Source organism: Pseudomonas entomophila (assembly GCF_029478665.1).
Taxonomy (GTDB): domain Bacteria; phylum Pseudomonadota; class Gammaproteobacteria; order Pseudomonadales; family Pseudomonadaceae; genus Aquipseudomonas; species Aquipseudomonas entomophila_F.
The window spans coordinates 56,204-113,874 of sequence record NZ_JARPQB010000002.1; the positions used below are offsets into that span (position 1 = coordinate 56,204).

A 57,671-nucleotide genomic window follows, 5' to 3' on the forward strand; every position below is an offset into this window, starting at 1 on the left:
CCTCTACAACATGACCCCGCGCGAACAGTTCGAGGGCCTGCGCCAGCGCAGCCTGGACATCGCCCTGGTCTGCGAGCCCCCGCCCGACAACGACCCCGACCTGCGGGCCCACCCGGTGCTGGACGACCCGATGCTGCTGGCCATCCCCGCCGAGCACCCGCTGGCCGCCAAGACCGATCTTGCCCCCGCCGACCTTCACGAACAGGAGTGGATCATCACCGGCGGGCAGCCCGACCAGATCAACAAGCGCGACGATTTCATCGCCCGTTGCGCCGACGCGGGCTTCACCCCGCGCCTGTCGCTGGAGGCCACCGACCCGCTGAGCGTGCTCGGCCTGGTGTCCGCCGGGCTGGGCCTGGCCATGGTGCAGGGCAGCCTGTCCGCCAGTGCGGGCACTACCGTGGTATTGCGCAAGCTTGAGTGGTTCAGCCCTTGCGTGCAGCTGTGGGCGGCCTGGCACCAGGTCGACCTGCGGCCGATCGTGGGGGTATTCCGCGAGCGCGTGCTGGCTCTGGCCGACCAGACCTAGAAGGTCTTAATTCAGTCGAATCAAGTCTTTTACAGTCTGGTCGTGCATCACTAGCATGGCTCCCATCGATGCAACTCATCCACAGGAGCCATTCCATGAACATCGACCTCGGCGGGCGTACCGCCATCATCAGCGGCTCGACCGGCGGTATCGGCCTGGCCATCGCCCGTGGCCTGGCCCGCGCCCATGCCGACGTGGTCATCGCCGGCCGTAGCCAGAAGTCGGTCGACGCCGCCCTGGCCGAACTGCGCGCCCAGGGTGGGCGTGGCCAGGTACACGGCGTGATCGCCGACCTGGCCACTGCCGAAGGCGCCCAGGCGCTGATCGCCGCTCACCCGCGTGCCGACATCCTGGTCAACAACCTGGGCATCTATGACGACGTCGATTTCTTCGACGTCGCCGACAGCGAGTGGGCCCGCTTCTACGACACCAACGTGCTGTCCGGCGTACGCCTGGCGCGCCACTACGCACCGGGCATGGTCGAGAAAGGCTGGGGGCGGATCCTGTTCATCTCTTCGGAGTCCGGCGTCGCCATCCCGGCCGACATGATCAACTACGGCGTGACCAAGGCCGCCAACCTCGCCGTCTCCCATGGCCTGGCCAAGCGCCTGGCCGGTACCGGGGTCACCGTCAACGCCGTGCTCCCCGGCCCGACCCTGACCGATGGCGTCGCCAACCTGGTGGCTGAAGCCGCCAAGGCTTCCGGTCGCAGCATTCGCGAAGAGGCCGACCACTTCGTGCGCAGCGCCCGCCCGAGCTCGATCATCCAGCGCGCCGCCGAGGTCGACGAAGTCGCCCACCTGGTGGTGTACCTCGCCTCCCCTTACTCCTCCGCCACCACCGGCGCGGCCCTGCGGGTCGACGGCGGTGTGGTCGACAGCCTCGCTATCTGAATTCACTCTGGAGACTCTCCCATGGCCAACGCCCAAGCATCCCTGAACACCCCACACAGCCCCGAGCAAGTCTGGGCCCTGATCGGCGGCTTCGACAGCCTGCCCGACTGGCTGCCGTTCATCCCTGAAAGCCTGTCCAGCGAAGGCGGCCGCGTGCGCTCGCTGAAAGACCCGGACGGTAACGCCATCGTCGAGCGCCTGATGGCCTTCGATGAACAGCAACGCAGCTACAGCTACGCGATCCTGACCAGCCCGTTCCCGGTGACCGGTTACCTGTCGACCCTGCGGGTCAAGGCCGACGGCCAGGGCAGCCGGGTGGAATGGTTCGGCGAGTTCACCCCGGTGGGCGTCAGCGACGAGGAAGCCACCGCGTTGTTCACCGGCATCTACGAAGGTGGCCTGCAGGCCCTGGCCAAGAGCCTGGGTTGATGTAACCCATCGAGATGGACACCAGGGCCGCCATCGAGCGGCCCTGTTCATTGCTGATCCCCGCTCAATACACCTTTGCCCCAACCCTGCTGTATCCCCACGCCTCGCCTCGCTACCCTGCCCCGTTTCCGCCCCTACGAGAACCTCTCATGCCCATCACTCATCGCGCCTGGGGTTGGACCCCGGGCGCAGGCCTGGACGGCCTGCAACTCATCGATAAACCCTTGCCTGAAGTCGGCCCCGGCCAAGTGCTGGTGGCCAACCGCGCCATCGCCCTGAACCCGGTGGACTGGAAGATCTGCGAATGGGGCCATGCCGACTGGCGCCAGGGCACCGTGCCCGGCGTGGATGGCGCGGGCACCGTTATCGCCGCTGGTGAAGGTGTCGACCTGCCACTGGGTTGCCGCGTCGCCTATCACCAGTCGTTGTCCCGCGACGGCAGCTTTGCCGAGCACTGCCTGCTGGATGCCAGCCTGGTGATGCACATTCCAGCCAACCTTGAAACCGCCGCAGCCGCAGCCGTCCCCTGCCCCGCGCTCACGGCCTGGCAGGCCCTGGCCAAGGTCGCCGACGGTGCGTCCCGTGATGTGCTGGTGGTCGGTGCGGGTGGCGCGGTGGGCTTCTATCTCGTCCAGCTGGCGGTGCAGCGCGGCCTGCGCGTGTGGGCCACGGCGGGCGAGAAACACCATGATCACCTCAGGCAACTGGGTGTGGTCGGGGTATTCGACTATCGCGCGGGCGACTGGCAGGCAGGCTTGCAAGCGGAACTCGGCGAGCGTCCGCTACATGCGCTGTTCGACACGGTCAGCGGCAGCCATGCCGCGAGGCTGGCGCACTTGTTGGGTTACAACGGCCACCTGGTGTGCATCCAGGACCGCCAGGAAAGCGCCCCGCTGCCCGCTTTCAGCACGGCGATCTCGCTGCACGAGGTAGCGCTCAACAGTGTCCATGCCCATGGCGGGCTGCTCGATCGCCAGGCGTTGAAGGTCGAAGGGGAGCGTTTGCTGCGAATGGTTGCCGATGGTCGCCTGCTAGCACCACAGCGCCTGGATTTTCGCTTCGAGGCGCTGCCACAGGCGTTACGCCAACTCAAGGAAGGCAGCGCATCGGGCAAATGGGTGACGCGCCTGGCGTGATCCGGCGGCCCAATGATAAAAGCCGCGCTTGACCCTTGGCCAAGCGCGGCGATGCAACGGCCATCCCCCCCGCGATGAATTGTCTGCGTTTGACCGGTCGCATTGCCTGGCCTCCCTCAGGGATGGGGCGCAACGGCAGATGACACCGGGTCAAGGAAGATCAGTTGCAAGGGTTCCGCCAACAGTTGGTCGGCCTGCGCGGCAAACCGCTGGAAATGAGTGGTGGCCAGGTGCGTGTCCAGGGCCTGTTGGTCATCGAACGCCTCGCGCATGTAGAACGTCCCGGGCTCGTCGCTGCGCTCGAACAGCATGTAGTCGCGGTTGCCAGGCTCTGCCCGGGTCGGCTCGATCAAGGCCAGCAGGGCCGCTTTCAGTGCCGTCACGTGGCCTGGCCTGGCCTTGAGGACTGCAAGGGAAACGAGGGGATAGTCTTGTCGGTTCACATCAAGCTCCTGGTCGGTTGCAAGGAGCAGGCGCGTGCGGCCTGCTTCAAAGCGCGGCTGTACGTCAACACGTTCACGGCGGCCTTGAAAATACCTGTCACATCGGTGTCAGCCATTGACGAAGAGGCGTCCGGTTTCAGAAGCCTTCCAGAACGATCTTGCCGCGCGCCTTGCCACTCTCGACCCGTGCATGGGCACGGCGCATGTTGGCGGCATTGATGGCGCCAAAATGCTCGCCCAGGGTGGTGCGCAGGATGCCCTGGTCGATAAGCCCGGCCACGCGCTCGAGCAACTCGTGCTGGCGCACCATGTCGTCGGTTTCGTACAGCGAGCGGGTGAACATCAACTCCCAGTGCAGCGACAGTGACTTGCGCTTGAGCGGCATGACATCCAGGGTCTGCGGGTCGTCGATCACGCCCAGGCGACCTTGTGGCCGCAGCACTTCAACCAGTTGCGCGAAGTGCTGATCGGTATGGGTGAGGCTGGCGACATGGCTGACCGACTCGATCCCCAGGGCCTGCAGTTGCCCTTGCAGCGGCGCACTGTGGTCGATGACATGATGGGCGCCCAGTTCGCGCACCCAGTCAGCGGTCTCTGCGCGGGAAGCCGTGCCGATAACCGTCAGGTGAGTCAGTTGCCGGGCCAACTGCACCAGCATCGAACCGACACCACCGGCGGCGCCAACGATCAGCAGGATATCGCCCTCTGCGCCGCCCTCCACGATACCCAGGCGATCGAACAGCAGTTCCCACGCGGTGATGGCCGTCAGCGGCAGCGCTGCTGCCTGCGCCGCACCCAGACTGCGTGGTTGATGCCCAACAATACGTTCGTCGACCAGGTGATATTCGCTGTAGCTGCCGGGCCTGGCGATGGAGCCGGCGTAGTACACCTGATCGCCGGGCTTGAACAGGGTCACCTGGGGCCCGACTTCACGGACGATACCGGCCGCGTCCCAGCCAAGTATTTTCGGCTCACGCGTGAAAGTGCCCGCGCGCACCTTGGTGTCGACGGGGTTGACCGACACGGCCTTGACCTCGACCAGAAGGTCCCTGGGCCCAGGGCTGGGCCTGGGCATGAAGGTGTCTTGAAGGGACGCTGGGTCTTCGATAGGCAAGCCGTTGTGGATGAAACTGATCGCTTTCATAGGCACTCGCTGCTGGATATGGTTTGATTCGTGAACCCAGTCTGGCGTGTCCGGTCCTTGGGAAAAACGGGCACTGCCCGAGAATACTTTCATTGCAGGAGTGATAATGATCCGTCTCGACGACCTGGGCATCTTCGTTCGCAGCGCGGCGCTGGGCAGCTTTACCGCGGCGGCCCGCGAGGCCGACCTGCTGCCCGGCCAGGCGGCCGAGGCGGTCAAGCGCCTGGAGCGTGAGCTGGATGTGCGGTTGTTTGCCCGCACCACACGCAGCTTGCGCCTGACAGCCGAGGGCGAGCAGTACCTGCCCTCGGCCCTGGCTGCCCTGGAAGCCCTCAGGCAAGGGCGGGACAACCTGCGTCAGGAAAGCGCCCAGCTCAGCGGAACCTTGCAGGTGGCCGCGCCCTCCGATCTGGGGCGTAACGTGCTGCTGCCCTGGCTCACGGCGTTTCGCCGCGAGCACCCGCAGTTGAACCTGCGCTTGTTTCTCTCCGACCAGGTCGCCGACCTGTTCCGCGAGCCCGTGGATATCGCCATCCGCTACGGCCTGAACGCCGACGCCAACTACATTGCCCTGCCATTGGCACCGTGGAACCGCAAGGTGCTGGTGGCCTCGCCCGAGTACCTGGCGCGGCAAGGCACGCTGCAAGCCCCCGAAGACCTGCGCGAACACCAGTGCCTGCTGTACATGCAGCAGGGCCGGGTCTACGACAAGTGGCAACTGGGGACGCAGACCGTCCAGGCGCGTGGCGCCCTGCTCTGCGACGATGCCGATATTGCCCGGCGCTGGGCGGTCGCCGGCGAAGGGATCACCTACAAGTCCTGGCTGGATGTGAGCGACGATGTACTGGCGGGAAGGCTGGTCGTGCTGTTGCAGGATCACCCGGGGCCGGCCATGCCGTTGAGCCTGGCATGCCCGCACCGCAAGCAATTGTCGCCTGCGGTGAGGCAGTTGCACGCCTGGCTGGCCTGCCGCTTCGCCGGGCTCAAGCGTGACTGATCCGCGGGAAGCGGGTGCCCCCCTCAGAGCGGCGCTTCGAACAGGTCCGATGGTGTCTGGGGCACATGGGTGACGCGCTTGGCGTGATCCGGCGGCCCAATGCAAAAGCCGCGCTTGCCCCTTGGCCAAGCGCGGCGATGATGCAAACAGGGCTGCACTGCAGCCCTGTCCTGTTCAAGCTCAAGCTGCCGGAACAGGCGCCAGTGCGTTGATCAGGCCTTGTTGACGCAAGTCGTTCCAGAACGCTGCCGGGATGACTGCGCTGAGGGCCGCAAAGTCTTCATTGGCATGCGCCACACGGGTGGAACCCGGGATCGCCGCGACCACCGCTGGGTGGGCCAGGGCGAACTGCAGGGCGGCCGCCTTGACGTCGACACCATGGGCACGGGCCACCGTGCGGATGCGCTCGAGCTTGGCCAGCACCGACGGGGTCGCCTTCTGGTACTCGAAGTGCTCGCCACCGGCAGTCACGCCGGAGCTGTAGGGGCCACCAACGACGATACCAACACCCTGCTCCGCCGCCTGCGGCATGACACGCTGCAGTGCGCGGTCGTGATCCAGCAGCGAGTAGCGCCCGGCGAGCAGGAAGCCATCGGGTTGCGGCTCGTCCAGGTCGAGGGTCAGCTCGATCGGTTCAACCCGGTTCACCCCCAGGCCCCAGGCCTTGATCACGCCCTCTTCACGCAGGCGGGTGAGGACGCGGAAGGCGCCCTTGCGGGCCGTCTCGAAACGCTCCAGCCACTCATCGCCGTAGAAGTCCTGGGCGATGTCGTGAATCCACACGATGTCCAGGCGGTCGGTCTTCAGCCGGCGCAGGCTGTCTTCGATGGAGCGCAAGGTCGCATCGGCGCTGTAGTCGTTGACGATGCGGTTGCGGTTGCCGTGCTCGAACAGGCCGCTCTTCTCGCCCAGCTCGCGGCTGGTGGGGTCTTCCAGTTCGTCGAGGATAATCCGCCCGACTTTGCTGCTGAGCACGTATTCGTCGCGAGGCCGACCGGCCAGGGCGTTGCCCAGGCGCGATTCGGAAAGGCCGGCACCGTAGAACGGCGCGCTGTCGAAGTAGCGCACACCGTTGTCCCAGGCGGCATCGACGGTGGCTTGTACCTCGGCCTCCGGTACGTTGCGGAACATGTTGCCCAGTGGCGCGGTGCCGAAGCCCAGCGGGTTGGCGATAAGCGATTTGAGATTCATGGGTGCATTCCTGGTAGGGGGAGTTGCTTGTGAACTCCAGTGGCGGCAATCCTATGCCGCCCCTATCAAGACCGTCCAAGTCATAATTCGACAGACTTGAGACCTTTAAGGCATGACCATGAGGGCTTCCGTGAGATTGCAACGCTGCCGCTGACCCAACGCAGTGTTGGCAACCGAACCTCGGCTAAGCTGCTAGCGCAAACCATGCCATTGTCACCGCAAGCCCGCCTCATGGCGCTTTTGCCCCCCCCGGCCAGCGCTCACTCATTAATTCAGGATGAATATGACAACCTCCCGTGTCTGCATTGGGCAATCTGCCAACCTTGTCGATGGACTCAACCCCCACTGGACCCCGCAGCAAGGCCTGCCCGGCCTGCTCTATCCCGTCCTGGAACAGCCGCTGGCCACGCGCCCGGCGCGCGTCGTCGAACCCCGCGGAACCTGGTCCTTCCCCGAACTGAGCCTGCACGAAAATGCACTGAGCCTGCTGGATGCATTGATTCCTTTTCAGGTGGTCTCACCCTCCAGCGAGGTCGACGCGCCTTGTATTGGCGCGGGCGCCCTGCTCGCTGGCGCACAGTCCAGTCAATCGTCGCTGCAAGCGCTGTCAAGCACCCTCGGGGTCAACCTGGATGATGAAGGCTTGCGTTACGTACTGGTCAAGTTGACCCGTGTAGATGGCACCGACACTCACGCCAGCGCCGCCAACGGCATCCTGATGCATGTCCGCCCAAGCCAGCCAGAGCCCGCCTATGGGCTCACCCCAGCGTTCCTTTCCAACGCGACCAAGCTTCCCCACGCCGGCCGCTCTCGCCAGCAGGACTATGGCGAGCAACTGACCGTGCTCAAGGCCCAAGGCATTGTGGATACCTTTGCCGTTTACGGTACTCACTATGTCAGCGCCGTAACGCTGGGCGATACCATCCTGCAGGTATTCGCTTACCGAACCGAAGCATTTGCAAGAATTCGTCAGGCCTACGCCAAGGGGCGCAATCCGTTGTCAGGCCCCAACACCCATTACTTTGACCAGTTCACCACAGACAGCACCGTGAGCCCATTGGGGTACGTGGCACAGTACGGCAAGTTGCTTTGCCTGAGCGATTGCAGCGCGTTCAATCTCAGTGTGCAAAAGGGTGATTGGGTCGACCCCCTCTGGTCGCACCAGAGCAGTATTTTTGCCCCGTTCATAAGCTCCACGGCACTCACACACCTGGACCTGGCGGATAGATTCATCGAGCAGACGACCGTACACGTGCAACTGGCCAGCCTGGCATTGATGGTCGAGCAAAAGCGCGGACTGCTCTGGCAGCGAATCTTCAAAGGGGCCATGGTGCAGAAGTATCGCGACCGCATCGGGGCCAACTTCGCGGTGTACGACACCCGCGATTTTTCCAGCCTGCTGCCAGAAGACACTCAGGACGTGGTGTCCTTCATTGCCACCCCGAACATCAACCTCTTCAAGGCTCAGATCGACCTGGCCACATTACCGCTCATCGCGCCGCAACAGGTTCGGGACTTCACCCTGCTGGCCAACGTCCTGTCCATGAGCCAGGGCGCTGCGGTCGATGTTCCCGGTGCCCAGGTCCGGTTGTTCGGGCAAGTGATCGACATGCGCACGCAGGGGCAGCCGCGCGCTATCCGTTTGAGCAACGATGCCTACAGCACGCTGCAACTGAGCTGCGATGAGTTTCTGGGCGCCCTGGCCATCAGCGATCACCAGGGTGATCGTTACAGCGTGATTGTCGACGGCCTGCGTTTCGGTCTGCGTGGCGACGGGCCGCGCGCGCAGCCGTTCATCGAATCGGATGTCCGAGGCACCCCGGCAAGCGACTGCCTGCCCGCGCTGATCGACAATCTGGAGTTCTCCATGAGCTTTGCCGAGGCGGCGCTCTGTGATCGGTCCTCCAGCAGCGCCACAGGCCTTCAGACGCTGATCAAGCAGTACCTGTCGTGGTTGATCGAACTGCTGCCGGGTGACAGCAAGGACGAACGGACCACCACATTACGGGTGAGCGCCATGGACCTGTTGCGCTGTAGCGACGATGCCCGGCAGGAGAGCTATGTACCGCTCCTGCCGTTCGACGACTACAAGGCGTACACCAGCAGCATCATCGAGTACCTGGAGCGCATCCAACTGCAGATCGCCCAGAATGAACAGCGGCTTGCCAATCGCAAGCAGCAGGAGTTGCTGGTCGAGGTTGGCAACACCCTCAATCAGAACATCATCCAGTCCGGTGAGTTGATCAGCGCCGTGATCAGCGCCAACGCCGCCCAGTTGCAAGACCTGGAGTCACTCCAGCGCTCACTCGTGGAACAAGGCGGCGCGGAGGCCGAGCGTCAGCAGCGCATGCTCAACGAGCTTGACAGCCAGTTGTTCGAAGCGCGCGCCACGGTCGATTTCGCCGTGCAGAAATACAAGTCCGCCGTGGAGCGCTGGCAGGCTCATGAGGAACTGAAGTTCGGTCTTGAAGTTGCCACCCAGCTGTTCAACCTGGGCACCGCGATCGCGGCACCGGCCTCCTCCATTTCCGCCGTCAAGGCGTTGGGCCTTACCGCCCAACGCATCCAGAAAACCCTGAAAGTGTTGAATGCCACCGTCAAGCTGTACTCAGGGGTGAGCACTGGCCTTGACGGGTTGTCTGCCGCGCAGCAGACGCTCGATGAACTGCAGGAAGCGTCGTTCGACCGCCAGAGCCTGTTGACCTGGGATGAACTGCCGGTCGAGTTCAACCAGATCATGGCAACGGGTCCGGATGTGCCGGAGAAAGGCGCGCTGCAAAGCGCATTCGCCATCATGATCATGCGCGGCAAGGCGGTCGTCAGCGCCCGCGCGTCACTGCATGGCGTGCTGCGCGACCTTTATCAGAACCAGCAGCGCCAACAGCTCAACGCCAGGCAACTCGATCGTTTTGCAGCACTGCTGCACAGGCTCAAGCCTGCCCGTGTGGAGGCGCTGGATGTCGACAACATCGACCTGGTCGCGCTCACCAGCCAATTGGCCTTCGTTCGCAACCAGATGCTGACAATCCTGGGCAAGGCCTTCCTGTTGCAGGACCAGGCCTTGCAATACACCTACCTGCAGCCGGCCACGCCGGTACCGTCAGCCAGCCTGCTCGGCTTCAGCAGAGCGGTGGTTCAGCAACACGCCAATACCCTGGCGGCCAAGACAGCCTTGGCGCCCTACCAGGCGTCCCGCACCCAGCCCATCGAAATCGTCATCAGCGGCATACGCCCCGAAGCGTTGACCGAAGGCAACAGCCTGCTGCATACCCTTTACCTGGACAACGCCGCGTTCCAGGAGTACGTGGATGCTCGCGTCGTGGCCGTCGTGGCCACCGTCGAAGGCATCAAGTCCACCGACAGCGGTAACTACCTGCTGCGGCTCGCCTGTAATGGCACACCGTTTCACGACCGTAACCTTCAGCGCAAGCGCATGAGCTTCCACACGCCTGGACGTGAACGCATCTACAGCTATCGGGCCAACGATAACGCTCCAAACTTCTCGGACCAGGGGCAGTCCTGGTCCGACGGGGTCAGCCGCATCACCCCGTTCACCAACTGGGAAATCTCTCTGCCTGCCAGCAAGGTCAACGCAGGCCTGACCTTTGATCGCGAACTGCTCACGGTCCGGCTGTCCTTCGTGCTGGAGGCACGCATTGTCGATGCCTACGGCACGCGAGCGCCACTGGCGCGTGCGCGGCTTGAATCATGCACGGCCGAGCGTGCGCGGCCTGCCGCCACCGCCCCTACGACGTCGCAAAGCCTGCTCAACCAGATGTTTACCGAAGGTCCCTGCACGAACAACTGGGACGTGGTATTCAACATGCGCCTCGACAGCATCAACGAGGCATTGGCCGCACAATACGAGCGTTTTAACACGGACTCGCAGTTCACCAATAAATTCGTTTACGAAAAAGATGAAGACCTGAAACACCGCCCGAACGCCATGACCATTCGAACCAACCACCTCGAGTTTGAATACGGCTATCCCAAGCTTGAGTTTTCTGCGAACGACACCTCGACGGTCACGGTGAAGATGAAAATCAGCAAAGGCTATTTTCAAACGTGGGAGCGCAGCTTGAAGCACCCAGAGGATCCTATCGAGTACAACCCCAAGGAGATAATGGACGGAGAAACACTGACCATCGCCGCCATCCCCCTGCAGAAGGTCAGTGGCGTTATCAATAACGAGAACCCTGACGGTACGCCGAGCTCGACCAGCAACACCTTGGCGGTGACGTTGGCGCTGGCCGAAGGCGTATTCAACCTGGATATGGATTTCAGCGACACCGAAGCAATGATATTCAACGAGGAGCTTCAGAATCACTTCAGAAAGCTTAATTTCGTATTTGAAATCAATCGACTGGACCTGAGCAATGTCCCGACGTTGAACGAACTCAAACCCAACGGGTTCAACTTCAAGGTCCTCAAGACCCCGGCCGGCAATGAAATGCTCCAGCTGTTCATCATGACGGGAGACCGCCCGATGCTGGACAAGTCGTGCATGTCACTCAACGATATTGCCGAACCGCTGCCGGACGATCAGCAATGCAGCCTGTTCGTTCGTTCGTCGTTGGTGTTCGGCAGTATCCTGCCTGCCAGTTTGCGCAGTGACAATGGCTGGACCCTGCGGGGTATCGACCCGCAAGCCGCGCACACCTCCTGGTCGGCTGAATTCAGCCAGGCCAACCTGGGCGCAAGCCTTGACCTGAGTGCCTTGAATCACACCGCGTCAGTGGGCGGTGGCCAAGTCTACGATGTCACCTACAACATGCCCAATGGGGGCGGCATCACCTGTTCACTGGCGGGCACTCAACTAAAGGCACAAGCCAACGGCCAGTTGCACTTCAGCGGCAGCCATAAACAGGCCTTCGATTTCTTCGAGATCAGGTCCTATCATGGCCACCAGATGGAGAAGAACAGCTGCTCGACCGATGTGTCACTTGCCGTCAATGCATACTTGCCACTGTCTGTCAGCGGCCAAGGGCGCGAGCAAAGTATTCAGATCAGCCTGGAAAGCAAAGCCATCACCCTGGACGGCCACTTGTCCGGTGGTGGGCCCAGTGGCACGGACGACCTGAACGCACAGGTCAACCAGCAGTGCCGGGATCAACTGCCGGAGCAGGTCAAGCGCAACCTGTCTTTCTCGTTCAATCCGATTTCAGTGTTCGCCCTGAAAAACCTGCTCTTTCCGGAGAAAAACTACATCACGTTCAGTGCCTGCGCCGTTCCGGCTGATCTTGTGCTTCTAGGCCGCTTCAACAAGCAACCCTGAGGCGACTGTAAATGAAACATCCCGCCCTTGCTCGAGCATGAAGGGCGGGATGCCAATTACCGGCAATGGCCGCAATGCCGCTTCCATCAGACAACTACCCTTTCGACAGCACAATCATGTGTGAACGGCGCCCCTCGCCAACCACTTGGTGGTGCTGGCTTCTGTGGGAGCGAGTGTATCGAGGCGTCGAACCGCCGCGAAGCAGGCACCACGGTGCTTGGCACCGGCCTTGCCGGTGTTCGCCAGCAAGGCTGGCTCCTACCGTTTGGGGGCCGGCCCACGGGATGCATTCGCGTACCCAAGCACACCATGGATCTCTGAAACCACCTGCATCGTTGCCGCCTCGATCGTGCCTTCATTACGGCACAGCACCCAGCTGTTATCTGCAACTGCCCGCTCGAAGGCCTTGGTACTGGCGACATGCTCTTCCAGTTCATGCATCACCGTGCTGCTCAACCCACGCGTTCGCGCCGCTGCCCTCGCCCACGAGATTTCCGGGGCGGTGACGACCCCGACATGCAGGTCTGGCACGCGCACGTTGCGTTCGAGGTTCAAGCGCAGAATCTCGGCAAACGGCACCAGCCGGCGAAACGCGGCATCGGAGGGGTACCAGCGATCGATCAGGATGATGCTGTCCGCTGGCTGCTTGGCCAGTACGTGTTGCGAGATCCAGTGACGGCTGTCGGCAAAACGCTCGCAAACCCTCAGTTCCAGCTCCCGGCAGGGGTTCCTGACGAACTGGTTGACCAGAGCCATGGTTCCACCCCGGTAGGGATCGCTTTTCTTCTCGCAGATCCGGATCACCTTCCGGTTGTCCGCCCTGAGGGCTTTGGTGACGGACTCCAGCAGCGTGGTCTTGCCGGTGCCCTTGGGCCCATCCAGGGAAATGAACAGCGAACGATTCATGTTTCAGACAACTCGTTGATGTGTGTGGCCTCTGTTGGGGCGGCTTCAGCCGCGATGCAGGCATCACGGTGTGAGGCACCCGCTTCGCGGGTGATCGCGGCTGAAGCCGCTCCTACAGGATTGGCACCAAGGTGGCGGCGTTACATCAGGCAGTAGAACTCGCTGACCTCTGCCACGATCTTGCCCTCGGCATCATACAGCCTCGCCCCTGGCGTCATGGCCATGGATGATTATGTGTAGCCTCCGTAGGAGCGGCTTCAGCCGCGATGCAGGCATCACGGTGTGGGGCACCCGCTTCGCGGGTGATCGCGGCTGAAGCCGCTCCTACAGGATTGGCACGAAGGTGGCGGCGTTACATCAGGCAGTAGAACTCGCTGACCTCTGCCACGATCTTGCCCTCGGCATCATACAGCCTCGCCTCCGGCGTCATGGCCATGGAGCGCGCTTCGAGCACGTATCGTTGCCCCGCCTTGAAGTGCGCGTAGTTCACGGTCAGATAGCACTGCCGGACAGTGGGGCCACCCATCATGCTCATCCCTCCGCCACCATTCACTTCGTAGTCGAACCGCACGACCAGCTCATGGCCACCGGGGCTGACCTGGAAGAACCGGCCGTCGCTCAGGCGCTGCTTGTCCAGGCGCTCGGCCAGCAGCACGCGGTCATTGGGGAAGGGCATCGAGAAGTCGACCCAGGCCATCTGCGGGTTGGCGGCCGGCATGGGGGCCTGGCAACCGGCGATGGTCGTGATTGCCAACAGCAACGTCAAGCTGCGCATGATAGATGCCCCGATGACAGTCGTTCGATAACACATTACCCCTCGTTCAAGCCTTAGTCTTGCGCCGTCTGATCCACAGCCAGGCAACACCTGCCAATGCCGCCAACCCCAACGGCAAGACCTGTGCCTTGTACGGTCGCAGCACGTCGCGCGCGGCATCCAGCGCCTCGGTCACATAGCGCTTGTTGGCCTGGTCGAACCGTGGCGCCTCGCACTGCTTGCCGAAGTCCTCCGCCCATTCGACGAAAGGCCCCTGCTCGACATAGCGCTTGTACAGGGCACTTTCCTGATCACTGCCGGGCACCCAGCCGGCCGCCGTGCACAGCACCGCGGCGAAGGCCTGGCTGCTATGGGGCAGCTGGTTCGCGGCCTGGTTGGCCAGGTCGGCGGCGACATAGCGGTAGTGATAGCGCAGGTCGGGCTTGGCTTCGGTTGCCTGCTGACGCTGCAGCTCGCCGGCGCCAATCAACGGCCCCGGTTGCACTTCGCCGCCTCCCAGGCTGAAGCCGCCGCCCAACCAGGCGTAGTCGGGCGCCATCTCGTAGCCCAATATCTCCATGCCGGACGTGCGCGCCAATGTCGCCGCGGCATACAGTGCCTCGGCTCGACCGGTGGCCGTCCAGCGCGAGACAGCGTCCTTGCGGTGCTGCACGTAGGCCTTGACGTCGGCTTGCTGTTGCGGCGTATCGAAATAGGTCGGCGCTTCGTCGTAGCGCCCTTCGCGCAGCAGGCGGCGGCCGAGCAGCTCGCGCAACTGCGTCGCCAGCGGTCGCGGCACGTAACTGCCCTCCTCGGCCTCGGCGGCCGGCGGCGCGGGTACATGGGCATCGACATACCCCTTGAGCTCATCGAGGGTCAGCACCCGCTCGGCCACGTTCGCCGCGTCCTGCCAGTAGACCTCCTGGCTTCTGTACAGCTGGTCGAACGCCTGCAGGTAATCGCCGCGCTCCAGGGCCAGGATCGCGCCCTCGCCTTCGACCCGGCAGCCGGGTTTCACGCTTTCGTAGTCCCAATCGGGCGTTTGCCGCGAACCCCAGGATTCGTCGCGGGGAAACGCGGCGGCGGCCTTGGCGTAGGCAGTCGCCGCCTGCGCCTTGTCACCCTCGCGCAAGGCCAGCTTGGCGCGCAGCCACCATGCAAGACCGGTGTCGCCGGCATGGCGCAGATACCCTGCGGCAGCGGCGAAGTCGCCCTCTTGATAACTCAGCGCAGCCAGCCGGTCGGCATCATCCAGCTTGTCGCCGACACTGGCCTGCAGCAGCCGGGGGAGGCGCTGTTCTTCAGCCGGCTGCTGCCTGTCGTAGTCCCAGCCGATATGGCTCAGCAGGTAGGCGGTGAGCAGCTTGCGTGCCATGGGTTGCCGCAACAGGGCTTTCAGTGGCTCGTCCGGCATGGCCACCAGCTCGTCGGCGAGCTGCCTGAGCGAGCTGTAGCCATTGCCCGAGCCCAGCCGGCTCTGGTTGGCATACAGTTGGATGGCACTGTTCCAATCGCCGGCGAGCTTGGCCAGGCGGGCCTCCTCTCCGAAGCTGGCCACCCCCAGTTCGAGCGGGTCGCTGAAGCCTTCGGCGCTGAATGTCCGGGCCTGCTGGAAAGCCTGCCGTGCCCGAGCCCGCAACGGCTCGGGTACTGGCTGCGGATCGTCGCCGGCTTCAAGGCTCTGGGCCGCCAGTGCCCGCCCCAGGGAGTAGGCCGCCCAAGTGCTGCGCAGCTTGCGTTGCTCGGCGGGCAGCGCCAGCACCTTGTTGAAGTACTCCACTGCCTGGGCATTGTCACCGGTGTCGAACGCCACCGCGCCGGCGATGTACAGGCGCAGTTCGTCCGGCAGGTCGACACCCTGCGCTTCCACCTGCTGCGGATCCTGCAAGGTGCGCAGCCGCGCGACCTTCTCCCGCAGGTTTTCCGGCAGCTCGCTGGCTTCGACCTGGCTGCGCTGCGCACGGTACGGCCGGTCGTTGTCGTCGCTGTCCCAGTAAGGCGTCAGGGTGACTTCAGTGGTGGGCTTGAGGCCCGCCAGCGGCTGGCCGAGACGGTTTACTTCGAAAGCGAAATTACCTTCCGGCAGCTCGGCCAATGTCTGTGCCCGATCCCTGAGCAACTGCATCGGGAAGTCGGGGCCACAGGCCAGCGCCGTGCCGAAGGGTACGCCCAGCGACAGGCACAACAGGTGCCGAGGCCAGTTACGGGTAGACATGCCATGCTCCTTGATCGATTCCTTGGCAACGTGCCCAACCGAGCACGCGCCGGCCCCCAGCCACGACACGCGCGCTGGACTGGCGGTTGAAGACGAGGTGTTGGGGGGATAGCTGCAAGCGGTAACCGTTGAGCCCGTCCGCGGCGTCGCAAGTGCCGATGTCCAGTGCTACCCGCTCGGGCAGTGGCAGGTCGAGATTGCCGACGTTGGCCAGGCTGATGTCGTAGAGCCCATCGCGACCAGTCGTTTCGACCTGCCACTGGCTGGCCAGCGCGTCGCCGCGCGCCACCGCCTTCAGGGTGGTCAGGCTCCAGGCGCGGCGGTCGCCGGGCAACGGCAGGCGAAACCAGATCAGCCCGGCCAGGTGCGCGGGCGGCTGGTTGCGCAGTTGCCGCCCCAGCTCCAGTAGTTGTTGCGGGTCGGCCAGCAGCTCTCGACGCTCGCCGGCAATATTCAATGGGGCTTCGCTTTCCACCACGGGAGCGCCACCGGTATCCGGCAGCAGCGCGGTGCCATAGGCGGGCAAGGCGAGGTAGAACGGCTTTTCGCTGACGCGGCTCCATCGTTCGGCCCATTGCCTGGCTTGTAGTGGGTCGAACAGGCCCCGCCGTGGGTCGCTCACCGCATGCACCTGCAGCACGCTGCTGTCCACGGCCTGTAGCAGCGCAGGCAGCTGCGGGCTGTCGAGCCAGGCGGGCAATGCGGTGATGCTCAGTTTCAGGCCGGGCGGCAGCTGTTCACGCAGGTTCAAGAGAAAGTCGGTGTAGCCCGGCAGGCGGGCGCTGCCACTGTCGTGGTCGATTTCGAGCCCGCTCAGGGTCACGCCGACAGCCTGCCAGTCGGCCAGCAGTTGCGCGATCTGGGCACCTGCCGCCTGGTCCAGTGCCGGGAGTTGGCCGTCCAGGCGCACGACCGCGATCAGCGGCCGGCCATCGGCCTTCAGTTGCTCCAGGTCGACCAGCGCCCTGCTCCACCCGGCCTTGGGCTGGGCCTGCAGCGCCAGTACCCGCAAGGTCGTGAAATCCGCCCGGCTGTCGGCCAGGGCCTGGGCATGGACAGGCCGCCACTGGCGCTGCCAGATGTACAGCTGCTGGTCGAGTGGCGATGCGGGTTCGGGCTGGCAGCCGGCCAAAGCCCCGAGAACGACACAGGCAAACAGGCGGCGCAGGGACGGGGTGACGGGCATACAGTCCTTTGTCTGGCGCGCTCGGGCGCCGTTGCGAGGTGGCGATATTACCTCAATGCGGCACCTCGCGAACACGGCCACGCTGCCGCTGTGCGGCACTTCTCGTGGTCGGTGACCTAAGGGCTGCACAGGCCTGGACGGGGCGGCCTGCGCCGTCCAGGCTCCTTCCACACACCTTGAACATCCCGCCCACTGCGCGTACAAGACTCCTTGCCCTCCCCACCCCGCAAGGAGCACCGGATGCTGGAGCTGCACACTGATCGGCTGTATCTGCGCCCCCTGGTCGAAACCGATTGGCCCCTGTTCCTGAGGCTCCATCGCGAGCCCGACACCATGCGCCACGTGTTCGACGACTTGCCGGAAAACGAAGTCCGCCGCGGCTTCGAGCACCGTCTGCCCACCTGGACAGTTGAAGCCGATCACTGGCTTTGCCTGGTGATGACCGACAAGGCAACCCAGCAAGGCCTGGGGGTCACCGGCTTGCGCATCCTGCGCCCGGGCCATGCCGAGGTCGGTTACCTGCTGCTACCGGAACATCAAGGCCAGGGTTTTGGCACCGAGTCCCTGCGGGCGGTGATCGACTACGCCACGGCCGTTGGCCTCGACACACTGGAATCCACCATCACCGATGGCAACACTGCCTCCTGCCGGGTGATGGACAAATGCGGTTTCACCTTCGAACGCCGGGACCCCGAAGCCTACCTGCTCGGCGGCACCTGGCGCGACGATCTCATCTACCGCCTCGACCTGCACGGATAGCCCATGAACCCCTATCAATGCCTACCGCCGCGCGCTTTCTGGCGCACGGCGGTCGCCGCCAGGCCCGCCGAGCAGATCGGCGAGCTGTGGTCGCCCGCGTTCGCGATCGACGCCAAGGACGCCATCGTCACCGCCGGTTCCTGTTTCGCCCAGCACATCGGCCGCGCCCTGGTGGCGCGCGGGATGAACTGGCTCGACGCCGAGCCGGCCCCGGTCGACATGCCCGAAGACGCACGCAAGGCGTGCCAGTACGGGGTGTTCTCGTTCCGTACCGGCAACCTGTATACCCCGGCAATGCTGCGCCAGTGGCTGGCGTGGGCCCTGGGCACGCAACCACCGTCACGCGAAACCTGGCAACACGAGGGGCGCTTCTTCGACCCGTTCCGCCCAGCGCTGGAAACGTGCGGTTTTGACAGTGAACAGGCGCTGTTCGATTCGCGGGAAGAAACCCTGGCGGCGATCCGCCTGTCCGTGCGCCGGGCCAAGGTGTTCGTCTTCACCCTGGGGCTGACGGAAGCCTGGGTCAATCGCGAGACCGGCGTCGTGTACCCGGTGTGCCCGGGCACCGTGCGGGGCGAATTCGATCCTCGGTTACATGAATTTCGCAATTTCGGCTTCAACGACACCTGCCAGGCCATGATCGACGCCATCGCGCTGATGCGCACGGTAAACCCCGCGCTGCGCCTGCTGCTCACTGTCTCGCCGGTGCCACTGACCGCCAGTGCCACCGGCGAGCACGTGCTCAGCGCCACCACCTACTCCAAGTCGGTGCTGCGCGCCGTGGCCGGCCAGCTTTGCCAGGACTTGCCACAGGTGGACTACTTCCCGTCCTACGAAATCATCACCGGCACGCCGTTCAAGGGCGCCTTCTACCAACCCAACCAGCGCGAAGTGACGCCTGAAGGCGTGGCTTTCGTGATGCGCCAGTTCTTTGCCGGCCTCGATGCCGAGCCTGCGTCACCGGCACCTGCGACAACCCCTTCCCTGGCCAGCGAGGACCTTGTCTGTGAAGACGCCATTCTCGACTACTACGCCTAGCTTCCTGCTGTTGGGCGACTCACATGTCGGTGTCGTCGGCCAGGCCGCCAAGGCGCGGCAACTGCCGTTCAGCGGTGGGCCGCTGGGCGCCGGGCGGGATTTCGGGGTGGACTTCTTCAGCCTGGCGCCGGACGACGTGGTGTTCCGCGACGCCGGACTCGAGCGGCTTTACCGCCAGGCCCTCGCCCAGCTCGATATCCCCAGCCTCGGCAAGATTCCCGGCCCGCTGGTCAGCAGCATCGGCTTGAGCCTGCATTACCTGGCCACCCGGCAGAACTGGCTGTGCTATCAGGGCCAGGATGGCGAGTTCGACCCCGGGTTTCTCGAAGGTCCCTTGTTTGCCACGGTCATCGACACACTGTCGCGCCCTGCCCTGGCGTTCTATGAGCAGGCGCTTGGCCTGGGCCTGAAGGTGTACGCCGTGCTGCCGCCGCAGCGGGTGCCGCCGATGGCTGATGCCCGGGTGTTCATGGCGGCCCAGGCGCTGCTGATCGAGCGCCTGACGGCCCTGGGTGTCGAGCTGGTCGATGTGCGTGCCTTGGCGAACGACGACCAGGGCCTGCAGCGCGCCGAGTTCTGTGAGGTCGACGACCCGTTGCATGGCAACCTGGCGTTTGGCGAGCTGGTGCTGGGGCAGTTGCTGCGTCAAGTGCTTTCGAAGGATCCGGCTTTGGCGTTGCAGCGCCCATGAGACCGCGCGCGGCGCATCGCGGATAAATCCGCTCCTACATTTCGCCTGCCCGTAGGAGCGGATTCATCCGCGATGCGCCGCACCGGCGGCGCTCGATCTCCAGGACGCGACAAGACCACCGCCAGACACCCGCCCGCCAACACGCTTGTAGGAGCGGATTCATCCGCGATGCGCCGCACCGGCGGCGCTCGATCTCCAGAACGCGACAAGGCCACCGCCAGCCCCCGTCCGCCAACACGCCCGTAGGAGCGGATTCATCCGCGATGCGCCGCACCGGCGGCGCTCGATCTCCAGAACACGACAAGGCCACCGCCAGACACCCGTCCGCCAACACGCCCGTAGGAGCGGATTCATCCGCGATGCGCCGCACCGGCGGCGCTCGATCTCCAGAACGCGACAAGACCACCGCCAGCCCCCCGCCCACCAATACCCAATCAAGCTCGCGGTCGCCCCCCAAGAATCGTCACCCGCTCCCCATACCGCGAATGCGGAAAATAATCCCAAACCGCATGGTGCTGGGTGCACCGGTTGTCCCAGAACACCAGGGTGCCCGGCGCCCAGCGCACCCGGCAGCTCAACACCGGTTCACGCGCCACCAGGTCGAACAGCATATTCAACAGCACCTGATTCTCGCCAGCCGACAACTGCACGATATGCGAGGTGAACCCCGAGTTGACGAACAACGACGGCCGCCCGGTCTCGGGATGACGCACCACCACCGGATGCTCGGTCTTGGGCAGGCCGGGTGGCGGCGTATAACCCTTCCAGGGAATCTCGCCGTCATGAATCGCCGTCAGCGTCCCGAGAAACGCCTGCATCGCCGGCGACAGCATCTCCAGCGCCAGGTGCATGCTGGCAAACAAGGTGTCCCCACCTGTACCAATGGCCGGGGTTTCCTTCACATACAGCATCGACCCCATGGACGGCTCCAGGTCTGCGGTGCCGTCGGTGTGCCAGGTCTCACCGGCGACAAAGCGCGATTGAGCGTTGGCACGGATCACCACCAGCTCGGGGTCGTCGCCGTCGATGTCATCCAGCGGCAAGGCCCGCAATTCACCGAACAGGCGCCCGAAGGCCTTGTGCTGCTCGACGTCGAGGTGCTGATCACGGAACACCAGCACGTGGTTCTCCAGGAAGGCCCGGCGAATCTCTGCCAGTTGCGCCGCTGCCAGGGGGCGCGACAGGTCGACCCCGCCGATTTCGGCGCCGATGACCGGCGTGAGCCGGTCCACGCTGATGCTGCGGTACGGCGCACGCTGGGCGCCGGCGATGCGTTCGATGGCCTTCAGTGCCTGTTGATCCATACGTTCCTCCCTGATTCGTGTTGGTTGGCCAAGTGTTGCAACCCAGCCGCCAGTTGTTCGCGCACCGCGGCGTGCCTTGCCATGGAGTGCGCCATGGAGTCCGCGCAGGCCCAGATGCAAACCCTCGCCAAGGCGCCAACGACACTGGCACAGGCCTGTTCGTCCTCGCTGGCGTAGGCGCGGGCGGCGATCATGCTGCTGGCCGTCGCGTTGGCCGTGGCGAACGCCTGGGCGTTGGCGTCGGTGCTCAGTTGCGCGTAATGCCGGGCGAAGGCCTCGGCGTCGCCGAACTGCCCGGCGATCATCGCCTGGTTGGACGGTGCCAGGCCGTAGTCCAGGGCGCTGTCATAGGCCTGGGCATAGGCCGAATCGAAGGCGTAGGCCCGACGAAACACCGCCAGCAGCACCGGCCCGAGCGCGATCCGCCATTCACCGACCCGCCCACGCAAGCCCAGGCTCGCGCGTTGATGCAGGCGCCGCAATGTGGTCACGGCGTGGTCATGTTCGGGCAGCGCCCGGGCGAGCAACGGCAGCACCACCTCGGCTTGCCAGCAATGCAGCAGCCGCCAGTGCGCCTGGCAGTCAGACTGCTGGGGCAAGGGGCCGGTTTCCAGCACACGCAGCAGCGGGCCCTGCCACGCGGGCACCTTTGCATGCTCACGCGCCATGGACACCCTCCTCCTGCGCAAGCAGGTCGCTATTGATTGCCTCGGCTATCTGGCGCGCCCAAGGGCCGCTGACAATGCCGTAGTGATCGGTATCCAGCGCCGCCCAGTTGCGCAGGCCCGGCAGCAACGCCCGCCAGGCCTGGCACAGGTCCTGCGCCTGCCAGCCAGTGCCGATGCCGTAGGGGTTGGGCTGGGTGGCGATGAACAGCTGCCCGGTCGTCTCGGCCAGCCCACCAGGCACATGCCCCTGCATGCTCGCCAAATTGTTGCGACAGCAGGTCACCAGGCGCTCCAGGTAACGCGCGCCGTCCGTCTCGCCATTGCGCAAGGCGAACTCGCGTTCGAACACCCGCTGGATCTGCCCCTCGTCGATCGCTTTCAACTCGGTCCCGGCGTCGGGCGCAGGTGGGTCGATCAGGTACAGCGTCGGCAGCTCGAGCCCGGTGTCGCGGGCCAAGGCGCACATGGCCTGGGCCACCCAGGCACCAAAGGACCAACCGACCAGCCGCCAGCTCGCGCCATCGGGCAGTTCGGCTTGTATCGCTTCCAGGTACAACGCCGCGCGCGTTTCAAGGGTGACATTGGCGAGTTCGGGCTGACGCAGCACCGGGTCGGCGATCACTCGCACCTCGAGGTCCGGATGCAACGCCGCGGCCAGCTCGCGATAGGCCTGTACATCGCCACCGACCGGGTGGAGCAAGTACAGCCATTGGCGACCACTGCCCTGTTGCCATGGGTCGATCCGCAGCGCCTCGCGCCAAGGGTCGCCAACGCGTTGGTCGCGACCTTGCTCGGTAGCCACCAGTGCCAACACCTCGCGCAGGCTGACCGTGGGGCTGAACTGCGACAGCTGCACCACCACGCCCGTGGCGCGCTGCAGTTCGTCGATCAGGTCCAGCAGCGTCAGCGAGTCGGCGCCCAGGTCATACAGCGACGCATCGTCTTCCAGTGCGTCCACGCCCAGCCATTGGCACAGGCAGACGCGCAGGCGTGCAGGCAGAGCGTCCGTTTTCGGCTGTGCCTCGACCGGCGCTGCCACGGCGCCATGGCGCACGGGATAGAAGCGTCGGGCATGCTCCAGTGCCATGGTCGAGACCAGCACCTGGGGCAGTTGCACGGCCATGGCCCGGTCGAACACCTCGCAGCCTTCCTGTATCGACAGCCCGACGCTCAGATGCTGTTGGTGCGCGGCATCATTGCCACTCGCCTCGGTGGCCATGCCGATCTCGCGCCAGATATCCCAGTTGATGCCCAGGCGCAGGCAGCCCTGATCACCCGGTGCGCGGTAATGGGTGAAGCCGTCGAGCACGCCGCTGGCGGCGGCATAGTCCAGGTGGCCGGCACCGCCGAACAGCGACGACATGGACGAGCAGTACAGCACGAAGCCTGGCGTCATCCGTGCGATCAGCGCCTCGACGGCGAGCATGCCAAGGGTCTTGGCGGCCATCGCGGTCGCCATTCGCTCGGCGTCGCGCTGGCGGATCAGGCTGCCGGCCCCGACGCCTGCGGCATGGATCACGCCATCGAAGCGCTCGTACCGTTGCGCCAGATGCTCGAGCACCTGCGGCCAGCGCGTCAGGTCGCCGAGGTCGGCCTCCAGCCACTCGACCCGCTCGTGGTCCACCATCCAATCCGCAGGCCAAGTCGCCGAACGCGACAGCAGCACCACGCGCCGCCCTGGCGCGCGCAGCAGGTGCTGGCACAGGGTGCGCCCGATGCCACCGCCGCCGAGGATCAGGAAGGTGCCGTTGTCTGGCAAGGTTGTCGGTGCAGCCAACGGCAGCGGGCTTGGCACCAGCCGCGGTTGCCACAGGTAGCCGTCGCGCAGGGCCAGGCGCCGGGGCAAGGCATCAGGTTCGGCCAGTAGCGCGGCGACTGGCTTGGCGTGCTCCAACAGCGATGGGCTCGGGCAATCCAGCCAGTGGCAGCGCACCGGGTACTCCTGGGGCACCACCTCGGTCACACCACTCAGTGCCGCCAGTTCCGGCCGCCTCACCTCGCCGTGTACCGGACAGGCCTGCCATGACAGCAGCCACAAGCGCAGGCTGGCATCGCGTGGTGCCTGGCCCCAGGCCTGCAACAGGCTGCTGGGCGCGTCCAGACAGGCCCAGCGGGCGGTCGCCAGGCTCTGCTCGTCGACCGCGCCATCCACCGACAGCGGCAAGGCGTGCAGCCAGTCCAGGTCGCCCGGCAGTTCAACGAGCAGGCGCCCCAGTGCCTGGGCATCCAGCACATCGAGCTCGAAGCGGTTCGCGGCAAGCTGGCGATAGCCATCCCCTGCGCGCACATGTACCACTCGCCGGTAGGCAGATCCCAGCGTGTCGAGCAGCGTTTCGTCGGCCGCTTCATGGCTGCACACCACCAAGGTCTGGCGAGTTGCTGTTTGCGGCACGGTTGCCGCCATGCGTCGCACGCGCTGCCATTGCCGTTGGTGGAACCAGTCGGCCAGCGGTTCGCGCGCGGGCGTGGCGCGGCTGTGGAAGCGATAGGTTTCGAGGTCGAAGGAGGACGGCGGCAGGTCCCAGGGCGGTGGCGCCGAACGGCGCGCCCACTCGATATGCGCGCCTTCGTACCAGGCCTCAAGCAGCGCCTGGGGCGAATGTTCACTGGCCACGAGGCGCACCTGCGATGGCGCGACTTCGCGAATCGCCGACGGTGGTAAATCGTCACCTGTCCGGTATGGCACTGCAAAACGCCAGCGTGCCTGGCGGCGTCCGGTCTGCAGGTGACGCAGTGCTGCGGGTACATGTTCGGGGTTGGCCTGCAGCCACTTCGCCATTGCCGCCACATCGCGCTCCAGCGCCGTGCGGCTGTGGGCTGAAAGCAGTAACAGCGGCGCGACGTCATCACCCGTTTCCAGCACGGCCTGCACCGCGCCGACGATCACATGGGCGTTGGTGCCGCCAATGCCGAAACTGCTGACCCCAGCCATGCGCCGCCGCCCTGAAGGCCAGGGGCTCGCCGTGGTCGGGATGTGGAACGGCGAGCGTGCCAGGTCAATCTGCGGGTTGATGCGCGAGAAGCCCAGGTTCGGCGGGATCACCCCGTGGTACACCGCCAGGGTGGCCCGGATCAGCCCGACCACCCCTGCCGCCGCCCCCAGGTGGCCGACCTGGCTCTTGACCGAGGCCAGGGCGCAGTTGCCTGCCGGCGCCTCGCCGAACGCCTGGGTCAGCGCGGCGACTTCGATCGGGTCGCCGAGCAAGGTGCCGGTGCCGTGGGCCTCGACGTAACCGATATCGGCGCCGGTCACTCCGGCCTTGCCCAAGGCCCGGGCGATCACCGCGCCCTGCCCGGCCACCGATGGCGCGGTGTAGCTCATCTTGCCGTGACCGTCGTTGTTCAGCGCCGAACCTTCCACCACGGCGTAGATGCGGTCGCCGTCGGCTTGGGCACGGTCCAGGGGCTTGAGCACCACCACGCCGTAGCCACTGGCACCGAGCGTGCCGCTGGCGTCCTCGCTGAACGGCCGGCACAGCCCGTCGCGGGAAAAGATGTGCTGCGAGCGGTGGCGGTAGCCGTCGCTGAGGGTCGGGTCGATCAACACGCCGGCCGCCAGCATCACTTCGCTGTCGCCCTGGCGCAACAGGTTGCAGGCCAGGTGCACGCCGATCAGCGAACTGCCACAGGCGGCCTGCACGCTCATGGCCGGGCCGCTGAGGTCCAGGTGGTAGGCGGCCTTGGTGGCGAGAAAGTCCTTGTCGTGGTGCAGCGCCAGCTGGAAGCCGTCCGGCAACTCGCCCTCGCCGCATTCGCGCAGCATTTGCTGGAAATAGGTGGTTTCGCCGCAGCTGGCCACCAGGCCGATGCGCGGCCCTTGCGCCGAGGGCACGATGGCGGCGTGCTGCAGGGCCTGCACGCAGGCCATCAGCAGGTGGCGTTGCTGCGGGTCCATCAACCGCGCTTCCTGGCGGCTGATGCCGAAGTACTCGGGGTCGAAGTCGAGCATGCCCTGCAACTGGCTGCGGGCGCCGACCAGGCCTTCGGCGGCCGCGAAGTGCTCGATGCCCAGCGCGTTGCCCTGGACCATCGCCCAGAACTCGCCCAGGTCACGCGCGCCGGCCACATTGACTGCCATGCCGATGATTGCCATCGGCTGATCACGGGTCTCGCCAGGCTGCTCGCGGCGAACCGCCACGCCCCCGGTGCGAGCCAGGTATGCCGCCAGTTGGCGGATGCTCACGTGCTCGAACAGGTCGGCCATGCTCGGCGCATGGGCCAAGGCCTGGGTGTAGCGTGCATGCAGGCGCATCAGGCCCAGGCTGGTGGCGCCGGCTTCGAAGAAGGTCTGCTCGGGTTCGATAGCGTGGCCGATCACCTCGCGGAACAGCGAGGCCAGCTGGCTTTCCAGCGGATTCAACGTGGTCGCCGCCGTATGCTGGCGCTCCAGCACCTCACCCTGCCCGGCAAGCGCCTTGCGGTCGATCTTGCCGCTGGGGGTACGTGGCCAGGTGTCGAGACGTCGGTACCGGTCGATGCGCACATGGCCCGGCAACTGCCGCGCCACCCGGCGGTCGAGGTCCTGTACCGAAGACGTGGTGCCGGTCAGTTGCACGTACGCCGTCAGCCGCGCAGGTTCGCCTTGCACGGTCACCACGGCGTTGGCCACGCCCTCCAACCCCATCAACGCCGCTTCGACCTGCCCAAGTTCCAGGCGATGGCCGCTGAGCTTGACCTGCTGGTCGTCACGGCCCACGTAGTGCAGGCAACCCTGGGCATCGACCCAGGCCAGGTCGCCGGTGCGGTAGTACAGGCAGCGGCGGCCGTCGGCCTGTGGCAGTTCGACGAAACGTTCGGTATTGAGCGCCGTCTCCCCCAGGTAGCAACGGGTGACCATTGCGCCAGCCACCAACAGGTAGCCTTGGGTGCCCGTGGGTACGGGGTGGTCCTTGGCGTCGACCAGCAGCAAGCGGGCATTGTCGACGGCCTGGCCGATGGGCGCGCGCAGCGGCCAGTCACGCACTTGCGGCGGCAGCCGATAGGCGCTGACCACATGGGTTTCGGTCGGGCCGTAGTGGTTGAACAGACTGGCCTTGGGCATGCCGCCGAACCAGGCTCGCAATGCCTCGGTGCACAGCAGCTGCTCTCCGGCCGTGACCACTTCGCGCAGGCTCTGGGGGTAGTTGCCCTGGGCCACGGCGGCCTGCGCCAGGTGCTGCAAGGCCACGAACGGCAGGTACAGCCGCTCGATGCCCGCTTGCTGGATGTAGGCCAGCAGCGCCTGGGCGTCCTGTCGCCAGCGGGGTTCGATCAAGTGATAGCAACCGCCGCCACACAGGGTGCCGAACAGTTCCTGGAATGCCACGTCGAACGACAGCATGGAGAATTGCAAGGTCACCGAGCGGGCCGGCAACTGCCCGGCGTCGCGCTGCCAGTGCAACAGGTTGCACAGGGCGCGCTCGGTGACCTGCACGCCCTTCGGCATGCCGGTCGAGCCCGAGGTGAACAGGGTGTACAACGGCCGCTCGCCACGGTGCCGGGACCGTTGCAGGGGCAGCGGCGCGGCCTCCAGGTTGATTCGATGGCGGGCGGCCGTCTCGATGGCCAGCCCGTCCAGGGCGGCCTCGGTGGCGCTGCTGAACAACACGCAGCGCGGTGATGCCTGGGCCAGCACCTGGCGTTGCACCGCCACGGGGTAGTTCGGGTCCAGCGGCACGGCGGTGACATTGAGCTTGGCCAGGGCCAGCAGGGCGACCACATGCTCCACCGACGGCGCCAGGAACAACACCATGTTCGACGCGCCATCGAGTGCGTGCTGGCGGGACAAGGTCGCGGCCAAGGTATCGGCCAGCGCATCCAGCTCGGCGTAACGCAGGTGCCGCTGGCCGGCCACCAGCGCCGTGGCGTCGGGCGTTTCGTGCACCTGGTGCTCGAACCAGTCGGCCACCGTGGCGAACGGCAATGGTTGGGTGGCCCCTTCGCTGGCCGGCGGCAGGCCCAGGCGGTAAGGCGCCACCAGCTCGTCCAGGGACGCCTGCGGCTTTTCCAGCAGCAGGTCCAGGGCGCGGTGCACCAGGGCATCCAGCGCGGCCACCTGGTGGGCGTCGAAATGGCTGCACTGGTATTCCCACCAGCACGCCAGCGGCCCGTCGCCGCCGACCACCAGCAGGGTCAACGGGCACTTGGCCTGGGGCGCCGGGTGCGGCTCCAGGGTGGCCCGCAGCGGAGCATCGGCGAGCCTGGCGTAGTCGGTGTTCTCCAGCACGAAGAGGTAGTCGAACAAGGCCTGGCCGGTGGACAGCCGCAGGTCCTCGACCAGATCGGCCAGGGCCACGTCCTGCAAGGCCAGCACTTCACGCACGGTGGCGGTCTGTCGATGCAGTTGCTCGCCAAGTGATTGCGTACCGCGCAGGTCGGTAGGGATCAACACCGTATTGGCGAACATGCCCACGCTGGCCTCGAATTCAGCCAGCGGCCGATTGGCCACGGGGCTGGCGATCCGAGGGCGATCGCAACCGACCAAGGCGTGCAGGCTCCAGGCGAAGACGCTGAACAGCACGTCGAAGCGGGTCAGCCGCTGCTGGACGCAGAAGCGCTCGAGCGCGGCGCTGCGCTGCTCACCCAGGGGCTTACGGTACAAACGCCCTTCGTTGCTGGCCGGGCGCATGGCCTGCCGGGCCGGCGTCGCCTCGCCGTGACGAGCGTGCAGGGCTGCCAATATGCGGCGCTGCTCCCGGTAATGCGCGGTGATGCTCCATTGCCGTTGCCACTGGGCGAAGTCCAACGTGTTCAACACCGGCGTCGGGGCGGTGCTTTCATGACCTTGCAGGGCGTCCTGGTACAGACCAGCCAGGTCGTCGAACAGCAGGTTCATCGACCAGCCGTCGGTGACGATATGGTGCAGGTTCAGCAGCAATCGGCAGCTGCCGTCGGTATCTGGCGCCACCCAGGCACGCAGCAGGGTCGGGCTGGCCAGGTCGAACGGCGCATCGAACACCAGGCTGGCGAAAGCCTGCCAGTTGTCCTGGCTCAACGCACCCGGGTCCAGCACCCGGCATATCGCCGCCTGCTCGGTAACCACCTGTTCAGGGCCATCGCTGCCCGCCACGAAGGCGCTGCGCAAGGCTGGATGGCGTGCCACCAGGCGGCGCAGCGCTTCGGCCAGGGCCTGTGGATCCGCGCCTGCCGCCAGGTGCAGCACCAAGGGCACGTTGTAGGCGGTTGAGCCGGGGGCGCGCTGCTGCTCCAGCCAGAGGCGGCGCTGCTCGGCACTGGCCGGCCCGCGCCGTGCGCTCGACGGAGCCGGAGCCGGAGCCGGAGCCGGTGGATAGTCGGTGCTTGCGCCCTGCTCCTGTTCAAGACGCTCGGCCAGCGCCGCGAAGGGCTCAGCGAGCAGTGTCGCGATGCTGATCTCCTGCTCCCAGCGGCCACGAATGGCCGAACGCAGGCGCATGGCTTTCAGCGAATCGCCACCGCTGCCCAACCAGTCGTCCTGGCTACCGATCGCAGGTTGCCCAAGCAGTGCACGCGCTTGCTCCAGCAGCCAGGTCAAGGCTGGCGAGTGCTCGCCCTGCTCGGCTGCCGGCCGCCAGGGCGTGGTGGCCTGGGCTAGCAAACTGCCCTGGTCGATCTTGCCGTTGGCCGTCAGCGGCAGGCGTGGCACCTGGAACAGATGGTGCGGGCGCATCCAGGGCGCCAGGTGGGCACGCAGGTAGGTGTCAAAGGCGCGATAGTCCAGCTCACCGCGTGGCACGACGAAGGCCAGCAACTGATGGTCCTCGGCGGCTTGCCTACGGCTGCATACATAGGCCTGGGCCACCTGGGGGTGTTCGAGCAGGCACTGTTCCACCTCGCCCGGCTCGATACGGAAGCCACGCACCTTGACCTGCCGGTCGACGCGCCCCAGGCACTCCACCTGCCCTTCGGCATTGACCCGGACCAGATCTCCAGTGCGGTAATGCACCTCATCGCCACCTTCCAGCGCAGGCAGGCGCAGGAAACAACGGGCGGTCTCACCGGGGCGGTTGCGGTAGCCACGGGCCACGCCACTGCCGCTGAGGTACAGCTCGCCAACCTCGCCTGGCGCCACTGGCTGCTGCTGGGCGTCGAGCACCCGCATGCCGGTGTCTGGCAAGGGCTGGCCAATGGGGACGGTGTCGGCGGCGAAGTCCCGCGGGATGGGGTGGCACAGGGCGAAGGTGGTGCATTCGGTGGGGCCATAGACATTGAACAGGCGGCAGGCGCTGTCCGGGTTGGCCTGGTACCAGGCCCGCACCGCCACCGGGCTGACCTGTTCGCCGCCGGTCAGTACCTGGCGCAGGCCGGCGAAGCAGGCCGGGTATTGCGCATTCAAGGTGTTGAACAGCGACACGGTGATGAACAGGGTGTCGACCCGCTGGGCTTCCAGTACCTGGGCCAGGCGCCGGGCATCGAGCAGGTCGTCGTCGGCGACCATCACGCAACAGCCGCCATTGAGCAAGGGCGCCCACAGCTCGAAGCTGCAGGCATCGAAGGCCGGGTTCGACAGGCAGGCAAAACGGTCGCCCTGCTGGATGTCGATGTAGCTGCCGGCCTGCGCCAGGCGCAGCAAGCCGCGCTCGCCGACTTCCACGCCCTTGGGCACGCCGGTGGTGCCGGAGGTGTAGAACAGGCACATGACCTCGGCGAAGGTGCCAGGTAACGGTTGGGCGGGTGCGTCCGGGTGGTCGAGCAACGCCTCGACGCTCGATTCCCATGGGGCGGGCAGCCCTTGTGGCGCGTCTGCGAGGCTCAGCACCCCCACACAGTCGGCATCGGCGAGCATCAGCGCGCGGCGCTCGGCGGGGCTGGCCCGGTCCAGCGGCATCACCACGGCCCCGGCCTTGAGCGCCCCGAGCAGCGCCGCGGCCCACTGCCAGCCGCGGGGCAGGTACAGCGCCAACGCCTGGCCCGGCAATAGCCCCTGCGCTTTCAAGCCACGCGCGATGCGCTCGCTGGCGCTGGCCAGCTCGGCGTAACTGAGGCGCACCTGCTGGTCGATCACCGCCAGGGCCTGCGGGTCTCGCCGCACCTGGGCGGCAAAGCGTGCGAGCACGGGTTCCTGGAGCACGCTCATCATTTCCCCTCCTGGGCATCGAAACGTTGCAGTTCGCGCTGGATCGTCCGTGAAACGCGGTGGATTTCGGCGCTCTCCAGCATGTCCCAGTGACCGCCCTGCACCAGCGTGGCCAGGTAACCATCACCGGCGCGGCGGCGCCAGAACCCGCGCAGCGCCCGCAACTGGCCACGTGGCAGGTCTTCCCGGGCCTGTACCAGCACCACCCGGCCGGCCTCTGGTGGGCAGGCATAAGCCGCCATGGCCAGGCGATTGTGGTTGTACAGGTGGTAGTAGCGTTCGACCTGGGCATCCTCGATACCGGGGTACATGCCATTGAAGCGCACCAGCTTGTCGCGGAACTCCGCCATGTCGACGGTGCTGATCTGCGCGCGGAAGGCCGGGTCGTCCGAGCCCTGGGTGTCGAGCAGCACCACGCTGACCTGCCCGCGCCCGGCCGCCCGCAGGCGCCGGGCCATCTCGTAGGCCACCAGGCCACCGAACGACAGCCCGGTGAGCACCAACGGCCGCCGCAACAGCGGCTCGATCAGACGCAGGTACGCCTCGGCCATCGCCTCGACCGTGGGCTCGGTAGCCTCCCCCGGGTTGAGTCCCGGCGACTGCACGCCGTACACGCCGAGCGCCTCGGGCAGCACCTTGGCCAGTGACAGGTAGCAGAATGCGGTGCCGCCGGCCGGGTGGATGCACACCACGTTGCGCTGGCCGTCCCCTGATCTGAAGGTAATCAGGTTGCTGTTCTCCTGGTGGGGGTTGGCCCCCGCCCGCAACCAGCCGCCCAGCGCCTCGATGGTCGGATGGCCCAGCACCACCCGCACCGGCACTTCGACAGCGAAGGCCTGGCCGATCTGGTAGGCCATCTTGATCGCGGCGATGGAGGTGCCGCCCACGGCGAAGAAGTTGTCGCGGATACCGATGTGCGGGGCCAGCAGCAGGCTTTTCCAGATCTGGTAGAGGGTCAGCTCGATGTGGTCGCGTGGGCTGCTCAGGTTGACCTGGCGCGCCGCCAGGTCGTGGTCGGCGCGCTCGGCCAGCGCCTGGCGGTCGACCTTGCCATTGACGGTGAGCGGCAAACTGTCGAGCCACAGATAGGCGCTGGGCAACACGGCGCTGGGCAGGGTTTCGGCCAGGTGCGCGCGCACCGCTTGCTCGTCCGGCGCCTGGGGCACCACGCAGCAGGCCACCAGGCGTTGATGCTGGGCCTCTTCGCCGAGCATCAACACCACGCTGGCAGCGATGCCGGGGAAGGCCTGCAGCCGGGCCTCGATCTCGCTGAGTTCCAGGCGCACGCCACGCAGCTTGACCTGGAAGTCGTTGCGCCCGAGGAACTCCAGCTGCCCATCGGCACGGTAGCGCGCCAGGTCGCCGCTGCGGTACAGCCGATCACCAGCCACGAACGGGCTGTCGATGAAACGCTCGGCGCTAAGGGCCGGCAGCCCCAGATAGCCACGGGCCACGCCCACGCCACCGATATGCAGGTGGCCGGCGACACCGGCCGGCACCGGGGCATCGAAGTCGTCGAGCACATGGAAACGATTGTTGGCGATGGGCCGGCCGATTGGCAGGCGCAATGCGGGTACCTCGTCACCCGGCGCCAGGGTCCAGATACTGTTGATGACCGTGGTCTCGGTGGGGCCGTAGACGTTGTGCAGCCGCGCCTGCGGCAGGCGTGCCTGGAACAGCCGCGCCAGGGCCGGCGACAGCTCGCCGCCGCCGCAGAATACGTCCTTGAGGCTGTGGCATTGGCTGACCGCCTCCGTTTCCAGGAACAGTTGCAGCATCGCCGGCACGAAGACCATTGCCGTGACCTGCTGCTCGCGCACCACGTTCGCCAGGTAGCCCGGCTCGAAATGCCCACCGGGCCGGGCGATGACCAGCCGCCCGCCGGTAGCCAGTGGCCAGAAAGTCTCCCAAGCCGAGGCATCGAAGCCGAACGGGATCTTGTGCAGCATCGCGCCAGCCTCGCCGCAGACACCGAGGCACCACAACAGCAGGTTACCCAGGCCACGGTGCGCGACCATCACGCCCTTGGGCAGGCCGGTGGTGCCGGAGGTGTAGATCACATAGGCCAGGTGTTCGGGCGTCACGCCCACTTCATGGGGGGCCAGGTTGTCGCTGGCCTGGCGTCCCCAACTGGCCGCATCGACCTGCAGGTCGAGCATCGGTGCTTCCCAACCCGCGCTTTGCATGGCTTGGCGGACGATGCCCTGGGCCGAGCCCAAGGTCAGCAGCACGGCGGGCGTGCTGTCACCGAGCATGTGGCCCAGGCGCCCGACCGGGTAGTCCGGGTCCAGCGGCACATAGGCACCACCGGCCTTGAGTACCGCCAGCAGCGCCACGGGCAGTTCCAGGGAGCGCTCCACGCAGACCGCCACGCGCACGTCCGGGCCGACGCCCAGGGTGCGCAGGTGGCGGGCCAGGCGGTTGGCCTGGGCATTGAGTTCGGCATAGCTCAGCCGCCGATCCTCGAATGTCACGGCACACGCCTGAGGATGGCACGCGGCTTGCGCTTCGACCAGGCGATGCACGCAGTCGATGGGTGACTGCAAGGCCGCGGACGCGTTCCAGGCATGCAGCACCTGTTCGCGCTCGTGCTCGTCCATCAGCGACAACTCATGCAGCGCCCGCTTGGGCTCGGCGACCACCTGGGCGAGCAGATGGCGGTAGTGATGGCTCAGGCGCTCGATGGTCGCACGGTCGAACAGGTCGGTGTTGTACTCGACCAGCAGGTGCAACGCAGCGTCGCGCTCGACCCACTCGAACGCCAGGTCGAACTTGGCGGTGGCGCTGCCGGTGCCATGGGGCGACAGCGTCAGGCCCGGCATGGCGACTGCGGCGCCCGGGGTGTTCTGCAAAACCATCATCACCTGGAACAGCGGCGAATGGCCGGGGTCACGAGGCGGGTTCAGCGCCTCGACCACGCGATCGAACGGCACGTCGTGGTGCGCATGGACCTCCAGCATGTTCGCCCGCACGTCACGCAGCAGCGCGGCGAAGGTCTGCGCCGGGTCGAGCCGCTGGCGGATCACCAGGGTGTTGATGAAGTGGCCGATCAACGGTTCCAGCTCTGCCCTGCCCCGGTTGGCGAACGGCGTGCCCACGCACAGGTCGCGCTGGCCGCTGTAGCGCCACAGCAGCACGTCCAGGGCGGCGAGCAGCACATTGAACAAGGTGCCCTGGGTATGCCGGGCCAGTGCATTGAGCTCGGCCAGGGTCGCGGCGTCCACCGTCGAACTGAACGTGGCGCCGACAAAGCGCTGCACCGGCGGGCGCGGGCGGTCGCCAGGCAGGTCCAACAAGGGTGGCGCGTCGGCCAGGGCACGCCGCCAGTAGTCGAGCTGGCCCTGCAACGCCTGCTCGTCCAGGTGCTGCCGTTGCCAGCAGGCATAGTCGGCGTACTGCACCGGCAGCGGCGCGAGGCTTGGGGCCTGGCCGCCCAGCAGGTCGCCATAGAGGGTGGCGACTTCGTGCAGGATCACACCCATCGACCAGCCATCGGCGACGATATGGTGCACGCTGTACAGCCACACATGCTCATCAATGGCCAGGCGCACCAGCATCGCCCGCAGCAACGGGCCGTTCACCAGGTCGAACGGGGCGCGGGCGTCAGCCTCGACCGCCTCGGCCAGGCGGGCCTGGCGCGCGGTCTCGGGCAGGTCGCGCAAATCCAGCACGGCCAGGGTCAGCGGCTTGCTCGCATGCACCACCTGACGCGGCTCGCCATCGACGCTGACGAAGGTGGTGCGCAGCATGGCATGACGCTCAACCAGCAGATTGAGCGCCCGCTCCAGCACGACCACATCCAACGGCCCCTTGAGCGTCAGCGCCGAGGGCACGTTGTAGAACGGATTGCCCGGTTCCAGCTGGTCGAGGAACCACAACTGGCGCTGCGAAAACGACAAGGGGCAACTGGCTTGCTCATCCGCGCGGCGCGGGATTGGCGCGCTGTCGTCAGGCGGGGCGAGCAAGGCGATCAGCGCCTGCTTGTGGGTCTTGAGGGCCTGCAGCAGGCCCTCATCGAGAAAGCCCTTGGGCGCCTTGCAGCGCAGTTTGTCGCCGTCCACCTCGAGGGCCACGCCATGGCGATCGAAGAACGCCAGCAGTTGATGGGCGTTCATACTTCGAATTCCTCCATGTCAGTGTCGTCCTGCGCCGTGATGACCAGCGCTTGCGGTTGTGGGCGGTGAGGCATAGGGTCCCCACGCAGGCCGCCGACCATCGAATAGACCAGCGCATGGCTGGCACCCAGGTCGAACAGCGAGGCCAGCTGTCGGGGCTCCAGCGAACCGACGCCGCACAGGCCCAGCCCTTGGTCGGCCGCTGCCATGGTCAGCAATTGCGCCATCGCCCCCGCCTCGATCAGGCAGAAGTCGTGGCTCCCCTCGCCGTACAACGGACGGATCGCCGCCAGGTCGGCGACGAAGAACAGCGCGAACGCCGCGCCTTCGTATACCGGGCGATTGACGAAGTAGTCGTAGGTGTCCGGGTCGAGCACGCCCTCGCCGACGGCCACCAGGCGATGCCCCACCGGGTCGTGGTAGTAAGCGCCGCCTGGTACACCAAGCACCCGGCCAGGCTTGATGTAGAGGTAGGTCTGCAGCGGGTAGGCGCCGCCCGCCGACGGGAACAGGTACTTCGCCTCGCCGTCCAGCTGCCCTTGGGCCAGCACCGCCAGGAGCTCGGCGAACGCCTGCGCGGCAATGGGTTGCTCCAGGTACTGGCGCACCGAACGGTAGTCACGGTAGCGCTGGGCGAAGGCCGGATCGACCGGCAGCGCCAGGGCCACCTGCGGCGTGTCGTGGGCGAAGCGCCGTCTTGCACGCTGCTCGGCCTTGAAAGCCGCGCGCTGCTGCGGGTCTTCCAGCACCTCGTCGACGCTCGTGCCTGGCGTTTCCTGGCGCGGCGCTCGCTGGCGATACAGCGCGAGCAGGTTGAGCAGGGTCGGCTGTGCCAGCAACTGCGCTACGTGGGGGCGGAAGCGCAGTTCGCTCGACAGTGCATTGCTGATGCGCACGATATCGATGGACGTGGCGCCGAGGCTCAGCAGGTTGGCGTCGGCGGCGATGCCTGGCTGGCCCAGCACCTGCTGGACGATCGCCACCAGCCGCTGTTCCAGCGGCCCGTCGACCTCCAGCTGCAGGCCACCCGCTTGAACCTGATCGGGCTCGGGTAGTCGGCTCTTGTCGACCTTGCCATTGGCCGACAGCGGCCAGGCCTCCACGAAGGTGAACGACGACGGCACCATGTACGCCGGCAGCTTGTCGGCCAGGTAGCTGGCGAAGTCGCCGGCCTGCAGCGCCGGGTCGGCCTTGAGCACGTAGCCGGCCAGGCGTTTCTGCGCCTGGGCCTCGCCGAGGATACGCACCACCGCGCTGTGCACGCCGGGGTGGCGGTTGAGCACCGCCTCGATCTCGCCCAGCTCGATGCGGTAGCCCTGGACCTTGACCTGGTTGTCGTCGCGGCCAAGGAACTCGATGTTGCCATCCGGCAGCAAGCGCCCCAGGTCGCCGGTACGGTACAGGCGCTCGCCGGTCAGCGGGTGGTCGAAGAAACTCCTGGCGCTCAACGCTTGGTCGCGCCAGTAGCCCTTGGCCAGGCCGATACCGCCGATGTACAGGTGGCCGGTGACCCAGGTCGGGCGCACTTGCAGCGCGTCGTCCAGCACATGGAACCGCTGGTGGTCCAGCGCCTGGCCATAGGGGATGCTGCGCCAGGCCGGGTCGACCTGGGTGATCGGGTAGCCGATCGACCAGATCGACGCTTCGGTGGCCCCGCCCAGGCTCATCAGTTGCAACCCTGGGCGCAGTGCCCAGGCACGCTCGGGCAACGCCAGCGGGATCCAGTCGCCGGACAGCATGGCCAGGCGCAGGCTCGCCGGCAGCGCCCTGCCCTCGCCCTCCAGGTACTCGACCAGCATGCCCAGCAGCGCCGGCACCGAGTTCCACAGGCTCACCTGGTGGCGCTCGATCAACGCGGCCCAGTGCGCCGGGTCCAGGCTCTGCTGTGGTTCGAGCATGACCACTGCGGCGCCCGTCGCCAGGGTGCCGAAGAAGTCGTACACCGACAGGTCGAAGCTCAGCGACGAGATCGCCAGCACCCGGTCCTGCGGGCCCACGGTAAAGCGCCGGTTGATGTCGAGCAAGGTGTTGACCGCGCCCTGGTGGTCGATCACCACGCCCTTGGGCGTGCCGGTGGAGCCGGAGGTATAGATCACATAGGCCAGGTCATCGGGCCGCACCGGCACCTCACGCAGCACTTCGGCCTGGCTGCCGGGCAGGTCGGTGACCACCAGGGCAGTCACCTGCGCCGGCCACGCCACCCGCTCCAGCAGGCACGGCTGGGTCAGCGCCAGGGTGGCCTCGGCGCGTTCGAGAATGTGCCGCAGGCGCGTGGTGGGCAGGTTCGGGTCGATGGGCAGGTAGGCGCCGCCGGCGTAGAGGATGGCCAGTGTCGCCACCACTTGCTCCCAACCGCGCTCCATCACCACCGCGACCAGTCGGTTGGGCTGCACGCCACGGGCCTGCAGCTGTGCGGCCATCTGCCGAGCCTCCTGACGCAACTGGCCGTAGCTCAGTTCACGGGCCCCCAGCACCGCGACGGCCTGTGGCGTGGCCAGGGCCTGGCGCTCGAACAGCTCGTGCATCAGCGGCAGGTCGCACGGCGCGGGAGGCGCTTGCGGCAGGCGCGCCTGCGGCAAAAGCTGCGGCGTGCTGGCGGCCCAGGCTTCAGGTGCCAACAGGCGGTCGAGCATGGCGTTATAGGCGGCAAACATCTGCCCGATCATGCCCTCGGGGAACAGCGCGTCGATGCTGTCCCAATTGAACAGCAGGCGGCCTTCTAGCTCGAGCAGGGTGTGGTCGAGCCACACATGCGGGGTCTGGGTGATGCTGTGCTCCAGCGTCGCGCCCAGGGCCTCGCCCAGGTTGAACTCGGCCAGCTCGGGCGCCGCTTCCGACAAGGTGCTGTTGAACACGATCGGCATCGCCGTCTGCTGCACGCCACGGGCCTGGGACAGCTCGCGCAGCACGCGCACACCGCTGACCACCGAGTGGTCGATGTCCTGCCACAGGCGTGCCTGCACGGCGCGGGCCTTGTCGGTGAAGCTGGCGCTGCCATCGATGGCCACCTCCAGCAGCACCAGGGAGGTGAAGTCGCCGATGATCGCGTCGACCTGCGGGTGCAACGGCAGGCGGTTGAACAGCGGCAGGCTGAGGGTGAAGCGCGGCTGGCGGCTCCACAGCGCCAGGACTTCGCTGAACGCGGTGAGCAGCATCACCGACGGGGTGACGCCGAACTGCCGGGCCAGGGTCTTGAGCTGGTGCCATTGCGCCGCCGGCATGTCGCGGTCGCGGCGGGTGAAATGCGGGTTGGCGATGCTTTCCGGTTGGCACACCCGCGGCAGGTCCGGGGCTGGGGCCAGGGTCTCGATACGCCCGCGCCAATAGTCCAGGGCACGTTCATAGCGTTGGCCACCGCGCAGTTGGCGTTCGGCGAGCACATAGTCGCGGAAGCTCACGCCGGGTTCAGGCAGTTGCAGACCAGGCGTGGCGTAGTGCGCCATCAGCTCGCGGGCGAGAATCTGCGTACTGGCGGCATCGACCACCAGGGCGTCGAGGCTGATGTGCAGGTGGCTGATGCCGTTGTCCAGCAGCGATACGCTGAAGTCGAACAGCGGCCAACGGCTGGCGTCGAGCACCTGGTGCGACTGGCGTGCGCGGGTGGCCAGCAGGGCTTCCCGGGCCTGCTCGGCGCCCATGCCGCGCAGGTCGCTACAGGCCAGGTGGTAGGTCGGCACCTGCTCGAGCACCTGCTGGGTGCCGTCGTCCAGGAACACCACGCGCAGCATGTCATGGCGCCGGATCATGCGGTTCAGCGCGGCCTCGAAGCGGGGTACGTCAAAGTCGGGGATGCGCCACTCTTCATAGCCATGGGCACTGACACCGCCGAGGCTGATGCTGGCCTCGCGGCCGAACCAGTAGGCCTGCTGGATGTCGGTGAGGGGAAATGGCGCATGGCGCCCGGCCGGGTCGGCCGCCAGGGCCGGCGCTTCGGGCTCGGCCTGCTCGCCGCCCAAGGCCGAGACCTGCGCGGCCAGGTCCATCAGCACCGGCGCCTGGAACAGGCTGCTCAGCGACAACTGCGCACCCAGGCGCTGGTTGATCGCGTAGACCAGGCGCGTGGCCAGCAGCGAGTGACCGCCGAGGTCGAAGAAGTTGTCGCGGATACCCACCCGCTCGCACTTGAGCACTTCGGCCCAGACCTGCGCCATGCGCCGTTCGGTTTCGTCGCGCGGTGCTTCATAGTCGGCTGTGCCGCTGCGCTCGGGCGCCGGCAGGGCCTGGCGGTCGAGCTTGCCGTTACGGGTCAGCGGCAGCTGCGCGAGGCTGACCCAGGCCGTGGGCAGCATGTGCTCGGGCAGTTGGCGCTGCAATGCCGCGCGCAGGGCTTGCGCTTCACGGGTGCCCACCACGTAGGCCACCAGCCGTGGATCGCCGGCAACGTCCTCGCGCAGCAGCACGGCGACATCCTGCACGCCAGGCTGCTGGCGCAACAGGCTGTCGATCTCGCCCAACTCGATACGCAAACCGCGCAGCTTGACCTGCTGGTCCACGCGCCCCAGGTACTGCACGTTGCCATCGGCTTGCAGCCGGGCCAGGTCGCCGCTGCGGTACATGCGCGCCCCCGGTTCAGGGCTGAACGGGTCGGGCAGGAAGCGCTCGGCGCTCAGTTGCGCCCGATTGAGGTAGCCACGGGCCAGGCAGTCGCCGGCGATGTACAACTCGCCGGGCACGCCCACCGGCTGTGGGTTGAGGTCGCCATCCAGCACATAGAGCCGCGCATTGGCGATCGGTTTGCCGATGGGGGGCAGTTCCGGCCAGTGTTCGGCGTCGGCGCAATCGAGGCTGAACTGGCTGACCACATGGGTCTCGGTCGGCCCGTACTGGTTGCGCAGGCGTGCGCCGCCCAGGCCAAGAGCGAACGCGCGTAGCGCGTCATTGACCTGCAACGCCTCGCCGGCCGTGACGATTTCGCAGCCGCCAGGCGGCCGCGGCGCGTCGGGCTCGGTCACCGCGGCCAACTGCTGCAGCACGGCGAACGGCAGGAACGCGCGCGCCACGCCCTCGGCCACCAGGGCCGGGCGCAGGGCGGCCAGGTCCTTGCGCCCAGCCTCGCTCATCAGTTGCAAGGTGCCGCCCTGGCACAGGGTGCTGCAGATTTCCTGGAACGACACGTCGAAGTTCAACGAGGCGAATTGCAGCACCCGGCACGCCGCGGGCATCTCGTCCAACTGCCAGGCGATCAGGTTGTCCAGGGCACGACGGCTGTGGGCCACGCCCTTGGGGCGGCCGGTCGAGCCGGAGGTATAGAGCACGTAGCCGAGGTTCGCGGGGCTCACCGCCACTTGCGGGTCGCTGTCCGCACAGTTCGCCCAGCGCGGCGCGTCGCTGTCCAGGCACAGCAGGTCGACCGCTTGCGGCAGGCCCGGGCACAGCGAGGCCTGGGTCAGCACCAGGCTGGGCGCGGCGTCGGCGAGCATGAAGGCCAGGCGCTCGGCCGGGTACGCCGGGTCGAACGGCACATAGGCGGCACCGGCCTTGAGGATGGCCAGCAGGCCGACGACCATGTGCGCCGAGCGCTCAAGGCACAGCCCCACCCGTTGTTCGGGGCCGATGCCCAGGGCGACCAGGTGGTGGGCCAGGCGGTTGGCCGCACGGTTCAGCTCGACGTAGCTCAGGGCCTGGCCGTCGGCGACCAGCGCCGGGGCATCCGGCATGCGCCGGGCGACGGCCGCCAGGCGCGCCATGCAGCCAGGCTGGCTGGCGATGTCGCGGGCCGTGCGGTTCCAGGTATCCAGCACCTGCACGCGCTCCCGCGCGTCCGGCAGTTCGAGCGTGGCGATCGACTGCCCAGGGGCACCGACCATCCCCTCTAGCAGATGGCACAGGTAGCCGCCAATGCGCTCCACGGTGGCGTGCTCGAACAGCCCACAGGCGTATTCCAACCCACCGACGACCTGCCCATCGCGCTCGCTCAGCGCCAGTTGCAGGTCGAACTTGGCCATGTGCTGGCTGGCGCGCACCGGCGTGATGTCCAGCCCGGGCAAGGCCAGGGTCTGGCCCTGGTCCTGCTCCCAGGCGAACAACACCTGGAACAGCGGGCTGTAGGCCAGGCTGCGTGGCGGGTTCAGCAGTTCCACCACCTGCTCGAATGGCAGGTCCTGGTGGGCTTGGGCCTGCAACGTCACCTGGCGCGCCTGATGCAGCCATTCGCCCAGCGACGGTGCGCCAGTGCGGGTCATGCGCAGGGCCAGGGTGTTGACGAAGAAGCCGATCAGGCCGTCCAGCGCCGGGTCCGGGCGGTTGGCCGAGGGCACGCCGATGACCACGTCGTCCTGCCCGGACAGGCGCATCAGCAGCAGTGACCAGGCGCCCAGCAAGGCCATGAACAATGTGCTGTCGTGGGCGCCGCACAGGGCTTTCAGGCGCGTGGTCAGGGCCTGGTCCAGCACCAGCGGCACGAAGCCGCCGCGATAGTCCTGCACGGCCGGGCGCGGGTGATCGCTCGCCAGTGTCAGCAGCGGCGGCGCGCCCTCCAACGCCTGGCGCCAGTAGCGGCGCTGCGCCTCGAGGCGTTCGCCGCTCAACCATTGGCGATGCCAGGCGGTGTAGTCGACGTATTGCACCGACAAAGCCGGCAAGTCCGCTTCGTGGCCCAGCAACGCGGCGCGGTACAAGGCCTCCAGGTCACGCGTGAACACGCCTACCGACCAACCGTCGGAGATGATGTGGTGCTGGGTCAACAACAGCACATGTTCATCCTGCGCCAGGCGCACCAGGCAGGCGCGCATCAGCGGCCCCTGGGTCAGGTCGAATGGCCGCGCGCCCTCCTCCTCGATCAACGCCTCAAGACGTGCCGAGGCAGCGGGCAGGCCCTGCAGGTCGACCTGGGTGAATGCCATGCCCTGGTCGGGGGCACCGACACACTGGCGGCCCTCGCCTTCGACACTGACGAAGGTGGTGCGCAGCGCCTCATGACGCGCCACCAGGCGGTCCAGGCTGGCGGACAGCGCCCGCACCTGCAAGGCCCCTCGCAGGCGCAGGTTCAGCGGCATGTGGTAGGCGGCGTTGCCCCCCTCCATCTGCGCCAGGAACCAGAGACGCTGCTGGGCGGACGACAACGTTTGCGCGCCGCTGCGTTCGACGCCGGTGATCGGCAGGCGCCCTTCGTCCTGGCTGGCCTGCAGCCTCAGGGCGAAGTCCATGAGCCGCGGGCTTTCGAACAGGGCCGAGGGCGCCGCTTCCAACATCAGGTCCCGGCGCACCTTGGCCAGCACCCGCATGACCAGCAGCGAGTGACCGCCCAGGCTGAAGAAGTGGTCTTCACGACCAATGGACGCGATCCCCAGCACCTCGCTCCAGATCGCCGCCAGGGTGTTCTCCAGCGCGCCTTGCGGGGCCTGATAGTCGCGTTGTTCGAAGGCGCTGGCATCCGGCGCGGGCAAGCCGTTACGGTCGTACTTGCCGTTAGCGGTCAGCGGCAAGGCGGCCAATTGCACAAAAGCGCTCGGCACCATGTAGTCCGGCAGGTGCGTATGCAACTGCTGGCGCAGCCCGGCTGGGGTCAGCGCAGCCCCCGCGTGTTGGGCGTAGTAGGCCACCAGGCGTGGCTCTTGCGGCGTGTCCCGGCGCAACTGCACAAGGCTTTCCCGTACCCCGGGGACCTCAGCCAGGCGCGCCTCGATCTCGCCCAATTCAAGGCGTAGGCCACGCAGCTTGGCCTGGTGGTCGTTGCGCCCGAGGAACTCGAGCTGGCCGTCGGCGCGCAGGCGCGCCAGGTCGCCGGTGCGGTACAGGCGTTCCCCGGCGACGAAGGGGTTGTCGACAAAACGCTCGGCGGTCAGTTGCGGCAGGTTCAGGTAGCCGCGGGCAACGCCGACGCCGCCGAGGTACAGCTCACCCTCCGCGCACGCCTCGCCCTGGGCATCGAGCAGATAGACGCGGCAGTTCGCCAGCGGTCGACCGATGGGCAACGCCCCCTCGGCCACCTCGGCAGGCACCTCGTGGCAGGTGCTGTCGATGCTCGCCTCGGTGACGCCGTACGCCTGCACGACCTGCACCCGCTCGCCGCACAGACGGCGCAACTGGCGGGCACTGTGGGCGGTCCAGACATCCGAGCCGCACACCACCGTGCGCAGGAACGACAGCTCCCGGCCATTGGCTTCGACCCAGTCCAGCAGCGGGTTGAGTACCGCCGGCACGAAGTCGCCGAAGCCCACTTCGGCTTCGCACAGCAAGCGGTACAGCGCAGGCGGGTCCATCAGCGTGTCGCGTGGACACAACACCAGGGTGCCGCCAAAACCCAGGGCGCGAATCAGGTCGGCGCTGAACACATCGAACGAGAAGCCGGCCATCTGCAGGTGGTTGAGCGGCGCCTGCAACGGGTACAGCCGCGCCCAGGCCGCGCTGAGGGCAACCAGGCCACGGTGCTCGACCATCACCCCCTTGGGCGTGCCAGTGGAGCCGGAGGTGTAGATCACATAGGCCAGGTGCCGGGGCGTCAGCCCGATCGCCTGTGGGTCCGGGTCATGGGCTGGCTGGTCGGCCCAGGCCACGGTGTCGTCGAGGTCGAGCACCACCGGCGCCAGCGCCAGGCCGTCCAGTGCCGCCCGTGCCGGGCCATGGCTGAGCAGCACCGCCGGGGCGCTGTCGGCGAGCATGTGCGCCAGGCGTGCCCGCGGGTAGGCAGGGTCCAGCGGCACGTAGGCGCCACCGGCCTTGAGCACCGCGAGCACGGCCACCAGCATGTCCAGCGAACGGGCCAGGCACAGCCCGACCCGCACCTGCGGCCCGACACCGAGCGTGCGCAGGTGATGGGCCAGACGGTTGGCCTGGGCGTTGAGTTCGCCATACCCCAGCGCCTCCCCGCCGAAACGCGCGGCGATGGCGCCTGGTGCGCGCCGCGCCTGGGCTTCGAACAGGCCGTGCACGCACAGTGAGGTATCGAACGGCACGTCGTGGTGCCAGTTCTCGGGTAATACGGCGGGCTGCGCGCAGGCGTTGGCGCGCGAGGAGGAAGTGTCGAGCATCGAGGCTACCGTCCGTGATTATTGTTCTGGTGATGCGCGCAGGACGACGGGCGTCCTGCCAGTCAGGCCCGGCGTTCAGGCCGGGTCGGTCACTCGGGGGCGATCAGGGGCAAGGCGCGCCACGGGCACGCGCGGGGTGGTGGGCGGGACGCCGTGCGGCCAGGCGGCAGCGCACGTGGGGGGAAGACTGGCGACGACGGGCAAGCGGCCCGCCACATCGACGATTCCAAACTGCGAGACCCATTGAAACCTCACCATCCTTATGGGGGGCGTGGAAGGGCCACGAGCGTTGAGCCTGGGTGGTCCCTTCGGCTGCGGTGCCGGTGGCCTGTGGGCCGTCGGCATTCCATTACGCGCCGGGCTGCTGGCGCCAGCGCTGGCGGATGATAACCACGAGGGTCAGCGGCAAGGCAACAAAAAGAAAAACTTTATGGGATCCGTCTGGATGTCTTCGCCTGCCCCATCACATTGAAAGAACATGAAGTTTAAAATCTAAACAATTGATATTTATTATTTTTATCTCGAAACCTAAACAAAAACATGAAGTGATCGTTACGCCCCTTGACCTTAAAGTGGCCTTTAAAGTTAAGGTCATATCCGAGCACCGCTGTTCACCACCGGCGACTACGCTCCTCCCACCTTCCCGACAGATCGAAGGACACAGCATGCAAACCATCCTGGGCGCGACCGGCCAGATTGCCGTGGAACTGGCGCGCGAGTTGGCCGCCCACTACACCCAAGACCTGCGCCTGGTCAGCCGCAACCCGCGCAAGGTCAACGCCACCGACACCCTGGTGAAGGCCGATCTGCTGGATGCCCAACAGACCGCCGATGCCGTCAAAGGCAGCAATACTGTCTATTTCACCGCAGGCTTGCCACCGGACACCACGCTCTGGGAAACGCAGTTCCCGGTCATGCTGCGTCATGCCCTCGACGCGGCCCGGGCGGCCAACGCCCGGTTCGTCTACTTCGACAACACCTACATGTACCCGCAGGATGCTCGCGTGCTGACCGAGGAAACGGCGTTCGCGCCGGTCGGGCGCAAGGGGCAGGTGCGTGCGGCGATGGCGACGCTGGTGCTCGAGGAAATGGCCCGTGGCGAAATTCCGGTGCTTATTGGCCGGGCACCGGAGTTCTATGGGCCTGGAAAGACCCAGAGCATCACCAACACCCTGGTGCTGGACAACATCAAGGCCGGCAAGGTGCCGCGCGTGCCGGTGCGCGACGACACCCGGCGCACGCTCATCTGGACGCCCGACGCCAGCCGCGCGCTGGCGGCGCTGGGCAATGCGCAAGATGCCTATGGCAGCACCTGGCACCTGCCTTGCGACGACCATCGCCTGACCTATCGTCAGCTTGTGGCGCTGGCTGGCGAGATCTGCGGCAGTGATCTTTCGTACAAGGTGCTGGGTAAGTGGACATTGACGGCCGCCGGCCTGGTTTCCCGGCAAGTCCGCGAACTGCAGGAGCTGCTGCCGCGCTATGGGCATGACAACCTGTTCGATTCATCGAAGTTCAGTGAGCGTTTTCCGGCGTTTGAAGTGACGACATACAAGCGTGGGCTGGAACAGGTTCTGCTCGGGACAATGTCTTGAACATCGAGGATAGGACCGAGCGCCGCCCGCGCGGCGCATCGCGGATGAATCCGCTCCTACAGGTTTGTTTCGGGCCAATCATCACAGGAGCGGCACGTTGCAATAGCTGTAGGAGCGGATTCATCCGCGATGCGCCGCGTGAGCGGCGCTCGATCTGGTGAACGCAACAACGCTTCAGGTTGATTTCTCCGCGCATCAGGGTTATCAAGCGCTCCCCATCACCACTCAAGGATGAATCCCCCATGCCCCTGCGCCTCACCCAGGAACAGTTCCTGCGCGCCTTCGAATGCGCCGAACTCAACGGTATCCCCGACCGCGCCACCCTGCTTGCCGAGCTTGAAGACCCCGACATGCGCGAGACGCTCAGCTACTGGAGCGCGCAGTTCTACAAGGCACCGGAGGACCTGGTCTGCGTGGCCGACCTGCAAAGCAAGGAAGAACTGCACTACGTGGCATCGCACCTGAACTGGGACGACGGCCTGGTTGCCCCACGGGCGATTCTCGCCCATCCGTTGTGCGACGCCGGGACCGCCTTGCTGCTCTATTGGTACGGCCAGGGCTGGTGGCATTCCGGCGCCGACGATGCACAGAAGGATGACGCAATCTTCTACGCCCACCTGGTGCGGCGCTTCACCGAAGGCGACTTCAGCACCTGCAGCATCGCCTTCGATCCGTTCGCCGATCAATTCGTGCCGGACCTGGCGACACTGCGCAAACGCGGCTTGCAACTACCGGGTGTGCTGTTCGCCACTTACCGCTGCCAGGTCGTCGAAACCAACCAGGACGCCTACCAGGCCTACCTGGACGAGTGGCAAGCGCGCCACGCCCAAGGTTAAGAAGCTGCGCGGGAATCACTTCGCGCTCGGGGTCACCAGTTCAGTCTCGCTGCTGTCGAGCACGAACACCGCCATCAGCCGCGCGGGCTTGGTATCGCTGGCATTGGCGCTGACCGCATGAAACGCGCCTGGCGCCTCGTACCAGCTCTCCCCGACCTTGTAGGTGCGCGCCGGCTCACCATCGACACTGCTGCGGATCTCGCCCTCGAGGACGGTGGCATAGATGAAGGCCGATTTCGGGTGCCGGTGCGAAGGCGACGCCGCGCCGGGCCCATAATCGACGATCACACCCTTCATGCTTTTGCCAGGCACGTTCGGCAACGGCTGGTCGAAAACCACGGAGACCTTGCTCGCCGGGCGTGCATCAGCGGCAACCCCCCACGCCGAAACGGCTGCGGCAATGAGCGCGGCCAAGCTGGCGGCCATCAGTTTCTTGCTGGACATGGTGTTCTCCTTCGATTGGATGAGTGTGGGCTGGCCCCGTCAGGAACGCGCCAGCCAGTCCTCGAAACGCGTCACGCCCAACCGGGCGTGCTGGCCTGGGGTCAGTGACTGGTCGTCGAGCTCGGCGCCGAAATAGCAGGCATGGACGTCGGGCACCACCTTGCGTGGGTCACCGGTCAGGCGCAGGTAGCGGCGAATCAGTTCATCGAGCGGCACGGCCTCCGGGCCGGCGATTTCCAGGGTGGCGTTGGCGGGCACTGCAAGCGCCACCTCGGCCAGCGCCGCCACCACGTCGTCCGAGGCCATGGGTTGGATCAATGCCGGTGACACACGCACTTCATCGGCCACGGTCGCCGCCTGGGCGATGCCCCCGACGAATTCGAAGAACTGGGTGGCCCGCACCAGGGTGTAGGGCATGCCGGATGCCTTGATCAGCGCCTCCTGCGCCACTTTTGCGCGGAAGTAGCCATTCTCGGGCAGGCGCTCGCTGCCAACGATCGACAAGGCGACGTGATGCCCGACGCCGGCAGCCTTTTCCGCCGCCAGCAGGTTGCCGGTGGCCGTCTGGAAGAAGTCGAGCACGGCCTGGTCCTCCCAGGACGGCGCGTTGGCGACATCGACCACCACCTGGGCGCCGTCCATGGCCTCGGCCAGGCCCAGGCGGGTAATGCTGTCGATGCCGGTACTGGGGGCCGCGGCGATCACCTCGTGGCCGCTGCCGCGCAACCGCGCGACCAGTTTCGATCCAATGAGGCCGGTGCCTCCAATGATGACGAGTTTCATGGGGTCTCTCCGCAGGTTCGATCGCGGCCGTTGCCGTCGATACCCCTGAACGATGCGCCATGCTGCGTGAAGGGTCCTTGCGTCAACCTTGGATTTTTCTTGGAATACCCCTGCATCCACGTCCATTGCCAGCCCTTGGTCAGCCACGGTGCAGGCCGTTTCACCGTGCCTTATCATCGAGGGTCGACATCATCCATCGGCAGCCTGGGAAACACCGTGCAGTTCATGTTTGAAGAGTACGTGCTCGATCAGCAACGCCGGGAACTGACCCTGCGCGGGCAAGCCGTGACCATCACCCCGCAAGCCTTCGACTTGCTGCTGCAACTGGTCGACAACCAGGACCGCGTGGTCAGCAAGGATGAGCTGCTGCAGGCGGTCTGGGGCGGCCGTATCGTGTCGGAATCGACCATCACCAGCCATGTCAACGCGGTGCGCCGGGCCATTGGCGACTCAGGCTCGGAGCAGCGCCTGTTGCGCACGGTGGCCCGCAAAGGCTATCGCTTCGTCGGCGATATCCGGCAGATCCCGGATGGCCTGGGCGACGAACCTCCGGCGCCCCCTGCGCAACCGCGTCTCGAATTCCCGGACAGGCCTTCGATCACGGTGCTGCCCTTCCAGAACCTCAGTGGCGACCCCACGCAGGACTATTTCGCCGACGGCGTGGTCGAGGACATCATCACCGCCCTCTCGCGGATCCGTTGGCTGTTCGTGATCGCCCGCAACTCCAGCTTCACCTACAAAGGCCAGCACGTGGACATCGCCAGCGTCAGCCGCCAGTTCGGCGTGCGCTATGTGCTCGAGGGCAGCGTGCGCAAAGCCGGTAACCGGATCCGCATCACCGGCCAGCTGATCGACGCCAGCGCTGGCACACATTTGTGGGCCGAACGCTTCGAAGGGGAACTCGACGACCTTTTCGAATTGCAGGATCGGATCGCCGAGAGCGTGGTGGGCGCGATCGCCCCACAACTCGAGCGGGCCGAGATCGAGCGGGCCAAGCGCAAGCCCACCGCGAGCCTCTGCGCCTACGATTACTACCTGCGCGGCACCGCGAAGCTGCACAAGGGCACGCGCGAAGCCATCGAGGCGGCCTTGCCGCTGTTTCACCAGGCCATCGAGCGCGACCCGGAATTCGCTTCGGCCTACGGCATGGCGGCGTGGTGCCACTTCTGGCGCAAGCTCAACGGCTGGATGGTTGATCGGCCGGGGGAGATCGCCGAGGGCACCCGCCGGGCGAGGCTAGCCGTGGAGCTGGGCCGTGACGATCCCGTGGCGTTGACCCGCGCCGGCCATGCCTTGGCGCACTTGGCCGGCGACCTCGACGGTGGTATCGCCCTGCTCGATCGGGCGCGCCTGCTCAACCCCAACCTCGCGCCCGCCTGGTACCTGGGCGGGATCCTGCGCGCGCTGCGTGGCGAGACCGAGGTCGCGATCGACAACCTCGCCCATGCCGCGCGCTTGAGCCCGGTGGACCTGGAGATGTTCCGGATTCAGGTGGGCATGGCCATCGCCCACTTCTTCGCCGGGCGCCTCGATACCGCCCTGGGCTGGGCCGAAAAGGCCTTGTACAACCTGCCGGCCCTGCTCCCGGCGCAGGTGGTGGTCGCTGCCTGCCATGCGCTCGAAGAGCGCCAGGGCGAGGCCCGGCAGGCGTTGGCGATCGTGCGGCGGTTGGCGCCAGCGTTATGTGTGTCCCGGTTGAGGGAGTGGCTGCCGATTCATCGGGACGAGGATTTCGAGCGTCTGGCCGAAGGGTTGAGGCGTGCTGGATTGCCGGAGTGATCGTCAGGGAAGGTGCGGTGTTCATGAGATCGAGCGCCGCCTGCGCGGCGCATCGCGGATGAATCCGCTCCTACAGGTTTGTTGCAATCGAAGGAGCGGACTCGCCGCCCAGCCGCCGAGGCAGCCTTCGGCGGATGCCCATTGAAACAAGAACAAATACCTGTACAAGACTATTGACCTGTACAGATATTGACCTAGGCTTCTCCTATACCTGTACAAAACAATTTCGCTGTACAGGTTTACCTGGAGCGGCCTATGTCAGCGTATCTGCAGCGATTCGCCGAAGCCTTCGCCAGCCTTGACGGACAACGCCTCGACGCCCTGGGAACCCTGTACAGCGCAGATGTGACCTTCAGGGACCCACTGCACCAGATCCACGGCCTGCCCGCCTTGCGCGCCTACTTTACCCAGCTCTACGCCAACGCCCACGATATCCGCTACTCCTTTTCCAGCATTGATGAAGTGCGGCCCGGCCAAGGGTACCTGCAGTGGTCACTGCAGTTCCGCCATCCGCGCCTGGCCAACGGCCGGCCGATCCGCCTGCCGGGCTGCAGCTACCTGCGATGGCATGGCCGGGTTCACTTCCATCAGGACTACTTCGATGTCGGCGCCCTGCTCTACGAGCATGTTCCGGTCATGGGCGGCGCCATCCGCTGGCTCAAGGGGCGGCTGACATGAGCCGCTGCTGGTTGACCGGCGCCAGTAGCGGCATCGGCGCGGCGTTGGCCCGGCTCCTGCTCGAGCAAGGACACCACGTGGCCCTGGGCGCTCGTCGGCGCGACAGCCTGGTGCCTCTGATGGCGCAATACCCAGCGCAGGTACTGCTGGCCATCGGTGACCTGGATATGCCTGAGCACGTGGCGACTATTGCCGAGCAGATCACCCGACGCTGGGGTGCGCTCGACCTGGTGGTCCTCAACGCCGGCACCTGCGAGTACCTGGAGCCCGGGCAATTCGACCCGGCGCTGCTGGAGCGGGTGGTGCGCACCAACCTGTTCGCGGTCAGCCACTGCCTTGCCGCCGCCCTGCCACTGCTGCGGCTCGGCGAACGGCCACACCTGGTGGTGATGGGAAGCTCGGTCACCTGGCTGGCCCTGCCACGCGCCGGTGCCTATGGCGCCTCCAAGGCGGCCGTGCGCTATCTGCTGGAATCGCTGCGCATTGACCTGGCCAACGAAGGAATCGATGCAACGCTTGTGAGTCCGGGTTTCGTCGACACCCCATTGACCCGGCGCAACGACTTTCCCATGCCCCAGCTCTGGAGTGCCGAGCACGCCGCCCTGCACATCGCCGCGCGCCTGCCGCGGCGGCCCCAGGAGATCAATTTCCCCACCGCCTTCACCCTGCTGCTGCGCCTGCTTGGCGCGCTGCCGGTGCGCTGGCGGCTGAAGCTGGGCCAGCGCCTGGCGCGCAACCCGAAGGGCTAGACCACCATGCGCATCGCCATCATCGGCAGCGGCATCGCCGGCCTGACCTGCGCCTACCTGCTGGCACGCCGGCACGAGGTGACGGTGTTCGAGGCGGCCGACTGGATCGGCGGGCATACCCATACCGTCGAGGTGGCATGGGGTGGCAGGCACTATGCGCTGGACACGGGTTTCATCGTCTTCAACGACCGGACCTATCCGCATTTCATCCGGCTGCTCGACCACCTGAATGTTGCATCGAGGCCCACCCAGATGAGTTTTTCCGTGCATGACCCGCTCACGGGCTTCGAGTACAACGGCCACTGCCTCGCCTCCCTCTTCGCCCAGCGTCGCAACGCGCTGTCTCCCGGCTTCTGGGGCATGCTGCGGGATATCCTGCGCTTCAACCGCCAGGCCAGCGCCGACCTTGACCAGCAGCGTATCGACGAGAGCACTTCCCTTGGCGATTACCTGCAAGTTCAAGGCTACGGGCAACGCTTCATCAAGCACTACATCGTGCCCATGGGCTCGGCAATCTGGTCGATGTCGCGCGCAGACATGCTGGCCTTCCCCTTGCGCTTCTTCATACGCTTCTGCCGCAACCATGGCCTGCTGTCCCTCACCCAGCGCCCGCAATGGCGGGTGATCGAGGGTGGCTCGCAGCGTTACGTCGAGGCATTGTGCCGCACGTTTCCCGACCGAATCAGGCTCAACTGCCCCGTGCGCCGGGTCAGCCGCGACGACGGCGGCGTCACCCTGCTGGGCGGCGCTGGCACGGAGCGCTTCGACACGGTGGTGTTCGCCTGTCACAGCGACCAGGCCCTGGCCCTGCTGGAGTCACCCAGCCCGGAAGAACGCGCCGTGCTGGGCGCCATCACCTACGCCAGCAACGCCGTGGTGCTGCACACCGACACCCGCTTGTTGCCGCACCGCCGCCGGGCGTGGGCAAGCTGGAACTACCGCCTCGGCGGCCCGGAGCAGGCGCCTGCCGCGCTGACCTACGACATGAACATCCTGCAGGGCATCGAAGCACCAGTGACCTTCTGCGTGAGCCTGAACCAAACCGCGCTGATCGACCCGGCTCAGATACTCGCCCGCTTCGACTATGCGCACCCGCAATACAGCCTCACGGCCCTTGCCGCCCAGGCCCGTCAGGGCGAATTGCAGGGGCCCCGGCACAGCTATTTCTGCGGTGCCTACTGGGGCAACGGCTTCCACGAGGACGGCGTGCTCAGCGCGCTGAAGGTGGCCGAGTACTTTGGTGAGCGCCTGTGAACAGCTGCCTCTGCCGGGGCTGGGTCAGCCACCGCCGAATGACCCCGCGCGCCCATGCATTCCGCTACCGGATCGGCATGTTCTATGTGGACCTGGACGAACAACCCCGGCTGCTTGGCCTTTCCCGTTGGCTCGGGCGCTCATGGTGGGCGCCGTTGAGCTGGCGCGAAACCGATTACCTCCCGGCACTGACCGGCCCGGGCCAACCGCTGGCCCAAGCGGCCCGCTCGCTGGTTGCCCAGGCCACCGGGCGGCCCCCCGAAGGCGCAGTGCACCTGCTCACCCAGCCGCGCTGCTGGGGGCTGTCGTTCAATCCGGTAAGTTTCTACTTCTGCCATGACCACGATGAACACCTGGCGGCAATCCTGCTGGAAGTACGCAACACGCCCTGGCGCGAACGTTTCCACTATGTGCTGCCGGTGAACGGTGACCCTGCACGCCCGTTCGCCATGGCCAAGGCCCTGCATGTCTCGCCGTTCATGCCAATGGACATGGAGTACCGCCTGCGTTTCCTGCTCGATGCCCAGCGCATACGCATCCACATGGAGAATTGGCATGCCGGGCAGCAGGTATTCGCGGCCGACCTGGCACTGCACCGCCAGCCACTGGATCGCGCAACCCTGCACCAGCACATCCTGGGCTTTCCATGGATGAGCCTGCGCACCCTTTTGGCGATCTACTGGCAGGCCCTGCGCCTGCTGCTCAAACGCATCCCTGTCCACAACCACGCCGCCAGCCAGGGCAACCTGGAGCCCGGCCATCCCAGCGAGGAGCCCGATCATGCCCGATCCGACCCTGAGCGTTAGCAAGTCGGCGGGGCTGAGCCCATGGCTGGGTGGGCTGGCCAGGGTGGCCGTGCTGGCCCACCTGCGTCACCTGCGTCATGGCCACCTGCGGCTGGTCGACGGCGGGCGGCAATGGGCGTTCGGTGACCCCGCCAGCCCCTTGCAGGCCGAAGTGGAGATCCTCGACGACACGGCCTGGGGCCTGGTGGCCAGCAATGGCTCGATCGGCTCAGGGGAGGCATACATCCACGGTTACTGGCGCAGCCCGGACCTGGCAGCCGTCACCCGCCTGTTCGTTGCCAACCTGGAGGTGCTCGACGCCATGGAAGGCGGGCTGGCACGCCTCGGGCGCCCGCTCCTGCGCCTGCTGCACCGGCTCAACCGCAACAGCCGGCGCGGAGCCCGGCGCAACATCATGGCGCACTACGACCTGGGCAACGCCCTGTTCGAGCGGTTGCTCGACCCGACCATGATGTATTCGGCGGCGCAGTTCGACAGCCACGAGCAACCCCTGGAACAGGCCCAGTTGAACAAGCTGGAACGTATCTGCCGGAAGCTCGAACTCAAGCCCCACGAGCACTTGCTGGAAATTGGCAGCGGCTGGGGCAGCCTGGCCATTCACGCCGCCACCCGCCACGGCTGCCGTGTCACCACCACGACCCTCTCTACGGCGCAATACGCGTACACCCTCGAGCGGGTGCGCCGGCTTGGCCTGGAGCAACGGATCACGGTGCTGTGCGAGGACTACCGCGCACTGCGGGGGCGCTTCGACAAGCTGGTGTCGATCGAGATGATCGAGGCGGTCGGCCACCGTTTCCTGCCCACCTACTTCCGCCAGTGCGCCGCGCTGCTCAAGGACGATGGCCTGATGCTGCTGCAGGCCATCACCATCCGCGACCAGCGCTACGCCCAGGCACGGCGCTCGGTGGACTTCATCCAGCGCTACATTTTCCCCGGTGGCGCACTTCCGTCGTTGAGCGTGCTGCTCACCACCGCCAGCCGGCAGACCACGCTGAACCTGGTCCACCTCGAAGACTTCGGCCTGGACTATGCGCGCACCCTGCGCCACTGGCGCGACAACCTGCGCCAGGCGCGCACCGCGCTGACGGAGCTGGGCTACGACGACACCTTCCAACGCCTGTGGGAGTTCTACCTGTGCTATTGCCAGGGTGGCTTCGAAGAGCGCGCCATTGGTGTGGCGCAGTTGCTGTGGGCGGCGCCAACGGCACGTCGGGCGCCGTTGCCGCGCGGCTGAAATGGAGCGCCGCTGGCTGATCGGCAACGCCCTGTGGTTGCAGGCTGGCTGGTGGGGGTGCGTGCTCGGCGCTCGCTGGCCTTGGTTGCTGCTGGTGGTGCCGTGCGGCCTGGCCCTGCACCTGTGGCATTGCCCGCAGCGCGGCGAAGAAGTGCGTGCGCTGATGCGGGTGGCCCCGGCTGGCTGCTTGCTCGACAGCTTGCTGGGCGCACTGGGGGTGTTTCGTTTCGAGCAGTGGCCCCTGCCCCTGTGGCTGGCATTGCTATGGCTGGTATTCGCCAGTGGACTGCGCCATTGCCTGGCTTGGGCAGCGCACCCTGGATGGCGGGCGACCATGCTGGGGCTGGTCGCTGGGCCGTCGACCTATCTGGCCGGCGCCGGGCTGGCCGGTGTCGATTTGCCATTAGGGTCTTGCGGCACGGCCCTGCTGCTGGCGCCGGTCTGGGCATTGGCCCTGCCCCTTGCATTGCGCCTGGCACTGTAGCCACGCGCACGTTCGGCGGTGTCAATGGAATGCCCAATCAAGAGAGCCAGCCTCTCAACGTCGCTGGCATGTCCACCGTGATCTTGGTTGCGGCGCAGATGCACACATGGGTCACCGAACACCGGAAGGCGGGCTGGCCATCCTCCACGCGCCCCTCGACCAGGAAGGTAAACGAACTGCTCCCCAATTTTTCAACGCTGACTTTGATGTGCAGAACATCGTCCCATGTCACGGGGCTCAGCAGTTCCAATGACATGGCTCGCACGGGCGGCAGGATATCAAGCGCCATGAGGTTCCTGAGCCCAGGCGCCCCGGCCCAGGTGTCCAGTGCCGAGTAGATCGCTTCGACGACGAAAAATGAGTATTGAGGCGTGTAGACAACCCCGGCGGGGTCGCAATCGCCGAATAGCACCGCGCGGGTGACAACGATGGGAGTAGGCATAAGGAAACCTTGCTAAAGCGTAAATATAATCAAAGCCAAATGCGCATTGCTATCGAAAAGTACAATACCCACTGCTCCACAGAAAAAATTTCAACAAATTTAAGCGAACGCCTCGAAGGATACCAGCCTCTCCATTCGAGTGCTTTTACCCCCGAAAATATTCACTTGAAATAATAATGACGGGAAACCTGAAACAATGGTCCCAATTAACCTGAAACAATAGTTCCAACTCGCACGCATTCTCTTATCATGATCGACGGCACAAATCTACAAGTCACCCGCATTTCATGACATTGCATTCATTGAGATGATCGATATACTTCGTCGCGCCGCCAATACCACCAAAACTTTCCGCCGCAACATAAAGTGGATTGCCGCGCAGACGCCGGCGCACCTTGTGCCAACATGGAGATTCGAGTTTTGCAAGGGACATCTATGAATATCTTTTATCTTTACTCTGGAACGGAAAACACCACGACCATCTCGTTGGTTGATCGCAAGGGTTATGTTGTTATTGAAAAAGCTATTCATCAGTTCGTCAGCGAATATTCAGCGGCGCGCGGCGAGTGCTGCGTCATCCTGATAGCCTCCGACCAACTCGCGGATGTAGAGCAGGTATTGGAAGCCCTCAAAAACCCGGGTTTGCTGGTGAGCACCCGCGCCGTGCTGCTCAGTGATGCCCCTGACGTTTGCGCGCTGGGAGACTCGGTAAAATACGACGTACAAGATGTAATCTCGCCGCGTTCAACGCTCGCCGACATAGAAAAAGTCATAGAAAAAGCGATTTTTGCCTTTACCACCCTGCAGTCCAAGCACAACATCAAAGAGTTCTACCTGGACAACAAGTTCAATGAAGTCTTCGACTGGTTTGAACAGTCGCGTTGGGAGTGGTCCGAAATCGGTGACTTTTCCGATATCGACCGTAGCCTGTTGACGGATGAAGACATTCAGTTGCTGCACGACGGTGCCGTGGTCGAACACACCACCTTGCCGGGGTCGCATAACTTTCTCAATGAATGGCGCGATGAATTCGGCTTCTCCACCTGGTCGTTGATGTGGGGGGCGGAAGAGGCACGCCATGCGCTGGTCCAGGCAAAGTATCTCAAGCACCTGGGGATCGAGGTCAGGTCCAAGCACGCCATGTTTACCCGCAAGCCTTATGAAGTGGGTGACTACCCGTCGGCCACCTTGATGATGAACGTGATTTCCGAATACCGCGCGGCCAACTATTACAGCCAGCGGGCACACCGCACCCAGGAGCCCACGCTGAAGAAAATCTGGCGGTTGTTGAGCAAAGATGAAGCACGCCATGCGAAAGCGTTTTATATCTTCTGCAAAGAACTCTGTGATGAAAACGATACCAACTTGTTGGAAGCGCTGAAGATGGCCTATGTCTGGTTGATCGATGCCGACTACGGGGTCAAGCATCCGGCTGGACTGTTCTTCCCCAATGCCGACTCGCCGGATTCGGTCAAAACCATCGAGCAGGATGTTGTCGGCGACAACGACAACGAACGTGGCGATGCCTTTGTCTACCGGGCACTGCGCAACTTGACCGGCAACAAGGACATCATCGACACGCGCTCTTTGAAAAATGAAATTCGCGCCAGAATGTAGGGCCTATCAATGAGCGCAAGCCTGAATGAAACATGGGACAGTCGTTCGAACTGTTTCGGTTGCAGCGAAACCAATGATATCGGCCTGAAGCTCAGCTTCGACGATCACGCCACGCACGTCAGCACCCCTCTCCTGCTGGGTCGCGCCTATGAGTCTTACCCCGGCATTGTTCACGGCGGCATTGTCTCCACCGTGCTCGATGAATGCATGGGCAGAGCCATCATGGTGTTCACGGGAAAGATGGCCGTCACGATGGGGCTGCGTGTCAGGTTCATCGGCATCTGCGAGTCCGATCGCCCCTACCAGGCCAGCGGGCACATTCTCTCGACCGTGGGCAACATCATCAAGGCCGAGGCACGCATCGTGACGGCCGACGGCCACTTGATCGCCATTGGCGAGGCGTCCTGGATGGTCATCGAAGCCGCCGATGCGTTGAGTGGAAAGAGCAAGGTCCCGCCTAGGACCTTGGGATACATAAAACAGGAGTTGGATAAAAATGGAGCATGTTGTGAACGAACTTGAACTGGATATCTTCCAGATCATCACTCGGGTTGTCGGCCTCCAGGACGATGGGGTTTCGAAGGAAACCAGCATCCGCGGGCTGGGCATCACCTCGATGAAAATCGTCGAAATGATCCTGCTCATCGAGAAGAAGTACGGCATCGAACTGCCTGACGATGCCACCTACACCATTGACACAGCGTCCCAACTCGTGGATTGCGTCCGCCAACTGATCAACGAGAAAAACGCCCAGCCCGTCGAGGCTTGAGCCACGCCAAACGTGTCTGGTCACGTCGGCCGATGCGACCAGACGCAGGCGCGTGATCGATCAAGGAATGATATGAAAACAATTCTAGAGGCCTTGGCGGTTGCCGCCGCGCTTCCTGGCGGCCGTGGTTTCCACGCTCTGAAAAATGGCAAGGTGAGCGCCAGCCTGAGCTATGCCGAACTGCAACAGCGTGCTGAGAAAAGAGGCGCTCAACTGCGCCGCGAGCTCGAATTGGGCGAGCGTGTGGGGCTGATCTTTTTCAACGAAACAGACTTCATCGAGCTGTTTTTCTCGATCATGATCGCAGGCGCGGTGCCGGTCCCGATCGCCCCGCCGCAACCGTTCTCGCCGCTCAATGGGTTCTACAGGCGTGTTGGCTTGATTGCGCGTCAGTCATCGATCAAACGCTTTTTCGTGTCGACCTCCATCAGCGAGGACGTTCGCGAGACCTTGGGCGTTGACACCGCCTCCGTCGTCCAGACGATTGACGAGCACAACGTTGCCGTGACATGCGGAGAGCCGATC

The 57,671-nt window shown here is 65.7% G+C and carries 38 protein-coding genes (2 of these 38 running past the window's edge); 22 read left to right on the forward strand and 16 right to left on the reverse strand.

The features are described from left to right. The 4 genes from P5705_RS01790 to P5705_RS01805 all read left to right on the forward strand — a co-directional run. Positions 1–529 carry the 3' portion of a LysR family transcriptional regulator gene (locus P5705_RS01790; protein WP_277459277.1) on the forward strand. The gene continues 374 nt to the left of window position 1, outside the view, so only the last 529 of its 903 coding nucleotides appear in the window; its start codon lies off the left edge, out of view; its stop codon occupies positions 527–529. A 95-nt stretch (positions 530–624) separates the two neighbouring features. Then, on the forward strand, positions 625–1,422 hold the full coding sequence (locus P5705_RS01795; RefSeq protein WP_277459278.1) for an SDR family NAD(P)-dependent oxidoreductase: 798 nt from the start codon (positions 625–627) through the stop codon (positions 1,420–1,422). Positions 1,423–1,443: 21 nt separating this feature from the next. Beyond that, positions 1,444–1,851 (forward strand): SRPBCC family protein, encoded by a 408-nt coding sequence (locus P5705_RS01800; RefSeq protein ID WP_277459279.1) that lies wholly within the window; start codon positions 1,444–1,446, stop codon positions 1,849–1,851. Between the two features lie 149 nt (positions 1,852–2,000). Continuing rightward, a complete protein-coding gene (locus P5705_RS01805) occupies positions 2,001–2,987 on the forward strand; it encodes a zinc-binding dehydrogenase (RefSeq protein ID WP_277459280.1) in 987 nt (328 codons plus the stop codon). A 116-nt stretch (positions 2,988–3,103) separates the two neighbouring features. Here the strand turns inward: P5705_RS01805 and P5705_RS01810 are convergent, their stop codons facing one another. Both P5705_RS01810 and P5705_RS01815 read right to left on the reverse strand, forming a co-directional pair. Further along, the gene (locus P5705_RS01810) at positions 3,104–3,430 is read right to left on the reverse strand and encodes a putative quinol monooxygenase (protein ID WP_277459282.1); all 327 of its coding nucleotides are present in this window, start codon (positions 3,428–3,430) and stop codon (positions 3,104–3,106) included. Between the two features lie 136 nt (positions 3,431–3,566). Next, positions 3,567–4,574: a zinc-binding alcohol dehydrogenase family protein gene (locus P5705_RS01815; RefSeq protein WP_277459283.1), complete on the reverse strand. Its 1,008-nt coding sequence runs from the start codon at positions 4,572–4,574 to the stop codon at positions 3,567–3,569. A gap of 106 nt (positions 4,575–4,680) precedes the next feature. On the opposite strand from P5705_RS01815, the gene P5705_RS01820 reads away from it, so the two are divergent. Next, positions 4,681–5,571 (forward strand): LysR family transcriptional regulator, encoded by an 891-nt coding sequence (locus P5705_RS01820; RefSeq protein ID WP_277459284.1) that lies wholly within the window; start codon positions 4,681–4,683, stop codon positions 5,569–5,571. Between the two features lie 180 nt (positions 5,572–5,751). Here the strand turns inward: P5705_RS01820 and P5705_RS01825 are convergent, their stop codons facing one another. Continuing rightward, positions 5,752–6,762 (reverse strand): aldo/keto reductase, encoded by a 1,011-nt coding sequence (locus P5705_RS01825; RefSeq protein ID WP_277459285.1) that lies wholly within the window; start codon positions 6,760–6,762, stop codon positions 5,752–5,754. A 283-nt stretch (positions 6,763–7,045) separates the two neighbouring features. On the opposite strand from P5705_RS01825, the gene P5705_RS01830 reads away from it, so the two are divergent. Continuing rightward, on the forward strand, positions 7,046–12,037 hold the full coding sequence (locus P5705_RS01830; protein ID WP_277459287.1) for a hypothetical protein: 4,992 nt from the start codon (positions 7,046–7,048) through the stop codon (positions 12,035–12,037). Positions 12,038–12,295: 258 nt separating this feature from the next. On the opposite strand, the gene P5705_RS01835 is transcribed toward P5705_RS01830, so the two are convergent. The 4 genes from P5705_RS01835 to P5705_RS01850 all read right to left on the reverse strand — a co-directional run bounded on the left by P5705_RS01835 (position 12,296) and on the right by P5705_RS01850 (position 17,098). Further along, positions 12,296–12,943 carry a dTMP kinase gene (locus P5705_RS01835; RefSeq protein ID WP_277459288.1) on the reverse strand — a complete coding sequence of 216 codons (648 nt, stop codon included), beginning with the start codon at positions 12,941–12,943 and terminating at the stop codon, positions 12,296–12,298. 352 nt (positions 12,944–13,295) lie between these two features. Continuing rightward, positions 13,296–13,718 carry a hypothetical protein gene (locus tag P5705_RS01840; protein WP_277459289.1) on the reverse strand — a complete coding sequence of 141 codons (423 nt, stop codon included), beginning with the start codon at positions 13,716–13,718 and terminating at the stop codon, positions 13,296–13,298. Between the two features lie 46 nt (positions 13,719–13,764). Then, on the reverse strand, positions 13,765–15,912 hold the full coding sequence (locus P5705_RS01845) for a hypothetical protein (RefSeq protein ID WP_277459290.1): 2,148 nt from the start codon (positions 15,910–15,912) through the stop codon (positions 13,765–13,767). Continuing rightward, on the reverse strand, positions 15,899–17,098 hold the full coding sequence (locus tag P5705_RS01850) for a DUF3142 domain-containing protein (protein ID WP_277459293.1): 1,200 nt from the start codon (positions 17,096–17,098) through the stop codon (positions 15,899–15,901). Before P5705_RS01850 ends, P5705_RS01845 begins: the two co-directional genes overlap by 14 nt. A gap of 240 nt (positions 17,099–17,338) precedes the next feature. Here P5705_RS01850 and P5705_RS01855 point away from each other — a divergent pair, with 240 nt between their 5' ends. Genes P5705_RS01855 through P5705_RS01865 form a run of 3 tightly spaced genes read left to right on the forward strand, consistent with a single transcriptional unit; the run spans position 17,339 to position 19,586 of the window. Beyond that, positions 17,339–17,857, forward strand: a complete 519-nt coding sequence (locus tag P5705_RS01855; protein ID WP_277459294.1) for a GNAT family N-acetyltransferase — start codon at positions 17,339–17,341, stop codon at positions 17,855–17,857. A 3-nt stretch (positions 17,858–17,860) separates the two neighbouring features. Further along, positions 17,861–18,895, forward strand: a complete 1,035-nt coding sequence (locus P5705_RS01860; protein ID WP_277459295.1) for a GSCFA domain-containing protein — start codon at positions 17,861–17,863, stop codon at positions 18,893–18,895. Next, positions 18,864–19,586 (forward strand): hypothetical protein, encoded by a 723-nt coding sequence (locus P5705_RS01865; protein WP_277459296.1) that lies wholly within the window; start codon positions 18,864–18,866, stop codon positions 19,584–19,586. The genes P5705_RS01860 and P5705_RS01865 overlap by 32 nt, the downstream gene beginning before the upstream one ends. 434 nt (positions 19,587–20,020) lie before the next feature. Here the strand turns inward: P5705_RS01865 and P5705_RS01870 are convergent, their stop codons facing one another. Genes P5705_RS01870 through P5705_RS01890 form a run of 5 tightly spaced genes read right to left on the reverse strand, consistent with a single transcriptional unit; the run spans position 20,021 to position 43,676 of the window. Next, positions 20,021–20,890, reverse strand: a complete 870-nt coding sequence (locus tag P5705_RS01870; protein ID WP_277459297.1) for a TauD/TfdA dioxygenase family protein — start codon at positions 20,888–20,890, stop codon at positions 20,021–20,023. Beyond that, complete coding sequence (locus P5705_RS01875; RefSeq protein ID WP_277459298.1) at positions 20,872–21,558, reverse strand: hypothetical protein; 687 nt, start codon at positions 21,556–21,558, stop codon at positions 20,872–20,874. Before P5705_RS01875 ends, P5705_RS01870 begins: the two co-directional genes overlap by 19 nt. Then, the gene (locus tag P5705_RS01880) at positions 21,548–30,595 is read right to left on the reverse strand and encodes a non-ribosomal peptide synthetase (RefSeq protein WP_277459299.1); all 9,048 of its coding nucleotides are present in this window, start codon (positions 30,593–30,595) and stop codon (positions 21,548–21,550) included. The genes P5705_RS01875 and P5705_RS01880 overlap by 11 nt, the downstream gene beginning before the upstream one ends. Continuing rightward, positions 30,592–34,707, reverse strand: coding sequence for an amino acid adenylation domain-containing protein (locus tag P5705_RS01885; protein WP_277459300.1), 4,116 nt, complete (start codon positions 34,705–34,707; stop codon positions 30,592–30,594). The genes P5705_RS01880 and P5705_RS01885 overlap by 4 nt, the downstream gene beginning before the upstream one ends. Next, complete coding sequence (locus P5705_RS01890; protein WP_277459302.1) at positions 34,704–43,676, reverse strand: non-ribosomal peptide synthetase; 8,973 nt, start codon at positions 43,674–43,676, stop codon at positions 34,704–34,706. Before P5705_RS01890 ends, P5705_RS01885 begins: the two co-directional genes overlap by 4 nt. A gap of 665 nt (positions 43,677–44,341) precedes the next feature. Between P5705_RS01890 and P5705_RS01895 the strand changes: the two genes are divergently transcribed. Together P5705_RS01895 and P5705_RS01900 are read left to right on the forward strand one after the other, a co-directional pair. Beyond that, the gene (locus tag P5705_RS01895) at positions 44,342–45,271 is read left to right on the forward strand and encodes an NAD-dependent epimerase/dehydratase family protein (RefSeq protein ID WP_277459303.1); all 930 of its coding nucleotides are present in this window, start codon (positions 44,342–44,344) and stop codon (positions 45,269–45,271) included. A gap of 242 nt (positions 45,272–45,513) precedes the next feature. Continuing rightward, a complete protein-coding gene (locus P5705_RS01900) occupies positions 45,514–46,107 on the forward strand; it encodes a DUF4274 domain-containing protein (RefSeq protein WP_277459304.1) in 594 nt (197 codons plus the stop codon). A gap of 15 nt (positions 46,108–46,122) precedes the next feature. Here P5705_RS01900 and P5705_RS01905 read toward each other — a convergent pair whose 3' ends face one another. Together P5705_RS01905 and P5705_RS01910 are read right to left on the reverse strand one after the other, a co-directional pair. Next, positions 46,123–46,551, reverse strand: a complete 429-nt coding sequence (locus P5705_RS01905; RefSeq protein ID WP_277459306.1) for a cupin domain-containing protein — start codon at positions 46,549–46,551, stop codon at positions 46,123–46,125. A 39-nt stretch (positions 46,552–46,590) separates the two neighbouring features. Next, on the reverse strand, positions 46,591–47,334 hold the full coding sequence (locus P5705_RS01910; RefSeq protein ID WP_277459307.1) for an SDR family oxidoreductase: 744 nt from the start codon (positions 47,332–47,334) through the stop codon (positions 46,591–46,593). A gap of 216 nt (positions 47,335–47,550) precedes the next feature. On the opposite strand from P5705_RS01910, the gene P5705_RS01915 reads away from it, so the two are divergent. The 7 genes from P5705_RS01915 (at position 47,551) to P5705_RS01945 (ending at position 54,318) form a co-directional block, all read left to right on the forward strand. Continuing rightward, a complete protein-coding gene (locus P5705_RS01915; protein ID WP_277459309.1) occupies positions 47,551–49,113 on the forward strand; it encodes a winged helix-turn-helix domain-containing protein in 1,563 nt (520 codons plus the stop codon). 255 nt (positions 49,114–49,368) lie between these two features. After that, the gene (locus tag P5705_RS01920) at positions 49,369–49,791 is read left to right on the forward strand and encodes a nuclear transport factor 2 family protein (RefSeq protein ID WP_277459310.1); all 423 of its coding nucleotides are present in this window, start codon (positions 49,369–49,371) and stop codon (positions 49,789–49,791) included. Further along, complete coding sequence (locus P5705_RS01925) at positions 49,788–50,540, forward strand: SDR family NAD(P)-dependent oxidoreductase (protein WP_277459311.1); 753 nt, start codon at positions 49,788–49,790, stop codon at positions 50,538–50,540. The genes P5705_RS01920 and P5705_RS01925 overlap by 4 nt, the downstream gene beginning before the upstream one ends. Before the next feature lie 6 nt (positions 50,541–50,546). Further along, positions 50,547–51,794: an NAD(P)/FAD-dependent oxidoreductase gene (locus tag P5705_RS01930; protein WP_277459312.1), complete on the forward strand. Its 1,248-nt coding sequence runs from the start codon at positions 50,547–50,549 to the stop codon at positions 51,792–51,794. Beyond that, positions 51,791–52,600, forward strand: a complete 810-nt coding sequence (locus P5705_RS01935) for a DUF1365 domain-containing protein (protein WP_277459313.1) — start codon at positions 51,791–51,793, stop codon at positions 52,598–52,600. Before P5705_RS01930 ends, P5705_RS01935 begins: the two co-directional genes overlap by 4 nt. After that, a complete protein-coding gene (locus tag P5705_RS01940; RefSeq protein WP_277459315.1) occupies positions 52,575–53,834 on the forward strand; it encodes an SAM-dependent methyltransferase in 1,260 nt (419 codons plus the stop codon). The genes P5705_RS01935 and P5705_RS01940 overlap by 26 nt, the downstream gene beginning before the upstream one ends. Position 53,835: 1 nt before the next feature. Continuing rightward, positions 53,836–54,318, forward strand: a complete 483-nt coding sequence (locus P5705_RS01945) for a DUF2878 domain-containing protein (RefSeq protein WP_277459316.1) — start codon at positions 53,836–53,838, stop codon at positions 54,316–54,318. Positions 54,319–54,355: 37 nt separating this feature from the next. On the opposite strand, the gene P5705_RS01950 is transcribed toward P5705_RS01945, so the two are convergent. Together P5705_RS01950 and P5705_RS01955 are read right to left on the reverse strand one after the other, a co-directional pair. Beyond that, the gene (locus P5705_RS01950) at positions 54,356–54,760 is read right to left on the reverse strand and encodes an acyl-CoA thioesterase (RefSeq protein WP_277459317.1); all 405 of its coding nucleotides are present in this window, start codon (positions 54,758–54,760) and stop codon (positions 54,356–54,358) included. A 274-nt stretch (positions 54,761–55,034) separates the two neighbouring features. Further along, positions 55,035–55,193: a hypothetical protein gene (locus tag P5705_RS01955; protein ID WP_277459318.1), complete on the reverse strand. Its 159-nt coding sequence runs from the start codon at positions 55,191–55,193 to the stop codon at positions 55,035–55,037. Positions 55,194–55,195: 2 nt separating this feature from the next. Between P5705_RS01955 and P5705_RS01960 the strand changes: the two genes are divergently transcribed. The 4 genes from P5705_RS01960 to P5705_RS01975 all read left to right on the forward strand — a co-directional run. Beyond that, positions 55,196–56,377 carry a ferritin-like domain-containing protein gene (locus tag P5705_RS01960; protein WP_277459320.1) on the forward strand — a complete coding sequence of 394 codons (1,182 nt, stop codon included), beginning with the start codon at positions 55,196–55,198 and terminating at the stop codon, positions 56,375–56,377. A 9-nt stretch (positions 56,378–56,386) separates the two neighbouring features. Next, positions 56,387–56,899 carry a PaaI family thioesterase gene (locus P5705_RS01965; RefSeq protein ID WP_277459322.1) on the forward strand — a complete coding sequence of 171 codons (513 nt, stop codon included), beginning with the start codon at positions 56,387–56,389 and terminating at the stop codon, positions 56,897–56,899. Then, on the forward strand, positions 56,886–57,146 hold the full coding sequence (locus tag P5705_RS01970) for an acyl carrier protein (protein ID WP_277459323.1): 261 nt from the start codon (positions 56,886–56,888) through the stop codon (positions 57,144–57,146). Before P5705_RS01965 ends, P5705_RS01970 begins: the two co-directional genes overlap by 14 nt. 72 nt (positions 57,147–57,218) lie before the next feature. After that, positions 57,219–57,671, forward strand: the beginning of a protein-coding gene (locus tag P5705_RS01975) for an AMP-binding protein (RefSeq protein ID WP_277459324.1). Its footprint extends 1,221 nt past the window's final position; 453 of the gene's 1,674 nt are visible here — the first part of the coding sequence; the start codon lies at positions 57,219–57,221; its stop codon lies beyond the right edge, outside the window.

Bases quoted from the DNA above. Each gene is read 5' to 3' on its own strand.
- P5705_RS01950 (WP_277459317.1), bottom strand. From the start codon at position 54,760: ATGCCTACTCCCATCGTTGTCACCCGCGCGGTGCTATTCGGCGATTGC.
- P5705_RS01875 (WP_277459298.1), bottom strand. From the start codon at position 21,558: ATGGCGCGTGAGCATGCAAAGGTGCCCGCGTGGCAGGGCCCGCTGCTG.
- P5705_RS01860 (WP_277459295.1), top strand. From the start codon at position 17,861: ATGAACCCCTATCAATGCCTACCGCCGCGCGCTTTCTGGCGCACGGCG.
- P5705_RS01900 (WP_277459304.1), top strand. From the start codon at position 45,514: ATGCCCCTGCGCCTCACCCAGGAACAGTTCCTGCGCGCCTTCGAATGC.
- P5705_RS01825 (WP_277459285.1), bottom strand. From the start codon at position 6,762: ATGAATCTCAAATCGCTTATCGCCAACCCGCTGGGCTTCGGCACCGCG.
- P5705_RS01960 (WP_277459320.1), top strand. From the start codon at position 55,196: ATGAATATCTTTTATCTTTACTCTGGAACGGAAAACACCACGACCATC.
- P5705_RS01880 (WP_277459299.1), bottom strand. From the start codon at position 30,595: ATGATGAGCGTGCTCCAGGAACCCGTGCTCGCACGCTTTGCCGCCCAG.
- P5705_RS01905 (WP_277459306.1), bottom strand. From the start codon at position 46,551: ATGTCCAGCAAGAAACTGATGGCCGCCAGCTTGGCCGCGCTCATTGCC.
- P5705_RS01795 (WP_277459278.1), top strand. From the start codon at position 625: ATGAACATCGACCTCGGCGGGCGTACCGCCATCATCAGCGGCTCGACC.
- P5705_RS01940 (WP_277459315.1), top strand. From the start codon at position 52,575: ATGCCCGATCCGACCCTGAGCGTTAGCAAGTCGGCGGGGCTGAGCCCA.
- P5705_RS01800 (WP_277459279.1), top strand. From the start codon at position 1,444: ATGGCCAACGCCCAAGCATCCCTGAACACCCCACACAGCCCCGAGCAA.
- P5705_RS01840 (WP_277459289.1), bottom strand. From the start codon at position 13,718: ATGCGCAGCTTGACGTTGCTGTTGGCAATCACGACCATCGCCGGTTGC.
- P5705_RS01895 (WP_277459303.1), top strand. From the start codon at position 44,342: ATGCAAACCATCCTGGGCGCGACCGGCCAGATTGCCGTGGAACTGGCG.
- P5705_RS01835 (WP_277459288.1), bottom strand. From the start codon at position 12,943: ATGAATCGTTCGCTGTTCATTTCCCTGGATGGGCCCAAGGGCACCGGC.
- P5705_RS01805 (WP_277459280.1), top strand. From the start codon at position 2,001: ATGCCCATCACTCATCGCGCCTGGGGTTGGACCCCGGGCGCAGGCCTG.
- P5705_RS01855 (WP_277459294.1), top strand. From the start codon at position 17,339: ATGCTGGAGCTGCACACTGATCGGCTGTATCTGCGCCCCCTGGTCGAA.
- P5705_RS01845 (WP_277459290.1), bottom strand. From the start codon at position 15,912: ATGTCTACCCGTAACTGGCCTCGGCACCTGTTGTGCCTGTCGCTGGGC.
- P5705_RS01930 (WP_277459312.1), top strand. From the start codon at position 50,547: ATGCGCATCGCCATCATCGGCAGCGGCATCGCCGGCCTGACCTGCGCC.
- P5705_RS01815 (WP_277459283.1), bottom strand. From the start codon at position 4,574: ATGAAAGCGATCAGTTTCATCCACAACGGCTTGCCTATCGAAGACCCA.
- P5705_RS01910 (WP_277459307.1), bottom strand. From the start codon at position 47,334: ATGAAACTCGTCATCATTGGAGGCACCGGCCTCATTGGATCGAAACTG.
- P5705_RS01850 (WP_277459293.1), bottom strand. From the start codon at position 17,098: ATGCCCGTCACCCCGTCCCTGCGCCGCCTGTTTGCCTGTGTCGTTCTC.
- P5705_RS01870 (WP_277459297.1), bottom strand. From the start codon at position 20,890: ATGGATCAACAGGCACTGAAGGCCATCGAACGCATCGCCGGCGCCCAG.
- P5705_RS01830 (WP_277459287.1), top strand. From the start codon at position 7,046: ATGACAACCTCCCGTGTCTGCATTGGGCAATCTGCCAACCTTGTCGAT.
- P5705_RS01890 (WP_277459302.1), bottom strand. From the start codon at position 43,676: ATGCTCGACACTTCCTCCTCGCGCGCCAACGCCTGCGCGCAGCCCGCC.
- P5705_RS01925 (WP_277459311.1), top strand. From the start codon at position 49,788: ATGAGCCGCTGCTGGTTGACCGGCGCCAGTAGCGGCATCGGCGCGGCG.
- P5705_RS01920 (WP_277459310.1), top strand. From the start codon at position 49,369: ATGTCAGCGTATCTGCAGCGATTCGCCGAAGCCTTCGCCAGCCTTGAC.
- P5705_RS01885 (WP_277459300.1), bottom strand. From the start codon at position 34,707: ATGAACGCCCATCAACTGCTGGCGTTCTTCGATCGCCATGGCGTGGCC.
- P5705_RS01945 (WP_277459316.1), top strand. From the start codon at position 53,836: ATGGAGCGCCGCTGGCTGATCGGCAACGCCCTGTGGTTGCAGGCTGGC.
- P5705_RS01965 (WP_277459322.1), top strand. From the start codon at position 56,387: ATGAGCGCAAGCCTGAATGAAACATGGGACAGTCGTTCGAACTGTTTC.
- P5705_RS01820 (WP_277459284.1), top strand. From the start codon at position 4,681: ATGATCCGTCTCGACGACCTGGGCATCTTCGTTCGCAGCGCGGCGCTG.
- P5705_RS01955 (WP_277459318.1), bottom strand. From the start codon at position 55,193: ATGTCCCTTGCAAAACTCGAATCTCCATGTTGGCACAAGGTGCGCCGG.